Origin of the sequence: Delftia sp. DT-2 (genome assembly GCF_028401915.1) — a bacterium.
In the GTDB taxonomy this organism is placed as follows: Bacteria; Pseudomonadota; Gammaproteobacteria; order Burkholderiales; family Burkholderiaceae_C; genus Comamonas; species Comamonas tsuruhatensis.
Genome location: NZ_JAQOTI010000011.1, coordinates 216,392 through 257,460, shown reverse-complemented (window position 1 = coordinate 257,460; position 41,069 = coordinate 216,392). Strand labels below are relative to the sequence as shown.

22 protein-coding genes (1 of these 22 cut by a window edge) are annotated in these 41,069 nt (G+C 67.7%); 9 read left to right on the top strand and 13 right to left on the bottom strand.

The window, feature by feature from the left end; genetic code table 11:
• Together PO605_RS21355 and PO605_RS21350 are read left to right on the top strand one after the other, a co-directional pair.
• A partial coding sequence (locus PO605_RS21355) for an amino acid adenylation domain-containing protein (protein ID WP_442874742.1) occupies positions 1 to 16,154 on the top strand: 16,154 nt, incomplete at its 5' end.
• 185 nt (positions 16,155 to 16,339) lie between these two features.
• A complete protein-coding gene (locus PO605_RS21350; RefSeq protein WP_047468637.1) occupies positions 16,340 to 18,739 on the top strand; it encodes a TonB-dependent siderophore receptor in 2,400 nt (799 codons plus the stop codon).
• Between the two features lie 76 nt (positions 18,740 to 18,815).
• Here PO605_RS21350 and PO605_RS21345 read toward each other — a convergent pair whose 3' ends face one another.
• From PO605_RS21345 to PO605_RS21325, 5 genes are all read right to left on the bottom strand, one after another.
• The gene (locus PO605_RS21345) at positions 18,816 to 19,850 is read right to left on the bottom strand and encodes a FecR family protein (RefSeq protein WP_272206856.1); all 1,035 of its coding nucleotides are present in this window, start codon (positions 19,848 to 19,850) and stop codon (positions 18,816 to 18,818) included.
• An 11-nt stretch (positions 19,851 to 19,861) separates the two neighbouring features.
• Positions 19,862 to 20,461: an RNA polymerase sigma factor gene (locus PO605_RS21340; RefSeq protein WP_047468631.1), complete on the bottom strand. Its 600-nt coding sequence runs from the start codon at positions 20,459 to 20,461 to the stop codon at positions 19,862 to 19,864.
• A 214-nt stretch (positions 20,462 to 20,675) separates the two neighbouring features.
• Positions 20,676 to 21,974 carry a lysine N(6)-hydroxylase/L-ornithine N(5)-oxygenase family protein gene (locus PO605_RS21335; protein ID WP_047468628.1) on the bottom strand — a complete coding sequence of 433 codons (1,299 nt, stop codon included), beginning with the start codon at positions 21,972 to 21,974 and terminating at the stop codon, positions 20,676 to 20,678.
• 11 nt (positions 21,975 to 21,985) lie between these two features.
• A complete protein-coding gene (locus tag PO605_RS21330; RefSeq protein ID WP_047468626.1) occupies positions 21,986 to 23,098 on the bottom strand; it encodes a GNAT family N-acetyltransferase in 1,113 nt (370 codons plus the stop codon).
• 143 nt (positions 23,099 to 23,241) lie between these two features.
• Positions 23,242 to 24,207, bottom strand: a complete 966-nt coding sequence (locus tag PO605_RS21325; protein WP_272206855.1) for an alpha/beta hydrolase — start codon at positions 24,205 to 24,207, stop codon at positions 23,242 to 23,244.
• A 245-nt stretch (positions 24,208 to 24,452) separates the two neighbouring features.
• On the opposite strand from PO605_RS21325, the gene PO605_RS21320 reads away from it, so the two are divergent.
• Together PO605_RS21320 and PO605_RS21315 are read left to right on the top strand one after the other, a co-directional pair.
• The gene (locus tag PO605_RS21320) at positions 24,453 to 26,168 is read left to right on the top strand and encodes a cyclic peptide export ABC transporter (protein ID WP_047470493.1); all 1,716 of its coding nucleotides are present in this window, start codon (positions 24,453 to 24,455) and stop codon (positions 26,166 to 26,168) included.
• Between the two features lie 21 nt (positions 26,169 to 26,189).
• Positions 26,190 to 27,032 (top strand): N(5)-hydroxyornithine transformylase PvdF, encoded by an 843-nt coding sequence (locus PO605_RS21315; RefSeq protein ID WP_047470500.1) that lies wholly within the window; start codon positions 26,190 to 26,192, stop codon positions 27,030 to 27,032.
• A 132-nt stretch (positions 27,033 to 27,164) separates the two neighbouring features.
• Here PO605_RS21315 and PO605_RS21310 read toward each other — a convergent pair whose 3' ends face one another.
• From PO605_RS21310 to PO605_RS21280, 7 genes are all read right to left on the bottom strand, one after another.
• Positions 27,165 to 27,923: a 3-hydroxyacyl-CoA dehydrogenase gene (locus tag PO605_RS21310; protein WP_047470503.1), complete on the bottom strand. Its 759-nt coding sequence runs from the start codon at positions 27,921 to 27,923 to the stop codon at positions 27,165 to 27,167.
• A gap of 131 nt (positions 27,924 to 28,054) precedes the next feature.
• The gene (locus PO605_RS21305; RefSeq protein WP_016450487.1) at positions 28,055 to 29,101 is read right to left on the bottom strand and encodes an extracellular solute-binding protein; all 1,047 of its coding nucleotides are present in this window, start codon (positions 29,099 to 29,101) and stop codon (positions 28,055 to 28,057) included.
• A gap of 126 nt (positions 29,102 to 29,227) precedes the next feature.
• Positions 29,228 to 30,604, bottom strand: coding sequence for an MmgE/PrpD family protein (locus PO605_RS21300; RefSeq protein ID WP_016454379.1), 1,377 nt, complete (start codon positions 30,602 to 30,604; stop codon positions 29,228 to 29,230).
• Positions 30,601 to 31,512, bottom strand: a complete 912-nt coding sequence (locus PO605_RS21295; RefSeq protein WP_047470540.1) for a polysaccharide deacetylase family protein — start codon at positions 31,510 to 31,512, stop codon at positions 30,601 to 30,603. Before PO605_RS21295 ends, PO605_RS21300 begins: the two co-directional genes overlap by 4 nt.
• 11 nt (positions 31,513 to 31,523) lie before the next feature.
• On the bottom strand, positions 31,524 to 32,312 hold the full coding sequence (locus PO605_RS21290) for an enoyl-CoA hydratase (RefSeq protein ID WP_016454377.1): 789 nt from the start codon (positions 32,310 to 32,312) through the stop codon (positions 31,524 to 31,526).
• A complete protein-coding gene (locus PO605_RS21285) occupies positions 32,309 to 33,505 on the bottom strand; it encodes a CaiB/BaiF CoA transferase family protein (protein WP_047218005.1) in 1,197 nt (398 codons plus the stop codon). Before PO605_RS21285 ends, PO605_RS21290 begins: the two co-directional genes overlap by 4 nt.
• 14 nt (positions 33,506 to 33,519) lie before the next feature.
• Positions 33,520 to 34,830, bottom strand: coding sequence for an amidase (locus PO605_RS21280; protein ID WP_047470508.1), 1,311 nt, complete (start codon positions 34,828 to 34,830; stop codon positions 33,520 to 33,522).
• Positions 34,831 to 35,111: 281 nt separating this feature from the next.
• Here PO605_RS21280 and PO605_RS21275 point away from each other — a divergent pair, with 281 nt between their 5' ends.
• Positions 35,112 to 35,771 (top strand): GntR family transcriptional regulator, encoded by a 660-nt coding sequence (locus PO605_RS21275; RefSeq protein WP_016454373.1) that lies wholly within the window; start codon positions 35,112 to 35,114, stop codon positions 35,769 to 35,771.
• A 169-nt stretch (positions 35,772 to 35,940) separates the two neighbouring features.
• Positions 35,941 to 37,263, top strand: coding sequence for an MFS transporter (locus PO605_RS21270; RefSeq protein ID WP_016454372.1), 1,323 nt, complete (start codon positions 35,941 to 35,943; stop codon positions 37,261 to 37,263).
• 178 nt (positions 37,264 to 37,441) lie between these two features.
• Here PO605_RS21270 and PO605_RS21265 read toward each other — a convergent pair whose 3' ends face one another.
• The gene (locus PO605_RS21265; RefSeq protein ID WP_016450488.1) at positions 37,442 to 37,990 is read right to left on the bottom strand and encodes a phasin family protein; all 549 of its coding nucleotides are present in this window, start codon (positions 37,988 to 37,990) and stop codon (positions 37,442 to 37,444) included.
• 323 nt (positions 37,991 to 38,313) lie between these two features.
• Here PO605_RS21265 and PO605_RS21260 point away from each other — a divergent pair, with 323 nt between their 5' ends.
• The 3 genes from PO605_RS21260 to PO605_RS21250 all read left to right on the top strand — a co-directional run.
• Complete coding sequence (locus PO605_RS21260) at positions 38,314 to 38,775, top strand: acyl-CoA thioesterase (protein WP_017404735.1); 462 nt, start codon at positions 38,314 to 38,316, stop codon at positions 38,773 to 38,775.
• A gap of 115 nt (positions 38,776 to 38,890) precedes the next feature.
• Positions 38,891 to 40,111, top strand: a complete 1,221-nt coding sequence (pncB, locus tag PO605_RS21255) for a nicotinate phosphoribosyltransferase (RefSeq protein ID WP_047470511.1) — start codon at positions 38,891 to 38,893, stop codon at positions 40,109 to 40,111.
• Between the two features lie 61 nt (positions 40,112 to 40,172).
• Positions 40,173 to 41,069 carry the 5' portion of a sodium:proton antiporter gene (locus PO605_RS21250; RefSeq protein ID WP_047218008.1) on the top strand. 531 nt of this gene lie beyond the right edge of the window, so 897 of the gene's 1,428 nt are visible here — the first part of the coding sequence; the start codon lies at positions 40,173 to 40,175; the stop codon falls past the right edge of the window.

Below are 41,069 nucleotides of genomic sequence, written 5' to 3'. Positions count from 1 at the left end.
ACCAGAGCCCCCAACTCATCAACATGTACGGCATCACCGAGACCACGGTGCATGTGACGTACCGGGAGATCACCAAGGCGGATTTGGACGGAGGCCGCAGCCCCGTTGGCGTGGCGATTCCGGACCTGGGCCTGTACGTGCTCGACGGCAGCCTGAACCTGCTGCCGCAGGGTGTGGCGGGAGAGTTGTACGTGGCAGGCGAGGGCCTTGCACGCGGCTATCTCAACAGGCAAGGACTGACGGCAGAGCGCTTCATTGCCAACCCCTTCGCGGAGTCCGGCGAGCGCCTGTACCGCACGGGCGACTTGGTGCGCTGGAACGCGCAGGGCGAACTCGAATACCTGGGCCGTACCGACCAGCAGGTCAAGATCCGGGGCTTCCGCATCGAGCTGGGCGAGGTGCAGTCGCAATTGCTGGCCCAGCCTGAAGTGCGCGAGGCGGTGGTGCTGGCCAAGGAGGGCGCAAGGCTGATCGCCTATGTCTCCCTGCGTGACGCGGTGGAGGAAAGCCAGCTCAAGCAGCGCCTGGGCCAGGCGCTGCCCGACTACATGGTGCCCTCGGCCATCGTCGTGCTCGACGCCCTGCCTTTGACAGCCAACGGCAAGGTGGACCGCAAGGCCTTGCCCGAGCCGGAGATGGCGAGTGCGCAGGAATACGAGGCACCGCAAGGTGAACTCGAAGAAACGCTGGCGCAGATCTGGGCCGAGGTGCTGGGCGTGGAGCGCGTGGGCCGGCAGGACGGCTTCTTCGAGCTGGGCGGGCATTCGCTGCTGGCCCTGGGCCTGCTGGAGCGCGTACGCGCCCAGGGCCTGCGCGTGCAGGTGCGCACGCTGTTCCAGCACCCGAGGCTGGCGGAGTTTGCGCAGGCGGTACTGGAGGAACAGCAGGAGCAGCAGGGTGAGCAAGGTGCGCAGGTGGCCGGCGAGATCGACGTGCCGCCCAATGGCATCCCCGAAGGCTGCACGGCGATCACGCCGGACATGCTGACCCTGGTGGCGCTGGATGAAGATGAGATTGCACGCATTGCCGCTGCGGTGCCCGGTGGCGCAGCCAACATCCAGTACATCTACCCGCTGGCGCCGCTGCAGGAGGGAATTCTGTTCCACCACCTGCTGCAGTCCGAGGGCGATGCCTATGTCACCTCGCACACGCTGAGCTTCGACTCGCGCGAGCGGCTGCAGCGGTTTGCCGAGAGCTTTGACCAGGTGGTCGCGCGGCATGACATCCTGCGCACGGCCGTGTTCTGGGAGGGCCTGGCGACGCCCGTGCAGGTCGTCTGCCGGCAGGCCCGCCTGCCGCTGTCCTGGCTGGAGGAGGGCGGCGCGGCGGCATCATCGCAGGACGCGCTGGCCCGGCTGGCCGCCTGCGCCCAGGGCTACCGCATCGACCTGCGCAAGGCGCCGCTGATCCACCTGGTGGCCGCGCAGGACGCGCCGGGCCAGCGCTGGCTGCTGCAGATCCTGGCCCATCACATGGTGGACGACAACACCACGCTCAAGCAGGTGATCGGCGAGATCGCGCTGATCCAGCAGGGCCGCTCCAGCGCACTGCCCCGGCCGCTGCCGTTCCGCCAGTTTGTGGCCCAGGCGCGCTCGGGCGAGGGCACGGCCGGGCATGAGGCGTTTTTCCGCGCCATGCTGGGCGATGTGCAGGAGCCCACGGCGCCCTTCGGGCTGCTGGATGTCCAGGGCGACGGAGCGCGCACGAACGAGGTGCGGCAGGCGCTTGACGGCGGCCTTGCCGCCCGGTTGCGGCAGCAGTCCCGGCGCCACGGCGTCAGCGCCGCCGCGCTGTTCCACCTGGCCTGGGCCCTGGTGCTGGCCAGGACCAGCGGCAGGGACGACGTGGTGTTCGGCACCGTGCTGTTCGGCCGCATGCAGGCGCAGCAGGGCGCGGCCCGCGCGCTGGGCATGTTCATCAATACGCTGCCGCTGCGCGTTCGCCTGGCCGGTCGTGGCGTGGCCCAGGCCCTGCGCCAGACCCAGGCCGCGCTGACGGACCTGCTGCACCACGAGCATGCCAGCCTGTCGATGGCCCAGTCCTGCAGCGGCCTGGCCGGCGGGGCGCCGCTGTTCACGGCCCTGCTCAACTACCGGCACACGGCGCTGCAGGACGCGGACGCTGGCGATGCCTGGACCGGCGTGCAGATACTGCAAAGCCACGAGCGCACCAACTTCCCGTTCGGCCTGTCGGTCAACGACACGGGCGAGGGCTTCACGCTGATCGCGCACGTGATCGATGCGGTGAATGCCCACAGCATGTGCGGCTACATGCACCAGGCGCTGGACAGCCTGGCCGATGCCCTGGCGCGCGAACCCGGCCAGCCCGTGACCGCGATTGCGGTGCTGCCCGCGCATGAACGGGACAGGCTGCTGCAGTGGAGCCTCAATGGCAAGTCCCATCCCCAGGCCCTGCCCGTGCACCGGGAATTCGAGGCCCGCGTGCGGGAGCAGCCCGATGCCGTCTGCCTGGTCCATGGCGACGAGGCGCTGACCTCGGCCCGGCTCAACGCCCGTGCCAACCGGCTGGCCCACCGGCTGATGGCCCTGGGCGTGGGGCCGGACGTGCGCGTGGGCGTTGCGCTGGAGCGCTCGGTGGACATGGTGGCGGGACTGCTGGCGGTGCTCAAGGCCGGCGGCGCCTATGTGCCGCTGGACATGGAGTACCCGGTGGACCGCCTGGCCTACATTGCCCAGGACAGCGGCATTGCCCTGCTGCTGACCGAGCGCAAGGCACGCGAGCGCCTGCCGTTCGCGCAGGCGCTGAACGTGGTCGAGCTCGACGATCTGGACCTGGACGCAGGGCCTGACCACAATCCCGGAGTGGTGGTCCATGGCGACCATCTGGCCTATGTGATCTACACCTCGGGCTCCACCGGCCGGCCCAAGGGGGCGGCCAACCGGCATGCCGCGCTGTCCAATTGCATGGCCTGGATGCAGGACCACTACCGGCTCACGCGGGCCGACGCGGTGCTGCACAAGGCGGCCTTCGGCTTCGATGTCTCGGCCTGGGAAATCTTCTGGCCGCTGACGGCGGGCGTGCGCCTGGTGATGGCCCGGCCCGGCGACCACCGCGATCCCGAGCGCATCGTCGCGCTGATCCGCCGCCACCAGATCACCACGCTGAACTTCGTGCCGGCCATGCTGCAGGCGTTTCTGGCCCATGAAGGCATCGAGGAGGAGACCCGCCTGCGCTATGTGATCTGCGGCGGCGAGGCCATGCCGGCCGAGACACAGCGCGAGGCCCTGCGCCGCCTGCACGGCGTCAGCCTGCAAAACCTCTATGGCCCCACCGAGGCCGCCATCCACGTGACGCACTGGACCTGCCGCGACGATGGCCGCAGCCCGGTCCCCATCGGCCGCCCCGTCAGCGCGACCAAGGCCCTGGTGCTGGGCCAGGATCTGGGACTGGTTCCCGCAGGCGTGGCCGGCGAACTCTATCTGGGCGGGCAGGCGCTGGCGCAGGGCTACCTGGGCCGGCCCGGCCTGAGCGCCGAGCGCTTCGTCGCCGACCCGTTCGACCAGGGCGGCGGCCGCCTGTACCGCACGGGCGACCTGGTGCGCTGGAACGACGAAGGCCAGCTGGAGTACCTGGGGCGCCTGGACCACCAGGTGAAGATCCGGGGCTTTCGCATCGAGCTGGGCGAGATCGAGGCCCGGCTGCTGGCCCAGCCCCAGGTGCGGGAGTCCGTGGTCGTGGCCCGCAAGGGCCCGGCGGGCATGCACCTGGCGGCCTATGTCTCGGCGCATGAGGGGCTGCAGGTCACGGCGGCCGAACTGCGCGAGCGCCTGGCCCTTGAACTGCCGGACTACATGGTGCCGGCCGCCATCATGGTGCTGGACCGCCTTCCCCTGAATGCCAATGGCAAGGTGGACAGGGCCGCCTTGCCCGAGCCTGAACTGCTGGCCAGCCTGCACTACGAGGCGCCCGTGGGCGATGGCGAGCAGCGTCTGGCCGCACTCTGGAGCGAGGTGCTGGGCGTGGAGCGCGTGGGGCGCCACGACCATTTCTTTGAGCTGGGCGGGCACTCGTTGCTGGCCCTGAAGCTGCTGGAGCGCATGCGCGCCCAGGGCTGGGTGACGCAGGTGCGCACGCTGTTCCAACACCCCCGGCTGGCGGATCTGGCACTGGCGCTGCGCCGCGAGCAGGGCCTGCCCCGGCATGAGGTGCTGGTGCCGCCCAACGGCATCCCCGAAGGCTGCACGGCCATCACGCCCGCCATGCTGACGCTGGTGGCACTGGACGCGCAGGAGATCGCACGGGTCGAGGACGCCGTGCCCGGTGGCGCGGCCAACATCCAGGACATCTATCCGCTGGCGCCGCTGCAGGAAGGCATTCTGTTCCACCACACGCTGCACCAGCAGGGCGACACCTATGCCACGCCCACGCTGCTGGGCTTTGACACGCGGGAGCGTTTGCTGGGCTTTGTGCAACGGCTCAACCAGGTCATCGCACGCCACGACATCCTGCGCACGGCCGTGCTGTGGGAGGGGTTGGCCGAGCCTGTGCAGGTGGTGTGCCGGCAGGCGCAGGTGCTGCTCGACTGGCTGGACGAGAGCGAAAAGGGTAGCGAAGGGGAGGTTGCGGACGTGGCAGGCCGGCTGCAGGCCGTGCTGGACCCGCGCGTGCAGCGCATCGATGTGCGCCGTGCACCCATGATCCGCGCCGTGGCGGCGCAGGATGCGCCCAACGGGCGCTGGCTGCTGCAGCTGCTGACGCATCACCTGGTGCTGGACCACACGACGCTGGAACGCATCGTCGAGGAGATCGCGCTGATGGCCCAGGGCCGCGAGGCGGAGTTGCCCAGGCCTTTGCCGTTCAGGCGCTTCGTGGCCCAGGCCCGGCTGGGCGTGAGCACCAGCGAGCATGAGGACTTCTTCCGCGCCATGCTCGGCGATGTGGATGAGCCCACGGCGCCGTTCGGCCTGCTGGATGTGCAGGGCGACGGCAGCGCGGTGGAGGAGGCCAGGCTTGCGCTGGATGCACCGCTGTCGCGCGAGCTGCGCCGGCAGGCGCAGCGCCATGGGGTGAGTGCTGCCAGCCTGTTCCACCTGGCCTGGGCGCTGGTGCTGGGCAGGACCACGGGCAAGGATGACGTGGTGTTCGGCACCGTGCTCTTTGGCCGCATGCAGGGCGGGGAGGGCGCGCACAGCGCGCTGGGCATGTTCATCAACACGCTGCCGCTGCGCATACGGCTGGGCGGGCGCAGCGTGCAGGAATGCCTGCGCCAGACGCATGGGCTGCTGACGGGGCTGATGCACCACGAGCACGCCACGCTGTCGCTGGCGCAGCGCTGCAGCGCTCTGGCGGGGGGGACGCCGCTGTTCTCGGCCCTGCTCAACTACCGCTACAGCGTGGCCCCGCAGGAGGGGGCCGCAGCGGGCGCGTGGGAAGGCATGACGGCGCTGGGCGGACAGGAGCGCACCAACTACCCCGTGACCGTGTCCATCGATGACCTGGGCGAAGGCTTTGGCATCGTGGCCCAGGCCGATGCTGCTCTGGGGGCTGAACGGCTGTGTGGATACATGGCGGCGGCCGTGGCCTCCCTGGTCCACGCGCTGGAAAGCGAGCCCGGCCTGGAGGCTGCGGCGCTGGACATGCTGGACGGCAAGGAATGGGCGCAGCTGCAGGCCTGGAGCCTGGGCGCCCGAACCGAACCCGGAATGCAGCCTGTGCACCGGTTGATCGAGCGCCAGGCCCAGGCACGGCCGGACGCCGTGGCGCTGGTCTTTGGCGATCAGGTTCTGAGCTACGACCAGCTCAACCGCCGCGCCAACCAGCTGGCACACCGGCTGATGGCCCTGGGCGTGAGGCCGGAGACCCGGGTGGGCATCGCCATGGAGCGGTCCATCGAGATGGTGGTGGGCCTGCTGGCCATCATGAAGGCCGGTGGCGCCTATGTGCCCCTGGACCCCGATCACCCGCCCGAACGGCTGGCGCAGATGATCGAAGACGGCGCCGTGCGGCGCCTGCTCACCCACAGCGCGCTGCGCGAGCGCCTGCCCGCAGGCGAGGATCTGCAGTGGCTGGACATCGACCGCATCGATGTGGCCGGTGAATCTCAGCGCAACCCGGTGGTTGCCGTGCATGGGGAGCATCTGGCCTATGTGATCTTCACCTCGGGCTCCACGGGCCGCCCCAAGGGCGCGGCCAACCGGCATGCGGCCCTGCACAACCGGCTGGCCTGGATGCAGCAGGCCCATGCGCTCGATGCCTCGGACGCCGTGCTGCAAAAGACACCGTTCAGCTTCGATGTGTCGGTCTGGGAGTTCTTCTGGCCCCTGATGGCCGGCGCCCGGCTGGTGATGGCCGCGCCTGGCGATCACCGTGACCCCGCAAGGCTGGTGGCGCTGATCACGGGCCATGGCGTCACCACCGTGCACTTCGTGCCCTCCATGCTGCAGGCCTTTGTGGCCCATGCGGGCGTTGCGGCATGCACGGGCCTCAGGCGCATCCTGTGCAGCGGCGAGGCCCTGCCGGCCGAGGCGCAGAACGCCGTCTTCAGGCTGCTGCCCGGAGCCGGTCTCTACAACCTCTATGGCCCGACCGAGGCGGCCATCGACGTCACCCACTGGCGCTGCTGCGACGACGGGCGGCGCCAGGTTCCCATCGGCCGGCCCATCAGCGGCATCCGCACCTATGTGCTGGACTGCGCCATGCGGCCGGCGCCACAGGGCGTGGCCGGCGAGCTGTACCTGGGCGGCATGGGCCTGGCGCGCGGCTATCTGAACCGCCCCGCACTGACGGCCGAGCGCTTTGTGGCCGACCCGCTGGACACGCAGGGCGGCCTGCTGTACCGCACGGGCGACCTGGTGCGCTGGAACGGCGAAGGCCAGATCGAGTACCTGGGGCGCCTGGACCACCAGGTGAAGATCCGCGGCCTGCGCATCGAGCTGGGCGAGATCGAGGCCCATCTGCTGGCCCAGACCGGCGTGCGCGAGGCCGTGGTGGTCGCGGCGCAAGCCACATCGGGCGCGGCGGGCGCACGCCTTGTCGCCTATGTGGCCAGCCCGGACGCCGATGCGGGGCTGGCCGAAACCTTGCGCCAGGCTTTGGCCGGGCGGCTGCCGGACTATATGCAGCCTTCGGCCATCGTCGTGCTGCCTGCGCTTGCGCTCAATGCCAACGGCAAGGTGGACCGCAAGGCCCTGCCGCAGCCCGAATGGGCGCAGCGTGGATACGAGCCGCCGCACAACGGGGTGGAGCAGCAGCTGTCGGCGATATGGGCCGAGCTTCTGGGGCAGGACCGCGTGGGGCGGCGCGACAACTTCTTCGAGCTGGGCGGGCACTCGCTGCTGGCCATGGGCATGCTGGAGCGCATGCGCGCGCATGGCCTGTCGGCCTCGGTGCGCAGCCTGTTCCAGCATCCGCAGCTGGCGGATTTTGCGGCGCAGCTGATGCAGGCGGACGACGCCGCCCAGGTGCAGGTGCCGCCCAACGGCATCCCCGAAGGCTGCACGGCCATCACGCCCGCCATGCTGACACTGGCGGCGCTGGACGTGCAGGAGATCGCACGGGTCGAGGCCGCCGTGCCCGGTGGCGCGGCCAACATTCAGGACATCTATCCGCTGGCGCCGCTGCAGGAAGGCATTCTGTTCCACCACACCCTGCACCAGCAGGGCGACGCCTATGCCACGCCCACGCTGCTGGGCTTCGACACGCGGGAGCGTTTGCTGGGCTTTGTGCAACGGCTCAACCAGGTCATCGCACGCCACGACATCCTGCGCACGGCCGTGCTGTGGGAAGGGCTGGCCGAGCCCGTGCAGGTGGTCTGCCGGCAGGCACAGGTGCTGGTCGATTGGCTGGAGCCTGGTGAAAGCGAGGGCGAGGGCGAGGGCGAGGGCGAGGGCGAGGGCGAGGGCGAGGGCGATGTAGCCGCCGCGCTTCAGCAGCGCCTGGACCCGCGCGTGCAGCGCATCGATGTGCGCCGTGCACCCATGATCCGCGCCGTGGCGGCGCAGGATGCTCCCCACGGGCGCTGGCTGCTGCAGCTGCTGACCCACCACCTGGTGCTGGACCACACGACGCTGGAGCGCATCGTCGAGGAGATCGCGCTGATGGCCCAGGGCCGCGAGGCGGAGCTGCCCAGGCCTTTGCCGTTCAGGCGCTTCGTGGCCCAGGCCCGGCTGGGCGTGAGCACCAGCGAGCATGAGGACTTCTTCCGCGCCATGCTCGGCGATGTGGATGAGCCCACGGCGCCGTTTGGCCTGCTGGATGTGCAGGGCGACGGCAGCGCGGTGGAGGAGGCCAGGCTTGCGCTGGATGCACCGCTGTCGCGCGAGCTGCGCCGGCAGGCGCAGCGCCATGGGGTGAGTGCGGCCAGCCTGTTCCACCTGGCCTGGGCGCTGGTGCTGGGCAGGACCACGGGCAAGGACGACGTGGTGTTCGGCACCGTGCTCTTTGGCCGCATGCAGGGCGGAGAGGGCGCGCACAGCGCGCTGGGCATGTTCATCAACACGCTGCCGCTGCGCATACAGCTGGGCGGGCGCAGCGTGCAGGAATGCCTGCGCCAGACGCATGAGCTGCTGACGGGGCTGATGCACCACGAGCACGCCATGCTGTCGCTGGCGCAGCGCTGCAGCGCTCTGGCGGGGGGGACGCCGCTGTTCTCGGCCCTGCTCAACTACCGCTACACCGCAGCGCCGCAGGAGACGGAGGCAGCGGGCGCAGCCTCGGGCGCGTGGGAAGGCATGACGGCGCTGGGCGGGCAGGAGCGCACCAACTACCCGGTGGACATGTCCATCGATGACCTGGGCCAGGGCTTCCGCCTGGTCGGGCAGGCCAGCAAGACCGTGGGCGCGCAGCGCCTGTGCGCCTACATGCTGGCCGCCGTGGAAGGCATTGTTGCGGCCCTGGCCGAAACGCCCGCGCTGCCGGCCTGCGATATCGAGTTGCTGGACCGGGACGAATGGGCGCTGCTGACGCAATGGGCGCAATCGGTGCAGTCTGGATGCAACCCGCCGCGCCGCGACGCCCAGCCCCTGGTGCACAGGCTGTTCGAGCAGCAGGTGGACGGGCGGCCCCAGGCCACGGCCCTGGTCTTTGGCGACGAATGCATCAGCTATGCGCAGCTCAACCGGCGTGCCAACCGCCTTGCGCACCGCCTGATCGCCGAGGGCGTGGGCGCGGAGGTGCGCGTGGGCATTGCGGTGGAACGCTCGGTGGAGATGGTGGTGGCCGTGCTGGCCGTGCTCAAGTCGGGCGCGGCCTATGTGCCCCTGGACCCCGGCTATCCGACCGAGCGCCTGGCCCACATGGTCGAGGACAGCGGCATGGCCTGCCTGCTCACGCAGTCCCGCCTGGGGCTGGAGGTGGCCGGTCGCGTGAAGGCGCTGGACCTGGATGCCATCGGCGCGATGCCGGGGCCCGACCACAACCCCGGCGCCGCCGTGCATGGCGAATGCCTGGCCTATGTGATCTACACCTCGGGCTCCACCGGACGGCCCAAGGGCGTGGGCATCTCCCACCGCTGCCTGGCCGAGCAGGCGCAGCTGGCCGTCGGCTTTGCCGCGCTGTCGCCGCAGGACCGCGTGCTGCAGTTCGCCACGCTGAATTTCGATGGCTGCATCGAGCAGCTGTTCGCGCCGCTGGTGGCCGGCGCGGCCATGGTGCTGCGCGGGCCCGAACTCTGGGACAGCGCCACCTTCCACAGGGAACTCATGGCCAGGCAGATCAGCGTGGCCGATCTGACCACCGCCTACTGGCTGCTGCTGGTCCAGGATTTCGCGCGCCAGGGCCTGCGCGGGTACGGGCGGCTCAGGCAGGTGCATGTGGGCGGCGAGGCCATGCCGGGCGCCGGCCTGCAGGCCTGGCGCGATGCCGGGCTGGGCCATGTGAGGCTGCTCAATGCCTATGGCCCGACCGAGGCCACCGTCACGGCCTCCCTCTTCGACTGCACGGGCCTGGTGGAAGGCGCCGGCGCGGCGCCCCAGGACCTTCCCATAGGCCGGCCCCTGGCGGGCCGGCACATGTGGGTGGTGGACGACCGGATGCGCCCCGTGCCCCTGGGCGTGGCCGGCGAGCTGTGCATAGGCGGGCCCCTGCTGTCGCGCGGCTACCTGAACCGGGCAGGGCTCAGCGCGGAGCGCTTTGTCGCCGACCCCTTCGGCCGCGATGGCGCAAGACTCTATCGCACGGGCGACCTGGTGCGCTGGAATGCGCAGGGCCAGCTGGAGTACCTGGGGCGGGTGGACCACCAGGTCAAGATCCGCGGCCTGCGCATCGAGCTGGGCGAGGTGCAGGCGCAACTGCTGGCGCTGGACGATGTGCGCGAGGCCGTGGTCGTGGCCGGCGAGGGACCGGCGGGCACGCGGCTGCTGGCCTATGTGTCTGCCCGCAGCGGGCGGACCCTGGACGGGCAGGAGATGCGCGAGCGCCTGGCCACGGTACTGCCCGACTACATGGTGCCGGGCGCCATCATGGTGCTGGACCAGTTGCCGCAGAACGCCAACGGCAAGCTGGACCGGCAGGCCCTGCCCGCGTTCGGCATGCCAGCCGCCAGCCAGGCGCCCGAGGGCGAACTGGAGGCGCTGCTGGCCCGTATCTGGGCCGAGGTGCTGGGCCTGGAGCGGGTGGGGCGCAGCGACAACTTCTTCGCGCTGGGCGGTGATTCCATCCTCAGCCTGCAGATCGTCTCGCGCCTGCGCCGCTTCGGCTGGAAGCTGTCGCCACGGCAGCTGTTCGAGCGGCAAAGCATTGCCGAGCTGGCGCGTGTGGCCGAGCCCGTGCAGGACGAGGCCGTGGAGCATGAGACCCCGGTCCAAGGGAGCGTTCCCCTGCTGCCCATTCAGGCGGAGTTCTTCGAAACGGACGTGCCGCAGCGATCCCACTGGAACCAGGCCCTGCTGCTGCGCAGCATGCAGCCGATGCAGCCTGCGCCGCTGCGCCAGGCCCTGGCCGACCTGCTGGCCCGGCACGACAGCCTGCGCCTGCGCTTTCGCCCCACGGCGCAGGGCGCCTGGGAGCAGGCCTACGCAAGCCCGTCCGAGGCCGACCTGCAGGCACTGCTGTGGGTGCGCCAGGCACGGGATGCCGGCGCGATCGAGGCCTTGTGCGAACAGGCGCAGCGCAGCCTGGACATCGTCCACGGGCCGCTGCTGCGCGGGCTGTGCATCGAGGTGGGCGACGGCAGCTGGCGCCTGCTGCTGGTGGCCCACCATCTGGTCGTCGATGGGGTCTCCTGGCGCATCCTGCTCGAAGACCTGCGTTCGGCCTATGCCAGCCGGCTGCAGGGCCTGGAGCCCGCCAGGGTCCACAAGACCGCCAGCTACCAGCGCTGGTCGCAGGCGCTGCAGGCCCATGCCGCGCAATGCGGCGGCGAGCTGGCCTTCTGGCAGGCGCTGGCCCAGGTGCCGGCCGTCCTGCCCTGTGCCCGCCCCGGGGGGGCCAACACCCTGGCATGGCAGTCCAGCGTCGAGCTGCGGCTGGACCGCGAGCGCACCGAGGCCCTGATCAGCCGCGTGCCGGCGGCCTACAGGACGCAGATCAACGACATCCTGCTGGCCGCCCTGGGGCGCGCCCTGTGCGCGTGGAGCGGGCAGCAGCGCATCCTCGTGGACCTGGAGGGCCATGGCCGCGAGGAGCTGTCGGCCGGCGTGGACGTCTCGCGCACCGTGGGCTGGTTCACCAGCGTCTTCCCGGTGGCGCTCGATGCGGGCACAGGCCCGGGCGACGCGATCAAGCGCGTCAAGCAAAGCCTGCGCGAGGTGCCGCTGCACGGCCTGGGCCATGGCGTGCTCAAGTACCTGGGCACGGCGCAGCAAAGGCAGGCCATGCGGGCCTTGCCCCAGGCCAGCCTGGTCTTCAACTACCTGGGGCAGTTCGACGCAAGCTTTGACAGCGCGGCCCAATGGCTGCCGGCTGCCGAGGGCAGCGGCATGCCGGCCGACGCCTCGGCGCCGCTGTCGCACGAGTTCACCATCAATGGCCGCGTGTACGACGGCGAGCTGGTGATGACGGCCGCCTTCAGCACGGCGCGCCACGACACCGCCGATGTGCAGGCCTGGATGGGGCGCTACCGGCAGGAGCTGGAAGGGCTGATCGACCACTGCCTGAGCGGCGCGCAGGGGGTGACGCCCTCGGACTTCCCGCTGGCCCGGGTCACGCAGGCGCAGCTGGACGGCCTGGACCTGCCTGCGGGCAATCTGGCGGACCTCTATCCGCTGTCTCCCATGCAGTCGGGCATGCTGTTCCACAGCCTGTCCGATCCCTCGGGGCTGTCCTATGTCACCCAGCTGCGCATCGACGCGCATGGCCTGGATGCCGCGCGTTTCCGAAAGGCCTGGCAGGCGGTGCTGGACCGCCATGCCGTGCTGCGCAGCGGCTTCCTGGCCGATGCGTCCCTGCCGCTGCAATGGGTGGCCCGGCAGGTCCTGCTGGACATCACCGAGCATGACTGCCGGCACAGCGAAGATGTGGCGGGGGCCCTGGATGCCCTGGCCGCCGGGCAGTTCGCGGCCTTCGACCTCAGCAAGCCGCCGCTGATGCGGCTGGCCCTGGTCCGCGTGCCCGATGGCAGCCACCACTGCATCTGGACCGCCCACCACCTGCTCACGGACGGATGGAGTTCATCGAGCCTGCTGGGCGAGGTGCTGCGCGACTACAAGGGCATTGCCGTGGAGCCCGTGGACACCAGCTACCGCGACTACATCGCATGGCTGCAAGGCCTGGACCACGGGGCCAGCGAGGCCTACTGGAGGCGCCTGGTGCAGCCGCTGCACGAGCCCACCTTGCTGGTGGATGCGCTTGCCCGGCCTGCTGTCCGGCCTGGTGCCTTGCCTGCAGCCCGGCGGGGGCACCACGAGGCGGGCGCCGCGCTGGATGCCGGTGCCACGCAGCAGCTGGTGGAGTTTGCCCAGCGCGAGCGCGTGACGGCCAACACCCTGGTGCAGGCCGCATGGTCGCTGGTGCTGGCGCGGTACACGGGCCAGGCCACGGTGGCCTTCGGGGCCACGGTGGCAGGCCGCCCGCCCGAGCTGGCCGGCGTGGAAAGAATGCAGGGGCTGTTCATCAACACCTTGCCGGTGGTCGTGGCCTGCGACGGCGCGCTGGAGCTGGGTCCCTGGCTGCGCACGCTGCAGGCTCAGAACCTGGCCTCGCGCGAGCATGAGCAGACGTCGCTTTCGGACATCCAGCGCTGGGCGGGCAAGGGCCAGCGCGGCCTGTTCGACAGCATCCTGGTGTTCGAGAACTACCCCATGGATGCCGTGCTGTCCGCGCACGACGACCCGCATCTGCGGTTTGCGGTGACGCATGCCATCGACGTGACCTCCTATCCCATGGACCTGGAGGTGCGGCTGGGCGATGTGCTGTCGCTCAAGATGATCTACCAGCGGAGCAGCTTCGGCGATGACGCCGTGCAGGCCCTGCTGCGGCAACTGGTGCAGGTGCTGGCGTCCATGGCGGGCGAGGGCATGCACTGCCTGCGGGACATCGCCTTGCTGCCCGAGCCCGGCCGCGATGGGCCGGCGGGCACGGACACAGGCACAGGCACAGGCACAGGCACGGGCACGGATGCCTGCCGCCCGCCGTTCCTGCCCGTGCATGCCGGCATGGCGCTGCAGGCGCGCCGGGACCCCGGCGCGGTGGCGCTGGTCATGGGCGAGCAAACCATCAGCCATGGCGAGCTGCAGGCGCGCAGCAACCATTTCGCCAACCGACTGGTGCAGGCCGGCGTGGGGCGCGGCGCCATCGTCGGCATCGCCATGGAGCGTTCGCTGGAAATGGTGATCTGCCTGCTGTCCGTGCTCAAGGCGGGCGCGGCCTACCTGCCCCTGGACCCGGCGTCGCCGGCCGAACGCCAGAGGTTCATGCTGGCAGACAGCGGTGCCTCCCACCTGATCGCCCACAGGGCGGCGCTGCACAAGCTGGGCACGCCGGCCGTGGCCCATCTGGTGGTGGCCGAGGAGGTGGACTTCACCCAGGCCTGCAACGCGGCGCCGGCCCATGCCGTGCACGAGCGCGACCTGGCCTATGTGATCTACACCTCGGGCTCGACCGGGCAGCCCAAGGGCGTGGTGGTCGAGCACGGGCCGCTGGCCATGCACTGCGCGGCCACGGCCGGGATCTACGGCATGCGGGCGAACTCGCGCGAGCTGCATTTCATGTCCTTCTCGTTCGACGGCGCGCACGAGCGTTGGCTGACGGCCCTGAGCATCGGCGCCGGCCTGGTGCTGCGCGAGCCGCAGATGTGGACGGCGGAGCAGGCCTGCGAGGCCCTGCGCCACCATGGCATCTCCAATGCCGCGTTCCCTCCGGCCTATCTGGCGCAGATCGCGGACTGGGCCGCAGAGCAGTCGCAGGAGCCGCCGCCGGTGGAGTTGTATGTCTTCGGTGGCGAGGCCATGCCCAAGGCCGCCTACGACAAGGTGCGCCAGAGCCTGCGCCCGCGCCTGCTCATCAACGGCTACGGCCCCACCGAGACGGTGGTGACGCCGCTGATCTGGAAGGCCGATGCCAGCGAGACCTTCGACTGCGCCTACGCCCCCATCGGCCGGCCCGTGGGCGAGCGCACGATGCACATCCTGGATGCCGACCTGCACCGTGTGCCGCACGGCGTCGTGGGCGAGCTGTACATCGGCGGCTATGGCCTGGCGCGCGGCTATCTGTCGCGCCACGGCCTGACGGCCGAGCGCTTCGTCGCCGACCCCTTCGACGGCGGTGGCGGCCGCCTGTACCGCACGGGGGACCTGGTGCGCGAGATGCCGGACGGCAACATCGAGTACATAGGCCGGGCCGACCACCAGGTCAAGATCCGGGGCTTCCGCATCGAGCTGGGCGAGGTCGAGAAGGCCGTCCGGGCCGTGCCCGGCGTGGTCGATGCCGCCGTGCTGGTCCAGGATGCCGGGACAGGCAAGCAACTGGTGGCCTATGTGGTGGGAGAGGAGGGCACCGCCGCGCAGTCCCTGGTCCAGCGCATCCGCCAGCAGACAGGCGAGCACCTGCCCGACTACATGCTGCCGGCCCATACGCTGGTCCTGCCCGCCTTGCCAAGACTGGTCAGCGGCAAGCTCGACCGTGGTGCGCTGCCGCTGCCGCAGGCAGATGCCGCGCGGGTTCACGTGCCACCGTCCACAGCGGCGGCCATGGCGCTGGCCCGCATCTGGCAGGAGGTGCTTGGCGTGGAACGCGTGGGCGAGACCGACAACTTCTTCGAGCTGGGCGGGGACTCCCTGCTCAGTCTCAGGATGCACGCCAAGGTGCGAAAGCTGGGCGATCCGCGGCTGGACTTCAAGCTGCGCGACCTGCTGCAGCGGCCCACCATTGCCGGCCTGCTGGAGCTTCGCTCAGCCGGCATCTATGGAGCTGGGGGCGTCGTGGCGCTCAACGCCGTGTGCGAGGCTGCACCACCGCTGTTTTGCGTGCATGCCGGGTTCGGCACGGTGTTTGACTACCAGCCGCTGGCGCGGGCCTTGCAGGACCGGCGCACCGTCCACGCCATACCCTGCCGCAGCCTGGGCGATCCCGGCTACCGCGACCGCTCGCTGGAGCAGATGGCCGACGACTACTGCGCGATGGTGAGGCAGGTACAGCCCGCCGGCCCCTACCACCTGCTCGGCTGGTCCCTGGGCGGCAGCCTGGCGGCCCTGATCGCGGCCCGGCTCGAAGGCCAGGGGCAGACGGTGGGCTTCCTGGGACTGGTGGACCCGTTCGTGCCTGCTGGCGATGCGGCCGGGTCCCCGTCGTGGTGGGATGACTTCCGGCTCTTCGTCTCGCAGATGCTGCCCTTGGCGCGCATCGAGGACCTTGCGGACATCGATGCATCGGTGCCGCCCCGCGCCGATCTGCTGGCTGCCGCGCTGGGCCGCGAAGCTGCAAGGCAGGGACCGGGGGGACCCAGCGGCCATGCCTGCATGGACGGCGCCGACCTGGCACAGGCCTTTCTGACCACCCTGCACCTGAAGCACCTGGCGCTGCAGGCGCAGGCCCTGGCGCCCGTGCAAGCGGCGGCAAGCCTTTGGTGGAGCGATGAAACCGCGGCCGGGCACCGGCTGCGGCTCGCGCAGCAGCTGCGCCAGGAGGGGGCCGAGGGGGGCGAAAGGGCCGAAAGGGCAGAGGGCGCGGTGATCCGCGCCGACCACTACGCCATCATGAGGAACGAGAGGCTGACAGCCGAAATCCTCGACGCCTTGGCGCTGGAGTACGCGCTGGACTGAGGGGCAACGGCGGCCGGGGTGCCCCCCCCGGCCCGCCCCGTCCCGGGTCTTTTTCGTGAAAACCGGGTTACACCTTGTCTCCATTTTTGCGCGCAGAACGTCTTTGGAATGCACAACAACCCGGGCGGAGGTCCGTGCCCGGTTGGTAACCAGTCTCATTCAATGCCTTTGGAAATTCTTCGACCATGCCTTCCTTGCCCCGTCAACATCTGCTGAGCCTGGCCCTTGCCACGGCCTTTGGTTCCGTCTCGTTCTGGAGCACCGAGGCGGTGGCCCAGGCCACAGGGCAGGAGGCTGCCCAAGTGTTCGATATCCATGTGCCGGCCCAGGCCCTGGCTTCGGCCATCAACGAGCTGTCCCGCCAGACGGGAACCCAGATGTTTGCCGCAGGCGACCTGGTGGCCGGGCTCAGTTCCCGCGCCGTCAACGGCCGCCTGACATCGGAGCAGGCCTTGCGGGAGCTGCTGGCCGGCACGTCCCTGGAAGCCATCAGGATGAACAACGGAGGCTTCGCCATCCGCCGTCCCGCGGTCTCCGGCGCGACCTTGCCGACCATCAACGTCACGGACAGCGAAACCGCAACCGGCCCCGTGCAGGGCTATGTCGCCCGGCGCAGTTCAACGGGTACCAAGACCGATACGCCCATCCTGGAGACACCGCAGTCCATCACGGTCATCGGTGCCCAGGAGATCGAGACGCTGAAGTCGCAAAGCCTGCAGGATGCGCTGGGCTACGCCGCCGGCGTCACCCGCGCCGAGGGCCTGGACCGGACCTCGGACAGCCTGTACCTGCGCGGATTCCGCACCACGGGCATGTACCGGGACGGCAGCCTGTTCACGGCCAACATCTACGACGGACGGCAGGAGCCCTACGGCCTGGAGCGCATCGAGCTGCTCAAGGGCGCCTCTTCGGTGATCTTTGGCTCGGTCTCCCCGGGCGGCGTGGTCAACACCGTGAGCAAGCGGCCCACCACGGAAAAAATCCGGGAGCTGAACATCGACGCCGGAAGCTTCGGGCGCAGGCAGGTCTCGGGTGATTTTGCGGGCGCCCTGGACGACGAGGGCAAATGGTCCTACCGGCTGGTGGCGCTCAAGCGCGACAGCGACAGCTTCATCGACCGTGTCCCCGATGACAGAACCTATGTCGCCCCATCGCTCAAGTGGCAGCCCGATGCGAACACCTCGCTGACACTGTTGGCCGAGGTCCAGAAGGACCGCACCACCTACGTCTACGGGCTGCCCGCCTACGGCACCCTACTGCCCAACATCAATGGACAGATTCCCCGCAACCGCTTCATCGGAGAGGCGGGGCGGGACAAATTCGATCTGGACCGCTACTCCATCGGCTATCTCTTCGAACATGCCTTTTCCGAGAAGCTCAAGCTCAGGAACAGCATGCGCTACTACAACGCAAAGAGCAGCTACTTCAGCACGGACGGCTGGGGCCTGTCCGCCGACCAGCGCTCGGTGGTGGAGCGCTACTACCAGCCGCGCTGGGACCGCTCGTCGGCCTTCGTGACCGATACCTCGCTGCAGTACCAGCTGGACCAGGGCCGCATCAAGCACACCATGCTGGTGGGCTTCGACTACGCCCTGCCAAAGCACGAGACCGAGCGCTATGAACAGCAGGCCGCCGACCTCGATGTCTTCAACCCGGTCTATGGCAAGCCGGTGGGCCCTGTCTCCCCCTACTACCGCTCGTCCTGGAAGAACGACTACAAGCGCCTCGGCATCTATGCGCAGGACCAGATCAAGATCGATGACAAGTGGGTGGTCCTGCTGGGCGGCCGCTATGACAAGGTCCGCTTCAACGAGACGAACTTCTTCACCGGGGACGTGAGCGCGGCCAATGAGAAAAGCTCGGCCTTCACGGGCCGGGTGGGCGTGGTCTATCTCGCCGCCAATGGCCTTGCCCCCTTCTTCAGCTACAGCGAGTCCTTCGAGCCCACCCAGGGCCAGGACCGCCTTGGATCGCGGTTCAAGCCCACGACGGGGCAGCAGTACGAGGCCGGGGTCCGCTACCAGCCCAGCGGCTCCCGGGCCATGGTTTCGGCAGCGGTCTTCCAGCTCACCCGCCAGAACCTGCTCGTGCCCGATCCCCAGGACGCCAGCAGGGCGTTCAACATACAGGCCGGTGAAGTCCGCTCCCGCGGCTTCGAGCTGGAGGCGCGAAGCTCCATCGGCCGCAATGTGAACATCATTGCCGCCTATGCCTACACGGATGCGCGCACCACGCAGGCAAGCCCCCTGCAGCCGGACGAGCTGGGCAAGCGCTCCATCGGCGTGCCCTACAACCAGATATCGCTGTGGGGCGACTACAGCTTTGGAGACTTCGGGCTTGCCGGCCTCAAGGTGGGCATGGGCGCCAGGTACCTGGGCCAGACACGCGGCCTGGCCTATGGGGTTCCCGTCTCGCTGCCGGCGTTCACCCTGGTGGATGCCATGGTCAGCTATACCACCGGACCCTGGCGCTTCGCCCTGAACCTCACCAACCTGACCGACAAGACCTATATCGCCAGCTGCTCCTACGGCTGCTTCTACGGCGAGCCCCGCAAGGTGATCGGCACGGCCACCTATCGCTGGTAAGCGGGCATGGGCCATGGGCCACGGCTGGAGCGATCCGGCCGTGGCCTTTTCTTTGTCGGGGAACCGAAGGCCCCGTTCAGAGCGCCTGCAGCAGCACGCTGCCATCGGCCTGCGCGCGCACCCTCAGCGGCAGGATGGAGGGCAGCACGGCCAGCAGGCCGGCCGAGTCGTTGGCGCGAAAGCGCCCGGTCAGGCGCAGCGCGGCCACGCGCGCATCGGCGGCTTCGATGGGCTGGGTGCGGTAGGCGTTGACGGTGGCCAGGGCCTCGGCCAGCGGGGTGTTCTCGAAGACCAGCCAGCCCTCGCGCCAGGCGGACAGCGTGGCGGCATCGGCCTGGCGCACGACCTCGGCCTGGCCGTTGCGGATGTCCACGATCTGGCCGGGCAGCAGGTCCAGCGTTGCCGCCGCCGGGCCCGTCGCATCCTGCGCATCTCTGCCCAGCGCCCGGACCCTGACATGGCCATGCTCCACGCCCACGGTGACGGGGCCGCCGCGGTCGCGCACGGTGAAGACCGTGCCCACGACCTCGATGCGCGCCTCGCGCGTGATGACCTCGAAGGGCCGGTCGGGATCGGGGGCCACTTCGAATCGCACTTCGCCCCGGGCCATGGACACGCTGCGGCGCTGGCGGTAGAGCGTCACGGCAATGGCGCTCTGGGGCGCCAGTTCCACCAGGCTGGCCTGCAGCGGCAGCTTGCCGTCGGCCAGAGTGATCTTGAGGATCTGCGAGTTGCGCGTGGCGTAGGCCGAGGTGTGCAAGGGCTGCTGCCAGTACCAGTAGGCGCCCCGGCCCGCCAGCGCGCCTGTGCCCAGCAGCCCGGCGAAGGACAGCAGCAGCTTGCGGCGCCGGACGGCCTGGGTGGAGCGCGAGGCCCGGTCGGCCAGCAGGGCGGTTTCCTGGAACTGCTCGCGCAGGCCGCCGGACATGCCGCCCAGCAGGTTCCAGCGCAGGTGCGCCTCGCGCGCGGCGGCATCGTGCCGGGCTGATTTCCCGCGCCATGCGCCCAGGGCCAGGCGTGCCTGGTGGGCCACCGGGTCGGGAGCGATTTCGCTTTGAACGATCAGCGTCAGCGCATGCTCGACCATGCGCTCGCTAGGTGCACTTGCCATGGAAAGGGGGGTCAGGATGCGTCGTCGATCAGTGTACTGTTGTCGAAATCCATGGCGCTGCCCAGCGCATGGTCCTCGATCAGCTCGGAGCGCAGCTGGGCCAGCACGCGCGAGCAGTCCAGCGTGGCGCGCACCATGTGCTTGGCGACGGCCATTTCGGTGATGTGCAGCTGCTCGGAGATCTCTGCCCGCGTGTAGCCGTGCGCGCGAAAGAGGATGAAGACTTCGCGCCGGCGCGGCGGCAGGCTTTCCAGCGCCTGGACGACGCGGTCCAGGATCTGGCGCTGGGCGGCCAGGGTTTCGCTGGAGGGCGCGCTGTGCTGCACCGCCATTTGCTGGCGCGTCCAGTCCTGGGAGGTCTTGCGCTTGCGCGCATCGTCGATGCACAGGTTGCGTGCCACGCGAAACAGCAGGGCGCGCGGGGATTCGATGTCGGCATCGGGCAGCGCCTCGGCCTTCTTGCCGCTGCGCAGGCCCAGGGCGTGCACATAGACCCGCTCGAAGCTCGATTGCGCGATGTCGGCCGCATAGTGCGGATCCCGGAGATCGCGCGTGAGCTGGCGGCGCAGATCGCCATAGTGAGCCACGAGTTCCTGGATCAGGTCACGCATCCGGATACCTGCCTTTCCGCAAGGGCGATGGGTTGGAACCCCTGGGTCCGTACAGAGATGGGCCTACCGGATGCCGCAACCCCGGCCAGGGCCGGGGCGCTGCAGCAGCGGGTATGGGATTCAGCGGCGCAGGTGATTCGAATTCAAATGCAAATGGTTTGCATTCAAATTATGGCATGGGAGATTCGTGCGCCATCATGCCCGGTGCGATCTTTCAGTCCTGCAGCGCCAGCTGTTCTGTGCGCGCAACATCGGGTTTTTGGGCTTGCGCTGCCAGCAGGGCGTCGCCGATTTCGCCGGTGCGCACCGAGGTGACCGACAGCAGGGTGTCGCTGAGGCCGTGGGAGCCCTCGCAGGCGCCCTGCAGGAAGATGGCGGGGCGAAAGTCCGGCGTGGTGTGCACCTGGTAGTCGCGGCTCACGGAGAAGTCGCCCAGGTAGGGGGCCAGCGGGTCCAGCAGGGTCTTGTGGTGCTCGCGCGCATAGCCGGTGGCCAGCACCACCACGTCGTAGCGCGATGCATGGTCGATGCCGCTGTTGAGGTCGCGCAGGCCCAGGTGGATGCCGTCGCTGGCGGCGCGCACGTCCTGCACCTCGTGGCGGCGCAGGAAGCGGTGGCGCGTGTCGCCGACGACCTTCTGTTCATAGAACACCTTGAAGATGCTCTCGATCAGCTCCAGGTCGGGACAGGCGTAGTTGGTGTGCCAGAACTCGCGCAGCAGGGCGCCGCGCTCGTCGTGCGGGCGGCTGTAGACATGGTCCACGAAGTCGGCGTTGAAGATTTCGTTGACGAAGGGGCTGTCGTCCGAGGGGCGGATGGAGCGGGCGCGCATGACCAGGTCGATCTCGGCCTTGGCGTAGCGGCCGTGCAGGTCCATGAAGATTTCGGCGGCGCTCTGGCCCGCGCCCACGACGGCGATGCGCAGCGGCCTGGCATGCTCGGCAATGCTGCGCAGGTAGGCGCTGGAGTGGAAGACGCGCGCATCGCCGCGCAGGGGCTTGAACTGCTCGGGAATGCTGGGCGTGCCGCCGATGCTCATGACCAGGTTCTGGCCCAGGCGCTCATGCACGTTGCCGGCCGCATCGCGCGAGCGCACGCGCAGCAGCTCCACCTTGCCGTCGCGTTTTTCAGGCAGCACCTCGATGACTTCCTCCCCGTAGACGCAGCGGTCCTCGAACTTGGAGGCGGCCCAGGCCAGGTAGTCGTTGAACTCGTGGCGGCTGGGAAAGAAGGTCTTGAGGTTGATGAAGTCCTGCAGCCGGCCCTTCTCGTGCAGGTAGTTGATGAAGGTGAAGCGGCTGGTGGGATTGCGCAGCGTGGCCAGGTCCTTGAGGAAGGACACCTGCATGTGGGCCTGCTCCAGCAGCATGTCCTTGTGCCAGGCGAAGCGCGGCTGCTTTTCGATGAAGACGGGGTGCATGGCCCGCGCGGTGGTTTCGCGCTCCTTGAGGGCGATGGCCAGGGCAATGTTGGAGGGGCCGAAGCCGATGCCGATCAGCGGGTGGGTTTGCATGGAAGGTCCTTTCATTGGGTCGATGCGTCCAGTGCGTCCGGCGCGGCTGCGTCGGTCTGCGGTATCCACAAGGCGTCTGCGAAAAAGCGTTCCCTGAGCAGCACTCCCAGCACGGCGCGCTTGTGCGGGAAGTCGAATTCCTTGACCAGCGCATAGCCGCAGCGCGGCAGGCTTTTGCGCATCTTGCGGTTGTCGGCGCGCGGCTCCACGACGATGCGCTGCGTGCGGCAGTCGTCCAGAAAGAGGTAGTGCGACAGCGAGGGCAGCCAGGCCGTCAGGTAGGGCTGGCCGCGGAACCGCGCCTCCCCCACCAGCGCATGCCAGCCCCGGTCATGGTCGCCCGCGTCATAGAAGGGGGCGATGCGGTCTTCCTTGGCCCAGTAGGCCTCGAAGTAGCCGAAGGGCTCGCCGTCGAAGCAGCCGATGAGGCCGAGCGCATGCGGGTCGCCGGCCATGCGCTGCAGATAGGCGTGGTGGTGGGCAAGGTCGCCGCTTTCCTCCCAGAAATGCGCGACGACCGGGTCGTTCATCCAGCGGTGGATGAGGGGCAGGTCGGCCTCGGGCTCCACGGTGCGAAAGCTCAGCGTGCGGCCCAGCCAGGGGATGAAGCGGCGGTAGACCTCGCCGCGCGGCTTGTGCAGGCGCACGGGGTGGCGCCGGCCTTCGCTGATCGTGTAGTGCAGCGCATAGGGTGGGCGCGGGCGGGGCAGCCACAGGGGCTGCTGCCAGAGCACGCTTCTTGCCACGCGCGGAGCCTGGCCTGGCTGCACTGTGGCGATGCTGTCGCGCAGGCCCGGTGGCAGGCGGGGCAGGGACAGCTCGATTTCCCGGGCATCCGGGTGCAGGCCGAAACCGGCCTGCAGCGCGGCCAGCAGTTCATCGGCTTCGGGCATGCCCGAGCAGGGCCCCATCCATTGCAGCCGCAGCAGGCCTGGCGCGGCCGCGGGTGACAGGTTCCAGAGACTGTGCTTGCCGGGCCTGCCGGCATCCACGGACCCCGAACGCTCCAGGCGCAGCCGCTGTCCATCGCCGAAGACGCTGATCGTCTCGGCGCCTGCATGGGCGAGGTAGCTGGCGCCGGAGGCGTCCGGTGACGGTGTAGCGGTGGCTTCGGCTGGACGCACGTGGACTCTTTCAGGTGGAGTGCCCCGCGTGCGGGAGACGGATGGGGGCAAGGGCACAAGGGACGCAAGGGACGCAGGGGACACAAGGCAGCCTCATGACCGGGATGACGTGCAGGCGCGGCAAATGTTCATGCCAGGGCCGTTCATGCCAGGGCCGGGATCCGGGCCGCCTGGAAGGCATGGGCCAGTGCCTTGCAGAGCCGGCCGCGCAGCACCTCGGTCTCTTCGGTGAGGGCGCCCAGCCGCGCAAAGTCATGGACCATGCCGGCGTAGATCTGCAGGTCCACGGCCACGCCGGCGGCCTGCAGCCGCTCGGCATAGCGCTTTCCTTCGTCGATCAGCGGGTCGTACTCGGCCAGCACCATCAGCGTGGGGGCCAGCCGGCCCAGGTCGGATGCCTGCAGCGGGGCAAAGCGCCAGTCCTGCCGGTCCGCATCGCTGCGCAGGTATTGGCCGAACATCCAGGCCAGGGTGTCACCTTCCAGCAGATGGCCGGTGGCCAGGCGCGCATGCGAGTCACTGTCCTGCTGCGCTGCCGTGCAGGGGTAGAGCAGCAGCTGCAGCAAGGGCTGGGGCATGCCCGCGTCGCGCGCGGCGATGCACAGGGCCGTGGCCAGCGTGCCCCCGACGCTGTCGCCGCCAATGGCCAGGCGCCGCGCGTCCAGGCCATGGCGGCCGCCGTGCTCCAGCAGCCAGGCCAGGGCGTCCTGTGCGTCGAGGAAGGCGGTGGGAAAGCGGTGCTCTGGCGCCAGCCGGTAGTCGATGGCCAGCACATTGCAGGGCGTGCCCAGCGCCAGGCTGCGGCACAGGCTGTCATGGGATTCGAGGCCGCCCAGCACATAGCCGCCGCCGTGAAGGAACAGCAGGCAGGGCGAGGCTGTGTGTCCAGGGGCTGCGCGGTAGAGCCGGGCACGGATACGCGCGCCGTCGCGCGTGGGCAGCTCCAGGTCCTCGGTGGGCAGATCGTCGCCCGGCAGGTCCAGCGCCAGCGTGGCGTTGTCGTAGGCGGCGCGCGCCTGCGCTGCCGTCATCTGGCTCATGCGCGGGCGGCTGGATGCCTGGGCGTTGGCGAGTTCAAGAAATGCTTGCAGGTCGGGGTGGAGAGCCATGGCGTCCTTCGGGTGTGCGGCAGACAAGGCAGGGCGGGCCGGTGCAGGGCATGGCGCCCGCGCTGCCCCTTCCCCGTGATGACGCTGGGCGGCGGAATTTGTTCATCGCCTGGGCGGTGAACATTTTTGGCGCACGCACGTCTTGCAGGGAGTAGAGAGCGCTCGCCGTGCGCCGCGCTCCAGGAAACGCCGGGCCGCGCCGGCATTGCAAGGTCATGCGCCCATGGGCGCCAGAGGAATCCCTTATGGAAAACGCCAGCCGACCGCCCTCCGAGGTACTGCGCCTGCTCAGGCCCTTCCTGCCGTGGATGGCGCTGTCCGTGGTCACGGGCATTTGCGCGGGTGGGGCCACGGTGGCGCTGCTGGCGACCATCAACCAGGTGCTCAACCGTCCCGGTGGGCTGGCGGGCGGGCTGCTGCTGACCTTCATCGCCCTGTGCGCCACCGTGCTGGTGTGCCGGGCCGCGTCCGACATGTCGGGCAATTTAGTGGGGCAGCGCCTGGTGGCCCGGCTGCGCAAGGAACTGGCCAGCAAGATCCTGGCCGCGCCCATCGATGCGCTGGAGCGCTACCGCACGCACCGCCTCATGCCCGTGCTCACGCAGGACGTGGACATGATCAGCGACGTGGCCTTCGTGCTGGCCTCCAACGTGATCGCCCTGGCCATTGCGCTGGGCTGCCTGGCCTATCTGGCCCTGCTGTCGCCGCCGCTGTTTGCCATGCTGGTGGTGGCGCTGGTGCTGGGCGTCAGCCTGCAGGCGCTGGCCCAGTCGCGCGGCGTGGCGGGGTTCTGGAAGGCGCGCGATCACGAGGAAGTGCTGCACAAGGCCTACCGCGCCATCAGCGAAGGCGCCAAGGAGCTGCGCATGCACCGCGCGCGCCGGGGCCGCATCTTCGACGGGCAAATCGGCTCCACCGTGGATGCCATCCGCCGCATCAACAGCCGCGCCATCAACACCTATGTGCTGGCCACGGCCTTCGGTTCCGCGCTGTTCTTTCTGTTGATCGCCCTCATCCTGGGCTGGGCCGCGCTGCGCACCACCGAGCCCGTGGTGCTCAGCGGCTTCGTGCTGGTGCTGCTGTTCCTCAAGGGCCCCATGGACCAGATCGCAGGCGCGCTGCCCAACCTGGGCCGTGCCAAGGTGGCGCTGCAGCGCATTGCCGACCTGTCGGCGCGCTTTGCCAGCCCCGAGCCGCACCTGCACCTGGACAGTCCGCCCGACGAGGTCCGCCTGGACCACGGCCTGGAGCTGCGGGGCGTGCGCTATGCCTTCGATGCGCCCGAAGGCGGCAAGGCCTTCGAGATCGGTCCCATCGACCTGAAGCTGGACAAGGGCGAACTGGTCTTTGTGGTGGGCGACAACGGCTCGGGCAAGACCACGCTGATCAAGCTGCTGCTGGGCCTGTATGCGCCCCAGCAGGGCGAGATCCTGCATGACGGCCAGCCCGTCACGGCACAGACGCGCGATGACTACCGCCAGCTGTTCACCACGGTGTTCTCGGACTTCTACCTGTTCGAGGACCTGGTGGCCGGTGGCGAGGAAGGCCAGGCCGCCGCGCTGCCCGAGGCCGCGCTGCCCTACCTGCAGCGGCTGGAGATCGCCCACAAGGTCAGCGTGCGCAACGGCAGCTTCAGCACCATCGACCTGTCCACCGGGCAGCGAAAACGGCTGGCCCTGGTCCACGCCTATCTGGAGGGCCGGCCCGTGCTGGTCTTCGACGAATGGGCGGCCGACCAGGACCCGAGCTTCCGCCACCTGTTCTACACCGAGCTGCTGCCCGAGCTGCGCGCCAGGGGTCACCTGCTGGTGGTCATCTCCCATGACGATCGCTACTTCCACCTGGCCGACCGCATCGTGCGCATGGAGGCCGGCCGCATGGTCCAGCCGCAAGACGGGGCGCAGCCGGTGGCGGCTGCATCGGCCAGTCCCGCCAGTCAAGGCGTGCTGGCCGACATCTGAATTCCTGCTGAATCCACGAACATGGCAAAGACAAAACTCGTCTACATCTGGTCCCTGAGAAACGCCGCCGCCGACCATGCCGGCCAGCACATCGCCTACAAGGGCGCAACGCGCTACATGAAGTCGCCGCTCGAATACCTGGGCGAGTTGCTGGACACCAGCCCGCTGGGCGATATCTACAGCCTGGAGGCCGTGATCCACGACGACGACGAGGCCTCGCCGCGCGACCGCGAAAAAATCGGCGACTACGGCTTCAGCTACCGGCCGGGCGGCCGCTGGTTCTATCCGCCGGATCTGCGCATCCAGGGGCGCAGGGTCAATGACCTGCTCATGGCCGTGCCGTCTTCCTACCGGCGCCTGCCGCTGAACGATCCGCAGCGCGCCGCGGGCAAGCAGATGTTCGAGGCGCAGTTGCAGGACAGGCTGGTGCAGCTGGGTGCCGAGCGGGTGGTGCTGGATGGCCTGCTCGTCATCCTGGACCGGCTCGTGCGGCCCGGTGCCCTGTTCCACCGCAGGATCGCCAACATCCACCCCGGCATCACGCGCCTGGAGTCACCCTATGAACGCCGGGGCGCCTGCGCCACGCTGGACGCGCTGCATGGCGCGCAGGGCCGCAGGATCGTGGACTGGAAGACCATGGAACAGCGCCCGGTCCCGCCCCTGTTCAAGACCGGCGCATCCTTTCACTACGTGGACAACGGCATCGACTCCGGCGAAGTCATCGCCGACGTGCTGGGCACCGACATCGATCCCCAAGACACGATTCTTGAGCTGCGCTGGAACAACTTCCAGCACAGCCTGTTTCCTGCATTGCGCAAGGGGCTGGAGATGATGGCCAAAGAGCCTGCACGCACCATGGCCTGACAACGAACACATCTCCAAAATCGGCGCGCGCCAACATCAGGGACACCGAGGAAGGGCCGCCCCGCACCGAGGGTGTCGTCCCCCCCGCGAAGCGAGAGGGGGAAGCGGCGCAGCCGCTCAGGGGGCTTCTGTTTATCTAGGCGCCAGCCGAATGGCCCCATCCAGCCGGATCACCTCGCCATTGAGCATGTCGTTGTCCAGGATGTGGCGCACCAGCTTGGCATAGTCCTGGGGCGTGCCCAGGCGGCTGGGGAAGGGCACGCCCGCGGCCAGCGCGTCCTGCACTTCCTGCGGCATGCCGAACAGCATGGGTGTGCCGAAGATGCCGGGGGCAATCGTCATGTTGCGGATGCCGTTGCGCGCCAGGTCGCGCGCAATGGGCAAGGTCATGCCGACCACGCCGCCCTTGGACGCCGCATAGGCCGCCTGGCCGATCTGGCCGTCGTAGGCCGCCACGCTGGCCGTGGAGATCAGCACGCCGCGCTCGCCCGTGCTCTCGGGCTCGTTGGCCGACATGGCGGCGGCGGTCAGGCGGATCATGTTGAAGCTGCCGATCAGGTTGACCGTGATGGTCTTGGAGAACAGCGCCAGGTTGTGCGCGCCGTTCTTGCCCACGGTCTTCTCGGCGGGCGCAATGCCTGCGCAGTTGACCAGGCCTGCCAGCTTGCCCAGGCTCACGGCCTTGTCCACCACGGCCTGGCCATCGGCCTCCTGGCTCACGTCGCATTTGACGAAGACGCCGTCGATCTCGCGCGCCACGGCCTCGCCCTTGTCCGCCTGCATATCGGCGATCACCACCTTGCCGCCCTCGGCCGCCAGCATGCGCGCCGTGCCTTCGCCCAGCCCGGAGGCGCCGCCCGTGACGATGAATACCCGGTCCTTGATCTGCATGGAATGTCTCCTTGGTTATCTGACGTTGACGTAAACGTAACTCTCAAATTATGCATGCAGCCCCGGCCGCAGCCATGTCGCGCCCAAGAAAAAGCCCGGCAGTGCCGGGCTGGTGATGGGCGCGATGGGGGTTACTGGAACCCGGCACGGTCCAGCATTTGCTGGACCTTGGTCATGTTCTTGCCCACGGCCGTGATCGGGATGGTCTCGCTCTTGAAGGGCTTGCCGCCGGTCATTTCCTTGAGTGCGGGGTTGTCCAGTTCCACGCCCTTGGCTGCTGGCCACTCGTTGTTGCCGTTGGCAAAGTAGTTCTGGGCCGCAGGGCTGGCCAGGTACTCCAGGAACTTGACGGCGTTGTCCTTGTTCTTGGCATGGCGTGCCACGGCGCCGCCTGCGATGTTCAGGTGCGTGCCCCAGCTGGACTGGTTGGGGAAGACCACGCCGATCTTGCCGACCACGGCCTGGTCCTCGGGCTTGCCCGAACGCATCATGCGCGCCAGGTAGTAGCTGTTGGTCACGCCGATGGTGCATTCGCCCGAGGCCACGGCCTTGATCTGGTCGGTGTCGCCACCCTTGGGCGGGCGGGCCAGGTTGGCCTTCATGCCCTGGATCCAGCCCTCTGCCTTTTGCTCGCCCATGTGTTCGACCACGGTGCCGAACAGGCTCAGGTTGTAGGGATGCGAGCCCGAGCGGATGCACAGCTGGCCCTTGAACTTGGGGTCGGCCAGCGATTCGTAGTTCTGCACGTCGGCAGGCTGGACCTTGGCCTTGTTGTAGACGATGACACGGGCGCGTGTGGACAGGCCGAACCAGCTGATGCCATCGGCCGTGGGCTGGGCGCGCAGGTTGGAGGGAATGGCGTCTTCCAGCAGCTTGGAGTGGATGGGCTGGAACAGGCCATCCACCTCGCCGCGGTACAGGCGCGCGGCATCGACCAGCAGGATCACGTCGGCCGGCGAGGCCTGGCCCTCGGCCTTCAGGCGCGCAATGATGCCGGCGTCGTCGCCGTCCACGCGGTTGATCTTGATGCCGGTGGCCTTGGTGAAGCCGTTGTACAGCTCCTCGTCCGTGGAGTAGTGGCGCGCGGAGTAGAGGTTGACGACCTGGGAGTCGGCAATGGCTGTGCCGGCAGCCACCAGGGCGCAAGCGGCAAACAGGGCTTTCAGGGATTTCGACATGAAGACAGGCCTCTCTTTGTTGGCAAAGCGCGATGATAGGCCAAACGCGAATTGTTCTTAATAAAGGGAAGAGGCTTCCAAAGGTTTTCTCGCCCCAGGGCCTTTGTGCGTTGCAGGGCGCAGTGCTCAGTGCGGCGAGGATGCCGGACGCATCAGCGCAATGATGTCGCGCAGGTCCGTCTGGTCCTGCAACTGGCGCAGCGCCTGCCGCAGTTTCTCGGCCCGTGCACTCGGTACCGGCGGCAGTGCATGCGCGCAGCAGGCGTGGAATTTCGCATCCTGCTCGGCTTCGTTGAGCGGCAATGCGGGGCTGCCAGGAAGATCGGGCATGTCCAGTGACAGCACGCGCCCATTGCAAAGCCGCAACTCCACGCGCTGGGGTGTCATTGCATTGGGGTCGGGGTTGCCGTCGTCGAGCACCTGCACGCGTGAGGCCAGCTCCAGCCTGCGCGGGTCGGACAGCATGGCGGCGTCGAAGTCGTCCAGGCCTACGTGGCCTTGCAGCGCGGCCGTGGCCACCGCGTAGCCCATGCACAGTCTTGCGCTGGCCGAGTCCATGCCGGCGTGCGCCGGCCGGCCTACCAGGCGCACGATGAGTGCAGAGGCATGTACGCATACGCTTGCGATGTCCTGCGCATGCAATCCGTGCTCGCGCATCAATTGCAGTACGGCGCCTATGCCGCTGTGCGTGGCGCGGCCTGTGGGGTAGGGCTTGTGGCTCATGCGCTCGATCTGGAACACATGACCCACGTCGGCAGCCACTTCGTGCCAGCGGGCCTGGCCGGCGTCGAACAGCGCGAAATAGCCAAACGGCCCTTCGAGAATGTCACGCGGCCCAGGAAAACCCGCTTGTGCGAGTTCGAAGGCTGTGACTGCGGCACGCGCGTTCAGTCCTACCTGCAGTCCTACGGCCGGCGATCCCTCGGCATGCGCCTGCATGGTGCCCGACAGATGGCTGTAGGCCAGGCCCAGCGCATCACGCGTGGTGGTCTCGTCCAGACTCGCCAGCTTGCACAGTGCGGCCGTGGCGCCCAGCCCGCCGCACATGGCGGGCCGGAAAAAGCGCATGGGCGCGCGCTGCGCCAGCGCCACATGGATGGCGAAGTCCAGGCCAGCGGCCACCGCCTCTATGAGTTGGCGGCCGTCGATTGCGCCCTCGCGCTCGGCGTAGCCCAGCGTCGCAGGCGCGATGCAGGCGAATGCATGGACCACGGCGCGGTCATGGATGGCATCGAATTCCTGATTGAAGACCTGGTAGGCGTTGAGCATCACCGCACTGGCCAGCGGCAGTCGCTCGCCGCTGGCCCACACCGTGGCCTCTTGTCCCTGGCCCAGGGCCGCTGCCGCCCGGTGCAGCGCGGCCATGCGCGGATGGCGTGAGCCTGACAGCCCCACGCCGACGGCATCGAGCAAAAATGCCTTGGCGGCGTTCACGGCAGGCGCAGGCAGGTCCTCATAGCGCAGGTGCTGTACGTGCGCGACCAGTGTGTCGATTGCATTCATGCAGCACCTCGGTCATGCGTGCAGGTGGGTGGCGGGCACTGCTGCGCATACCAGGCATGCAGGGTGGTGCCTGTCACGAAGCGGGTCATCGGATGCTGCTGTAGCCGATCCAGCATGGACTCGAAATCGGGCAGGCGATGGGGGACTCCCATCAGATGAGGGTGCAGGCCCAGCGTCAGCACGCGCGGTGAGCCATGCTCGCGCACCTCGTTCTCGAAAACCTGCAGCGTGCTTTCCAGGCGGCGCCCGAACTCGCCCGTGGCGTGCTTTTCCACGGCGTGAATGACCGAATCGTTGAGTTCCAGCGCGTATGGAAGCGCCAGCAACTGACCGCTGGAGGTCTGCATCCAGTTGGGCAGATCATCCAGGCACCAGTCGAATACATGGTCTATGCCGGCCTGGGCCAGCAGGTCGGGCGTTTGCAGCGTTTCTCGCAGGCCCGGCGACAGCCATCCGCGGGGCCGGATTCCGCAAAAGCGTTCTATGCGGTCCAGTGCGCTGGAAATGGCCCCGGCTTGGTCTGAACCACCATCGTGCGACAGCGCGCGCTGGTGCATGCCATGTCCGATGATTTCCCAGCCTGCGTCCAGCAATGCCTGAGCGGCCTGGGGATAGGCGTCGATGACGGTGGCGTTGAGGCTGGCCGAGGCAACAAGGCCGCGGCTGCGAATGGCCGCCATCATGCGAGGCAGGCCGCAGCGCAGACCGTATTCGGCCCAACTGAAGTTGGGAACGTCGGGCAGATTCTCTCGGTCGTGGGGCGGCGTGAGTATGGTGCGCGGCATGGGCTGGTCAAAGGGCCAGTGCTCCACATTGATGACCAGGTGGACCAGGATATGTCGGCCGTCCAATCCGCGCAGCGCTGGCCTGCGGCTGGATAGCTGAAACGGGATGCGGGGATTGTTCATCATGGGTGCGGTCATCGGCCTGTGAATGAAGGGGCGCGCTTTTCCGCAAAGGCGCGGCGGCCTTCTGCATAGTCCGCGCTGTCGAAGCATTGGCGTATCAGTGCCTCTGTGGCCACGGCCTGTGCACTGCTGCCTGGCTGGCGCGAGGCCAGTATGGCTGCTTTCGCGGCGCGCAACGTCAGCGGCGCGTTTGCTGCGATGGTCTCGAGGCGCGCGCGTGACAGGGCTGCAAAGTCTTCCAAAGCAAAGCACTCCTGCACCAGTCCCCTGGCCAGGGCCTGGAATGCGTCCAGCGTGCGTGCCGTGTAGAACAGTTCGAAGGCTGATGCCATGCCTGTCACCTCGACGAGACGGCGCATGTCGGCCAAGCCGTAACCCAGGCCGAGCCGTGCGGCCGGCATGCGCAAGCGCGCGCTTGCGCTGGCATAGCGCAGGTCGCAAGCCAGTGCCAGGCCAATACCCCCGCCCATGCAGGCGCCCTGGATCAGCGCCACGGTCGGGGCGGGAAACCCTGCCAGCGCCTGCTGTGCCTCAGAGACTGCCTGGTTGTAGCGCAGCACAGCCTCGGCGCCATCGCGAACCTGATCGAACTCTGCGATATCAGCGCCCGAGACAAAGGCCTGGCTGCCTGTGCCCTGCAGTGCCAGCACACGAAGGCCATCGGCCTCGCGCAATTGGTACAGCGCCTGCGCCAGCTGCTGCCACATGGCCAGCGTCATTGCATTGCGCCGTTCGGGGTGGCAGATCGTCAAGGTGGCGATGCCGTCGGTCAACGCCTGCTGGATATGGCCGCCGCTCATACCACCCCCTCGCTGCGCATGCGCTGCACATCGGCGGTGCCATAGCCGATCTCGGCCAGCACTTCCTGTGTGTGCTCGCCCCAGCCAGGCGCGGGACGCGCAATGCCGGCAGGCGTGCGCTCCAGGGTGACGGGCTGGGAGATGAGCCGGTAGCTGCTGCCATCGTCGCCGGGGACGGCCTGCGCCACACCCAGATGTCGCACCTGGGGGTCGTCGAACACCTCAGGCATGGAATAGACCGGACCTGCGGGAACACCTGCGTCATTGAGCAGCTTCACCCAGTGGGCTACGTCGCGTTCCCGAAAGCGCCTGGCCAGGGCCTCGTTCAGCGCAGTGCGGTGGCGCACGCGCAGTTTTTCCGACGCGTAGCGCGGGTCCTGCAGCCACGCGGCCTCGCCCAGACAGTCACACAGACGCTTCCAATTGCCCTCTCCCGAGGCTCCCAGGTTGAAGGCGCCATCGCGCGCATTGAACAGGCCCATGGGGCTGCTTGTGGGATGGTCATTGCCCACTTGCACCGGCAGGTCGCCTTCGTTGAGGTAGCGCGCGGCCTGGAAGTCCATCAGCGCTATCTGCGTGTGCAGCAGCGAGCTGTGAATCCACTGACCCAGGCCCGAATGCTCGCGCTCCAGCAAAGCCAGCAGGATACCGACGGCGGCATAGATTCCGGTGCCGCAATCGGCCACGGCCAGACCTGCACGCAGCGGCCCGCCACCAGAAAAGCCGGTGACCGACATGAGCCCACCCATGCCCTGAATGATCTGGTCGAAGCCGGGCCTGCCTGCATAGGGACCGTTCTGGCCGAAGCCCGAAATGCTGGCCAGGATGACGCGGGGGTTGATGGCGCTCAGCTTTTCGTAGGACAGACCCAGCCTGTCCTTGACATCGGGCCGCCAGTTCTCGACCACCACGTCGGCGTCGACCACGAGCTTGCGAAATACCTCCAAGCCCTCGGGCGTCTTGAGATTGAGTGTCAGCGAACGCTTGTTGCGGTTCAGGTTCTGGAAGTCTCCCCCCTGGCGGTCGGCGGCAAACATGGCCTCATTGGGATCGATGCCTGCCGGTGGCTCGATCCGTATCACATCGGCGCCGAAGTCGGCAAGGATGCGCACGCAGGTCGGGCCGGCCCGCACGCGTGACAGGTCAAGCACTCGCAGATGCGCAAGGGCGGGGGATGCGTTGATTTGAGGCATGTTGTCTCCCGGTATCAAGGGTGCACAAAGTGATGGAAGGGCAAGGCAAACTCGTGGGCAAAGGCCAGCAGCAGGCTTTCGCTGCCGGGTGCTCCCACGATCTGGACACTGACCGGACGGCCCCGGCCGTCCTTGCCCACGGGCATGACCAGCGCTGGCAGCCCCAGGTAGTTGATATAGGCGTGGTGGCGGTGCATTGCCGCCAGCGCGCGAGGGTCGAAGCCGGGGCAGGAGGTTGTGACGGTCTCGCGGTCGGGCACGCCTTTTGGCAGGCAGGGCGTCAGCAAAAGGTCGATGCCGTCCAGGCAGGTGGTCATGAAGGCATGGCTCTGTGCCGGTATCTGATGCAAGGCATGGCGATACCAGCCATTTGGCATGGCCCAGCCCGGCAGGGCGATGGCCCTTGTGGCCGGAGCCAGGGTGTCAAGCTCTGTGCGCACAGCGGCCTCCAGTGAAATGGCTGCCTCGGCATGCAGGACGATCTGGGCCAGCCGGTTCAGCCGGCCCAAGTCAGGCGCCGGGCGGTTTTGGATCTGCACGCTGGCGTGCAGGCTCTTTTCGAAGAGGGTCAGCGCAGCCGCCACGCCGGCATCCTCGTGGGTTGTGCGCATTGCGTTGCCGATGCGCCAGCGCGGTGGGGGCTCCGGCGTGTCAGGCCGCGTCGGCAGCATGGCTGTGAAGATGCGGGCCGCATCGGCTGCGCTGCGCGCGATCACCCCGACGGTATCCAGAGTGGGAGCCAATGGCGCCACGCCATCGGAGGGCAGCAGGCCGCGCGTAGGCTTCAGGCCGATCAGGGCGCAGGTTGCCGCCGGCATGCGCACTGAGCCCGCCGTGTCGGTGCCCAGCGAAGCCGCGCAAAGACCCGCAGCCACGGCCACGGCCGATCCGCTGGACGAGCCGCCGACGGCAGCCTGGGCGTCAAGAGGGTTGAGCAGCCGTGGTGAATGGAGGCTCTCTGCCGTGGCGCCGCATGCAAATTCCGCCATGGTGAGCGCGCCCAGGTGCAGTGCGCCCTGCGCCTTCAGCCGTTGCAAGACGGTGGCGGCCGGCCGGATCTGCCCCGTTGTGCGAGGCCGGCCCAGACCTGGCACGTGCAGGCCCGTGTCGAAGACGTCCTTGTGTGCCAGTGGCACGCCGGAGAGCAGGCCGCCGGGTTGGGGCGACGGTGCGGCAAAGATGTGCTCCGCGCAGTGCCACTGCGCGTTGCGGCGCCTGAATTCGGTGGCCAGTGCTGCCGCATGACTGTCATGTGCCGAGGGAGGCAGCAGGGCGAAGCGCCGGAGCATTTCGTCCACTGAAGGAAGCGTCTCGAACTCAGCCATGGCCGGGCTCCGTGCACTCCAGTTCGTTCGCCACGGCGCTCAATCGGGCCAGTGTTTGGGCAATGGCCTGAAGGTCCTGCGGTGGCAAAGCCAGGCCCCGCAGTCGGCAGGCCAGCGCAGCCCAGGCCAGCCAATCATGTGAGCAGTCTTCGTGCATGGTGCTTGTCTCCTGCTACGCTTGTGCATTGATCTAATTTTGAGTGTCATAAATATATTTATGAAAGTCAAGGAAATAAAATCAGGCGGCGACCCGTTCTGTTTTTGCGAAGGGGAGGCTTGCCATGAAGGCTGCTGAGCGCATCCGCCTTTCCATTGAGGAATCCATACGCGACGGCAGCCTGCTGCCCGGGGATGCGGTGGATGAACAGGCGCTGATGCAGACCTATGACGTGTCACGCACACCCGTACGCGAGGCTCTGCTGCAGTTGCAGGCCCAGGGCCTGGTGGTCAATCTGCCGCGCGCCGGCATGGTGGTGGCCAAGATGGATGTGGGCCAACTGCTGGCCATGTGGGAGTTGCTGGCGGAGCTGGAGGGCATAGGCGCAAGGCTGGCCTGCGAGCGCATGACACCAGCAGAGCGCGAGGAGCTGGCCGCCATCCATGAACGCGCGTCAGCCGTGGCGCGTCGAGAGGACGCACAAGCCTGGCAGGAGCACAACCGGCGCTTCCACGAGGCGCTGTACCAGGGGGCGCGCAATCCCTATCTTCGGCAGGAGATCCTGCGTATGCGTTCACGCACCGGTGCCTACAGACGCCATGCATTTTCGGCCTTTGGCCAGACGGCCCTGTCCTGGGCTCAGCATGGAGAAATGGTCGAAGCAGTCCAGGCGCAGGATGCTTCGCGGGCGGCCTCCCTGATGACCCGGCACATGAGTCCTGGCCAGGGCTCGGCCAGTTTCGCGTCGTTCATCGCGGCCCTGCCCAAGCACCTGCTGGCTTGAGCGCACGAGGGCGCAGGCAGGACATCTGCGGGAAGTCCCGGGGTATATAAGTTATTTGCGCGATCAAAAATATATTTATAGAAATCAAAAAAATTTGATCGTGCATCCTGACCTCGCTGTTTCGAGGGGGATGGCTTGTGCAGGCATACCTACCAAGGAACCACCCATCATGGACGCTCTTTCCCCGCAGTTGCCTTTGCCCCAGGCGCTGGTCCAAGCGCCGGCTTTCGATTCGGACGCCGTGCATCGCAAGGTTGCATGGCGGCTGATCCCCTTTCTTGTCTTCCTGTTTCTGTTGGCCTGGATAGACCGTGTCAATGTCGGCTTTGCCAAGCTGCAGATGCTGCAGGACCTGCGATTCAGTGAGGCTGTCTACGGACTGGGCGCAGGCATCTTCTTCATCGGCTACTTTCTCTTCGAGGTCCCCAGCAATCTGTTGCTGCAGCGCATAGGTGCGCGCAAGACGCTGGCGCGCATCACCATCCTGTGGGGGCTGGCGTCCATGGGCATGGCTTTTGTGACCACGCCCGAGGCCTTTTATGCGCTGCGCTTCCTGCTCGGTGTGTTCGAGGCGGGGTTTTTCCCGGGCGTCATGCTTTACCTGACCTACTGGATTCCGGCTGCCAGGCGAGGCCGCATCAACGGATGGTTCATGACTTCCTTCGGCATCGCGGGCGTGGTGGGCGGGCCCATCGCTGGGCTCATCATGAGTGGAATGGAGGCAGTGGCCCCTCTGCGAAACTGGCAGTGGCTGTTCGTCCTGGAAGGCATTCCCTCGGTGATCGCTGGCTTGGTGGTCCTGGCATGGCTGCCCGACAGGCCCTGCCAGGCTCACTGGCTGTCCGAGGCAGAGAAAAGCGCGTTGGAAATGCAACTCGACGCCGAGCGGCAGGGTGCGGGCAAGCATGCAAGCTTCATGCAGGCACTGCGTCTGCCCGCGCTGTGGCTGTGCACGGCGGCGTACTTCTGCATCGTGGGCGGCAATGCCACGCTGGCCTTCTGGATGCCTTCGCTGGTGCGTGAGCTGGGTGTGCACAGTGCGTTGCACATCGGCCTGCTGTCGGCGATTCCGTTCATGCTTGGCACGGCGGCCATGGTGATCAACGGGGCACATTCCGACGCCACCCGCGAGCGCCGTCTGCATTGTGCGGGTGCCACCTTGGTCGGTGCTGTCGGGCTTGCGCTGACTGGCGCCACCATGGGCAACCCGGTGCTGGCCATGGTGGCCTTGAGCATTGCTGCCATTGGTGTGCTGGGCGCTTTCCCGGTGTTCTGGGCCATGCCAGCTTCGTTTCTGACCGGCACAGCGGCTGCTGCGGGCATTGCCTTCATCAATTCGGTAGGCAATCTCGCAGGCTTTGCCACGCCGTTCATGATGGGCTGGGCCAAGCAGTGGACCGGTGGTGTCGGCGCGGGCCTTTATGGAGTGGCCGCAATGCAGCTGGCCGCATCGGCCATTGTGGCTTTGGCCATGCGCAGGCTCAAACCATGAACAGGCCATGGCAGGCGAAAAAAAACCCAGTCCAAGGACTGGGTTTTGAAAGGATCCAGAAACGGGGGTTTCGAGAGGATCCAAGGAGACAACTGGTCAGGTCTTGCGACCCGGGATGCATGCAATTATGAGGGTAATCACTAATTCTTGCACGCAACCCTGTTGTAAGACGGCGTGATCAACGCTTGCGGGTCTGGGCCGACTGGACGGCTTCGCTGGCGGTGTTGGTCACGGCCGTGAAGTTGGCTTCCGCCAGGTCCGAAGCCTGCTTGACGGCCTTTTGCACCGACTCGAAGGCATTGTTGGCAGCCGACACGGCGCTCTTCATCACGGCCACGGCGGTTTCGGAACCTGCGGGTGCGTTCTTGGCGGTGGTGTCCACCAGGGCGCTGAAGTTCTTCTGCAGATCGGACGCCTGGCTTTCGAAGGCCTTGGCCAGCTCGGCACCGGTGCCGCTGGCGATGTCGTACAGGTGGCGGCTGTAGGCAGCGGTCTTTTCAGCCAGGGGCTGGAACAGATTGGCCTGCAGCGACAGCAGCTCCTGCGCATCCTTCACGCTCAGGACGGCCTGGGTGTGCTGGGCGGCTTCGTTCAGTGCGGCGCGCGAGGCGGTCACATTCAGTTCCACCAGCTTTTCAACGCCTTCGAAGGCCTTGCTCGTCAGGCCGAACAGGGTTTCCAGGTTGGCCTTTTGTGCGCTCAGGATTTGGTCAGGGGTCAAGCTCATGTCAGTCTCCAGAAAAACGGACCACAGGGGTCTCGGGTTACGGGGAATTGCCTGCGCTGACCTGACTGAGTGTCATGTTGCAGTGCAGCATGGGTCTTATTGTAGGGATTGCAAAAAAGGAATCAAGTACCTGATGCTGCGGTGCAGCAAAAAAATCGGCAAAGCTGTGGGTTTTTTGTAAGTCTTTGATTTTGAATTGATTTTATGTCGGTTTGACGACATTTTTCGGTTTGCATGCTTACTCGCTTGGCGAGTGATTGGCAGCAGTGCGCGTCGTGATGGCGACAGGGGCTGGGGACAGGGCGCATTCGGCCGGCGGCACAATGGCCGCCATGAATGAATCGCCCCCGAGCCGCCCCGCGCCGCAGCCCCGTTCGGCCTATGCGGCATTCCGACGCATCAGCACGCGCTGGTCGGACAACGATGTCTACGGGCACGTCAACAACGTCGTCTATTACAGCTGGTTCGATACGGCGGTGAATGCCCATCTGATCGAGCAGGGCGCGCTGGATATCCACGCGGGCGAGACGATAGGCCTGGTCATAGAGACGCAATGCAATTACTTTGCGCCGCTGGCCTTCCCGCAGGAGGTGGAGGCCGGTATCCGGGTGGCCCGCATCGGTGGCTCCAGCGTGCGCTACGAGGTGGGGCTGTTCGCGCAGGGCGAGCCATTGACGGCGGCGGCCGGGCATTTCGTGCATGTCTATGTGGACCGGCATACGCGCCGGCCTGCCCAGATTCCGCAGGCGCTGCGACAGGTGCTGGAGCCGCTGCTGCGCGGTTGATGGCGTTCGGGGCGCATGCAAGGCGCCCGCTCGCAGCGCGGCAGCGTGTGTATGGCCTACACTCGAAAGCTGTCTGCCATCTGACCGCTGGGGCGCTTACCGCCCGGCTCTGTCCATGATCATCACCAGCCTGCTCGATACCGACCTGTACAAATTCACGATGATGCAGGTGGTGCTGCACCAGTTTCCCGGAGCACAGGTCGAGTACCGCTTCAAGTGCCGCAACCCCGGCGTGCAGCTCGCACCCTATGTGAACGAGATCCGCTCCGAGATCCGCTCGCTGTGCAGCCTGCGTTTCCAGGACGCGGAGCTGGCCTATCTGAGCTCGCTGCGCTTCATCAAGAGCGACTTCGTCGATTTCCTGGGCCTGTTCCACCTCAACGAGAAATGCATCACGGTGCAGGCGCTGCCCAATGGCGAGATCGACATCACCATCCGCGGGCCTTGGCTGCACACCATCCTGTTCGAGATTCCCGTGCTGGCCATCGTCAACGAGGTGTACTTCCGCAACACCCAGCCGGTGCCCGATTTTCCGGAAGGCCGGCGCCGTCTCGACGCCAAGATTGCGCTGCTGCAGCAGCCCGGCCTGGAGCAGCTCAAGATTGCCGACTACGGCACGCGCCGCCGCTTTTCGCGGGCCTGGCATGAAGAGGTGCTGCGCGTGCTGTGCGCACGCCTGGGCCGGCCCGGCGCATCCGTGGAGTCCGAAGGCCAGTTCGCCGGCACCAGCAATGTGCTGTACGCCATGAAGCTGGGCGTGCGGCCCCTGGGCACGCTGGCGCATGAATACCTGCAGGCCTGCCAGTCCCTGGGCCCGCGCCTGCGCGACAGCCAGATCTTCGGCTTCGAATCCTGGGCGCGCGAATACCGGGGCGACCTGGGCATTGCGCTGTCGGACGTCTACGGCATGTCGGCCTTCCTGCGCGATTTCGACCTGTACTTCTGCAAGCTCTTCGACGGTGCGCGCCACGACAGCGGCGACCCGTTCGAATGGGGCGAGCGGCTGCTGGCCCACTACCGTGCCAACCGCATCGATCCGCTGACCAAGACGCTGATCTTCAGCGACGGCCTGACGGTGCCGCGCACCATCGAGCTGTTCCAGCGCTTCCATGGCCGCTGCCAGCTGGCCTTCGGCATAGGCACCAACCTGACCAACGACCTGGGCGACGCGCCCGACCATGTGCCGCTGCAGATCGTCATCAAGATGACCCGCTGCAACGGCCAGCCCGTGGCCAAGCTCTCGGACACGCCGGGCAAGAGCATGTGCGATGACGAGAAGTACCTGGCCTACCTGCGCCAGGTGTTCGAGATTGCGCCGCCTGCGGCGCAGGCTTGATTGCGGCACCACCTGCCGCCAGGAGGGGACAGTGAATAGAGAACAAAGAGGAGACGGGACCATGAAGGCATTGCGCGGATTGCTGGCGCTGCTGGCCACCTGCGCGCCATCCTGGGCCCTGGCCGCCGATATCGACGGCGGCCAGCTTTCGGTACTTTGGGGCGTGCCGTTTGCGGGCATGCTGTTGTCCATCGCCCTGATGCCGCTGGCGGCGCCCCATTTCTGGCACCGGCATTTCGGCAAGGTGACGGCCGCCTGGGCGCTGGTCTTTCTGCTGCCCTTCGCAGCGGTGTTCGGCGTGGGCGCGGCCATGGCCAACCTGGTGCATGCCCTGCTGGCCGAATACCTGCCGTTCGTGATCCTGCTGACGGCGCTGTACACGGTGTCGGGCGGCATCTATGTGCGCGGCAATCTCAAGGGATCGCCGGGGCTGAACACGGCCATTCTGGCGATCGGCGCCGTGCTGGCCAGCTTCATGGGGACCACGGGCGCCTCGATGCTGCTGATCCGGCCGCTGCTGCGTGCCAACGACAACCGCAGGCACCAGGTGCATGTGGTGGTGTTCTTCATCTTCATCGTCTCCAATGCCGGCGGCTCGCTGACGCCGCTGGGCGATCCACCGCTGTTCCTGGGCTTTCTCAAGGGGGTGGATTTCTTCTGGACGGTACGCCACATCTTCACCGAGACGCTGTTCCTGGTGGGCGCGCTGCTGGCGCTGTTCTACGCGATCGATGCCTGGCTGCTGCGCAAGGCCGGCGAGGCGGATCTGCCCGATCCCACGCCCAGCGTCGATGCCTTGGGCCGCGCCAGCCGCCTGGGCTTTGATGGCGGCGTGAACTTCGTGCTGCTGCTGGCCGTGGTGGCACTGGTGCTGATGAGCGGCCTGTGGCGTACCGATGCCGGCCTGGTGCTGGCCGGCACGCATGTGGGCCTGCCGGGTCTGGTGCGCGATGCGGGC

What these genes read in the sequence shown, in the direction of transcription:
- PO605_RS21350 (WP_047468637.1), top strand. Translation starts at nt 16,340, where the DNA reads ATGCCTTCCTTGCCCCGTCAACATCTGCTGAGCCTGGCCCTTGCCACG.
- PO605_RS21345 (WP_272206856.1), bottom strand. Translation starts at nt 19,850, where the DNA reads ATGGCAAGTGCACCTAGCGAGCGCATGGTCGAGCATGCGCTGACGCTG.
- PO605_RS21340 (WP_047468631.1), bottom strand. Translation starts at nt 20,461, where the DNA reads ATGCGTGACCTGATCCAGGAACTCGTGGCTCACTATGGCGATCTGCGC.
- PO605_RS21335 (WP_047468628.1), bottom strand. Translation starts at nt 21,974, where the DNA reads ATGCAAACCCACCCGCTGATCGGCATCGGCTTCGGCCCCTCCAACATT.
- PO605_RS21325 (WP_272206855.1), bottom strand. Translation starts at nt 24,207, where the DNA reads ATGGCTCTCCACCCCGACCTGCAAGCATTTCTTGAACTCGCCAACGCC.
- PO605_RS21320 (WP_047470493.1), top strand. Translation starts at nt 24,453, where the DNA reads ATGGAAAACGCCAGCCGACCGCCCTCCGAGGTACTGCGCCTGCTCAGG.
- PO605_RS21315 (WP_047470500.1), top strand. Translation starts at nt 26,190, where the DNA reads ATGGCAAAGACAAAACTCGTCTACATCTGGTCCCTGAGAAACGCCGCC.
- PO605_RS21310 (WP_047470503.1), bottom strand. Translation starts at nt 27,923, where the DNA reads ATGCAGATCAAGGACCGGGTATTCATCGTCACGGGCGGCGCCTCCGGG.
- PO605_RS21305 (WP_016450487.1), bottom strand. Translation starts at nt 29,101, where the DNA reads ATGTCGAAATCCCTGAAAGCCCTGTTTGCCGCTTGCGCCCTGGTGGCT.
- PO605_RS21300 (WP_016454379.1), bottom strand. Translation starts at nt 30,604, where the DNA reads ATGAATGCAATCGACACACTGGTCGCGCACGTACAGCACCTGCGCTAT.
- PO605_RS21295 (WP_047470540.1), bottom strand. Translation starts at nt 31,512, where the DNA reads ATGAACAATCCCCGCATCCCGTTTCAGCTATCCAGCCGCAGGCCAGCG.
- PO605_RS21290 (WP_016454377.1), bottom strand. Translation starts at nt 32,312, where the DNA reads ATGAGCGGCGGCCATATCCAGCAGGCGTTGACCGACGGCATCGCCACC.
- PO605_RS21285 (WP_047218005.1), bottom strand. Translation starts at nt 33,505, where the DNA reads ATGCCTCAAATCAACGCATCCCCCGCCCTTGCGCATCTGCGAGTGCTT.
- PO605_RS21280 (WP_047470508.1), bottom strand. Translation starts at nt 34,830, where the DNA reads ATGGCTGAGTTCGAGACGCTTCCTTCAGTGGACGAAATGCTCCGGCGC.
- PO605_RS21275 (WP_016454373.1), top strand. Translation starts at nt 35,112, where the DNA reads ATGAAGGCTGCTGAGCGCATCCGCCTTTCCATTGAGGAATCCATACGC.
- PO605_RS21270 (WP_016454372.1), top strand. Translation starts at nt 35,941, where the DNA reads ATGGACGCTCTTTCCCCGCAGTTGCCTTTGCCCCAGGCGCTGGTCCAA.
- PO605_RS21265 (WP_016450488.1), bottom strand. Translation starts at nt 37,990, where the DNA reads ATGAGCTTGACCCCTGACCAAATCCTGAGCGCACAAAAGGCCAACCTG.
- PO605_RS21260 (WP_017404735.1), top strand. Translation starts at nt 38,314, where the DNA reads ATGGCCGCCATGAATGAATCGCCCCCGAGCCGCCCCGCGCCGCAGCCC.
- pncB (WP_047470511.1), top strand. Translation starts at nt 38,891, where the DNA reads ATGATCATCACCAGCCTGCTCGATACCGACCTGTACAAATTCACGATG.